Annotated in this window: 45 protein-coding genes and 2 pseudogenes; 16 read left to right on the top strand and 31 right to left on the bottom strand. The window is 61.1% G+C overall.

The features are described from left to right. Positions 1–253 (bottom strand): hypothetical protein (locus ACFMO7_RS09600; protein WP_376795266.1); only part of this gene is annotated, 253 nt, incomplete at its 3' end. A 138-nt stretch (positions 254–391) separates the two neighbouring features. Then, a complete protein-coding gene (locus ACFMO7_RS09595) occupies positions 392–1882 on the bottom strand; it encodes an APC family permease (RefSeq protein WP_376795265.1) in 1491 nt (496 codons plus the stop codon). Positions 1883–2585: 703 nt separating this feature from the next. Between ACFMO7_RS09595 and ACFMO7_RS09590 the strand changes: the two genes are divergently transcribed. Both ACFMO7_RS09590 and ACFMO7_RS09585 read left to right on the top strand, forming a co-directional pair. Further along, entirely contained in the window at positions 2586–3014 is a 429-nt protein-coding gene (locus ACFMO7_RS09590; protein WP_376795264.1) for an EVE domain-containing protein, read from the top strand. Between the two features lie 2 nt (positions 3015–3016). Beyond that, on the top strand, positions 3017–3859 hold the full coding sequence (locus tag ACFMO7_RS09585) for an aminotransferase class IV (protein WP_376795263.1): 843 nt from the start codon (positions 3017–3019) through the stop codon (positions 3857–3859). A gap of 48 nt (positions 3860–3907) precedes the next feature. Here the strand turns inward: ACFMO7_RS09585 and ACFMO7_RS09580 are convergent, their stop codons facing one another. The 7 genes from ACFMO7_RS09580 to ACFMO7_RS09550 form a co-directional block, all read right to left on the bottom strand. Next, entirely contained in the window at positions 3908–4549 is a 642-nt protein-coding gene (locus ACFMO7_RS09580) for a helix-hairpin-helix domain-containing protein (protein ID WP_376795262.1), read from the bottom strand. 533 nt (positions 4550–5082) lie between these two features. After that, the gene (locus ACFMO7_RS09575) at positions 5083–5496 is read right to left on the bottom strand and encodes a hypothetical protein (protein WP_376795261.1); all 414 of its coding nucleotides are present in this window, start codon (positions 5494–5496) and stop codon (positions 5083–5085) included. 103 nt (positions 5497–5599) lie between these two features. Then, complete coding sequence (locus ACFMO7_RS09570) at positions 5600–6136, bottom strand: hypothetical protein (RefSeq protein ID WP_376795260.1); 537 nt, start codon at positions 6134–6136, stop codon at positions 5600–5602. A 406-nt stretch (positions 6137–6542) separates the two neighbouring features. Then, on the bottom strand, positions 6543–7949 hold the full coding sequence (locus tag ACFMO7_RS09565) for an ABC transporter substrate-binding protein (protein WP_376795259.1): 1407 nt from the start codon (positions 7947–7949) through the stop codon (positions 6543–6545). A gap of 357 nt (positions 7950–8306) precedes the next feature. Beyond that, positions 8307–9617, bottom strand: coding sequence for a hypothetical protein (locus tag ACFMO7_RS09560; RefSeq protein WP_376795258.1), 1311 nt, complete (start codon positions 9615–9617; stop codon positions 8307–8309). After that, entirely contained in the window at positions 9614–10237 is a 624-nt protein-coding gene (locus tag ACFMO7_RS09555) for an RNA polymerase sigma factor (RefSeq protein ID WP_376795257.1), read from the bottom strand. The genes ACFMO7_RS09560 and ACFMO7_RS09555 overlap by 4 nt, the downstream gene beginning before the upstream one ends. Positions 10238–10386: 149 nt before the next feature. After that, on the bottom strand, positions 10387–11946 hold the full coding sequence (locus ACFMO7_RS09550) for an NB-ARC domain-containing protein (protein ID WP_376795256.1): 1560 nt from the start codon (positions 11944–11946) through the stop codon (positions 10387–10389). A 474-nt stretch (positions 11947–12420) separates the two neighbouring features. On the opposite strand from ACFMO7_RS09550, the gene ACFMO7_RS09545 reads away from it, so the two are divergent. The 3 genes from ACFMO7_RS09545 to ACFMO7_RS09535 all read left to right on the top strand — a co-directional run bounded on the left by ACFMO7_RS09545 (position 12421) and on the right by ACFMO7_RS09535 (position 16145). Next, positions 12421–13818 carry an ABC transporter substrate-binding protein gene (locus tag ACFMO7_RS09545; protein WP_376795255.1) on the top strand — a complete coding sequence of 466 codons (1398 nt, stop codon included), beginning with the start codon at positions 12421–12423 and terminating at the stop codon, positions 13816–13818. Positions 13819–14265: 447 nt separating this feature from the next. Continuing rightward, on the top strand, positions 14266–15177 hold the full coding sequence (locus tag ACFMO7_RS09540; RefSeq protein WP_376795254.1) for a carbohydrate ABC transporter permease: 912 nt from the start codon (positions 14266–14268) through the stop codon (positions 15175–15177). Beyond that, complete coding sequence (locus ACFMO7_RS09535) at positions 15174–16145, top strand: carbohydrate ABC transporter permease (protein WP_376795253.1); 972 nt, start codon at positions 15174–15176, stop codon at positions 16143–16145. The genes ACFMO7_RS09540 and ACFMO7_RS09535 overlap by 4 nt, the downstream gene beginning before the upstream one ends. A 163-nt stretch (positions 16146–16308) precedes the next feature. Here ACFMO7_RS09535 and nagZ read toward each other — a convergent pair whose 3' ends face one another. The 8 genes from nagZ to ACFMO7_RS09495 form a co-directional block, all read right to left on the bottom strand. Further along, the gene (nagZ, locus tag ACFMO7_RS09530) at positions 16309–17982 is read right to left on the bottom strand and encodes a beta-N-acetylhexosaminidase (RefSeq protein WP_376795252.1); all 1674 of its coding nucleotides are present in this window, start codon (positions 17980–17982) and stop codon (positions 16309–16311) included. Positions 17983–18000: 18 nt separating this feature from the next. Continuing rightward, positions 18001–18999 carry a BadF/BadG/BcrA/BcrD ATPase family protein gene (locus ACFMO7_RS09525; RefSeq protein ID WP_376795251.1) on the bottom strand — a complete coding sequence of 333 codons (999 nt, stop codon included), beginning with the start codon at positions 18997–18999 and terminating at the stop codon, positions 18001–18003. Further along, positions 18996–19931 (bottom strand): N-acetylmuramic acid 6-phosphate etherase, encoded by a 936-nt coding sequence (gene murQ, locus ACFMO7_RS09520; RefSeq protein ID WP_376795250.1) that lies wholly within the window; start codon positions 19929–19931, stop codon positions 18996–18998. Before murQ ends, ACFMO7_RS09525 begins: the two co-directional genes overlap by 4 nt. Before the next feature lie 130 nt (positions 19932–20061). Continuing rightward, positions 20062–20808, bottom strand: a complete 747-nt coding sequence (locus tag ACFMO7_RS09515; RefSeq protein WP_084659202.1) for a GntR family transcriptional regulator — start codon at positions 20806–20808, stop codon at positions 20062–20064. A gap of 298 nt (positions 20809–21106) precedes the next feature. Next, a complete protein-coding gene (locus tag ACFMO7_RS09510; RefSeq protein WP_376795249.1) occupies positions 21107–21559 on the bottom strand; it encodes a MaoC family dehydratase in 453 nt (150 codons plus the stop codon). A gap of 93 nt (positions 21560–21652) precedes the next feature. Then, positions 21653–23830, bottom strand: coding sequence for an acetate--CoA ligase family protein (locus tag ACFMO7_RS09505; protein WP_376795248.1), 2178 nt, complete (start codon positions 23828–23830; stop codon positions 21653–21655). Between the two features lie 74 nt (positions 23831–23904). Continuing rightward, positions 23905–24315 (bottom strand): Zn-ribbon domain-containing OB-fold protein, encoded by a 411-nt coding sequence (locus tag ACFMO7_RS09500; protein WP_376795247.1) that lies wholly within the window; start codon positions 24313–24315, stop codon positions 23905–23907. A 23-nt stretch (positions 24316–24338) separates the two neighbouring features. Further along, positions 24339–25502, bottom strand: coding sequence for an acetyl-CoA acetyltransferase (locus tag ACFMO7_RS09495; protein ID WP_376795246.1), 1164 nt, complete (start codon positions 25500–25502; stop codon positions 24339–24341). 305 nt (positions 25503–25807) lie between these two features. Here ACFMO7_RS09495 and ACFMO7_RS09490 point away from each other — a divergent pair, with 305 nt between their 5' ends. Further along, the gene (locus ACFMO7_RS09490; RefSeq protein ID WP_376795245.1) at positions 25808–28501 is read left to right on the top strand and encodes a glucosidase; all 2694 of its coding nucleotides are present in this window, start codon (positions 25808–25810) and stop codon (positions 28499–28501) included. 22 nt (positions 28502–28523) lie between these two features. Here ACFMO7_RS09490 and ACFMO7_RS09485 read toward each other — a convergent pair whose 3' ends face one another. Beyond that, complete coding sequence (locus ACFMO7_RS09485) at positions 28524–29315, bottom strand: response regulator (RefSeq protein ID WP_376795244.1); 792 nt, start codon at positions 29313–29315, stop codon at positions 28524–28526. A gap of 294 nt (positions 29316–29609) precedes the next feature. Between ACFMO7_RS09485 and ACFMO7_RS09480 the strand changes: the two genes are divergently transcribed. Further along, entirely contained in the window at positions 29610–30647 is a 1038-nt protein-coding gene (locus tag ACFMO7_RS09480) for an ATP-binding protein (protein WP_376795243.1), read from the top strand. A gap of 93 nt (positions 30648–30740) precedes the next feature. Here the strand turns inward: ACFMO7_RS09480 and ACFMO7_RS09475 are convergent, their stop codons facing one another. From ACFMO7_RS09475 to ACFMO7_RS09455, 5 genes and pseudogenes are all read right to left on the bottom strand, one after another. Then, the gene (locus ACFMO7_RS09475; RefSeq protein WP_376795242.1) at positions 30741–31127 is read right to left on the bottom strand and encodes a FixH family protein; all 387 of its coding nucleotides are present in this window, start codon (positions 31125–31127) and stop codon (positions 30741–30743) included. A 6-nt stretch (positions 31128–31133) separates the two neighbouring features. After that, positions 31134–31808, bottom strand: a complete 675-nt coding sequence (locus ACFMO7_RS09470) for a copper resistance protein CopC (RefSeq protein ID WP_376795241.1) — start codon at positions 31806–31808, stop codon at positions 31134–31136. A gap of 353 nt (positions 31809–32161) precedes the next feature. Next, positions 32162–33193 (bottom strand): WD40/YVTN/BNR-like repeat-containing protein, encoded by a 1032-nt coding sequence (locus ACFMO7_RS09465; protein WP_376795240.1) that lies wholly within the window; start codon positions 33191–33193, stop codon positions 32162–32164. Between the two features lie 177 nt (positions 33194–33370). After that, a pseudogene (locus ACFMO7_RS09460) lies at positions 33371–33612 on the bottom strand (zinc ribbon domain-containing protein); the annotation flags it as partial. 57 nt (positions 33613–33669) lie between these two features. Continuing rightward, a pseudogene (locus ACFMO7_RS09455) lies at positions 33670–33816 on the bottom strand (helix-turn-helix domain-containing protein); the annotation flags it as partial. 376 nt (positions 33817–34192) lie between these two features. Here ACFMO7_RS09455 and ACFMO7_RS09450 point away from each other — a divergent pair. Both ACFMO7_RS09450 and ACFMO7_RS09445 read left to right on the top strand, forming a co-directional pair. Then, entirely contained in the window at positions 34193–34504 is a 312-nt protein-coding gene (locus ACFMO7_RS09450) for a metal-sensitive transcriptional regulator (RefSeq protein WP_376795239.1), read from the top strand. 30 nt (positions 34505–34534) lie between these two features. Continuing rightward, positions 34535–34756, top strand: coding sequence for a heavy-metal-associated domain-containing protein (locus ACFMO7_RS09445; protein WP_376795238.1), 222 nt, complete (start codon positions 34535–34537; stop codon positions 34754–34756). 200 nt (positions 34757–34956) lie between these two features. Here the strand turns inward: ACFMO7_RS09445 and ACFMO7_RS09440 are convergent, their stop codons facing one another. After that, the gene (locus ACFMO7_RS09440; protein ID WP_376795237.1) at positions 34957–35448 is read right to left on the bottom strand and encodes a pyridoxamine 5'-phosphate oxidase family protein; all 492 of its coding nucleotides are present in this window, start codon (positions 35446–35448) and stop codon (positions 34957–34959) included. 352 nt (positions 35449–35800) lie between these two features. On the opposite strand from ACFMO7_RS09440, the gene ACFMO7_RS09435 reads away from it, so the two are divergent. Together ACFMO7_RS09435 and ACFMO7_RS09430 are read left to right on the top strand one after the other, a co-directional pair. Further along, complete coding sequence (locus ACFMO7_RS09435) at positions 35801–36307, top strand: acyl-CoA thioesterase (RefSeq protein ID WP_376795236.1); 507 nt, start codon at positions 35801–35803, stop codon at positions 36305–36307. 489 nt (positions 36308–36796) lie between these two features. Continuing rightward, a complete protein-coding gene (locus ACFMO7_RS09430; RefSeq protein ID WP_376795235.1) occupies positions 36797–37717 on the top strand; it encodes a hypothetical protein in 921 nt (306 codons plus the stop codon). A gap of 284 nt (positions 37718–38001) precedes the next feature. Here ACFMO7_RS09430 and ACFMO7_RS09425 read toward each other — a convergent pair whose 3' ends face one another. After that, positions 38002–39054, bottom strand: coding sequence for a L,D-transpeptidase (locus tag ACFMO7_RS09425; protein WP_376795267.1), 1053 nt, complete (start codon positions 39052–39054; stop codon positions 38002–38004). 615 nt (positions 39055–39669) lie between these two features. Here ACFMO7_RS09425 and ACFMO7_RS09420 point away from each other — a divergent pair. Then, on the top strand, positions 39670–40365 hold the full coding sequence (locus ACFMO7_RS09420; protein WP_376795234.1) for a LuxR C-terminal-related transcriptional regulator: 696 nt from the start codon (positions 39670–39672) through the stop codon (positions 40363–40365). A gap of 115 nt (positions 40366–40480) precedes the next feature. Here ACFMO7_RS09420 and ACFMO7_RS09415 read toward each other — a convergent pair whose 3' ends face one another. Further along, a complete protein-coding gene (locus ACFMO7_RS09415; RefSeq protein ID WP_376795233.1) occupies positions 40481–41917 on the bottom strand; it encodes a mannosyltransferase family protein in 1437 nt (478 codons plus the stop codon). Positions 41918–42313: 396 nt separating this feature from the next. Between ACFMO7_RS09415 and ACFMO7_RS09410 the strand changes: the two genes are divergently transcribed. Then, complete coding sequence (locus ACFMO7_RS09410) at positions 42314–43324, top strand: GAF domain-containing protein (protein WP_376795232.1); 1011 nt, start codon at positions 42314–42316, stop codon at positions 43322–43324. Between the two features lie 161 nt (positions 43325–43485). On the opposite strand, the gene ACFMO7_RS09405 is transcribed toward ACFMO7_RS09410, so the two are convergent. The 4 genes from ACFMO7_RS09405 to ACFMO7_RS09390 form a co-directional block, all read right to left on the bottom strand. Beyond that, a complete protein-coding gene (locus ACFMO7_RS09405) occupies positions 43486–44265 on the bottom strand; it encodes a rhomboid family intramembrane serine protease (protein WP_376795231.1) in 780 nt (259 codons plus the stop codon). A 121-nt stretch (positions 44266–44386) separates the two neighbouring features. Next, positions 44387–45613 (bottom strand): RNA-guided endonuclease InsQ/TnpB family protein, encoded by a 1227-nt coding sequence (locus ACFMO7_RS09400; protein WP_376795230.1) that lies wholly within the window; start codon positions 45611–45613, stop codon positions 44387–44389. Positions 45614–45695: 82 nt separating this feature from the next. Then, positions 45696–46016 (bottom strand): hypothetical protein, encoded by a 321-nt coding sequence (locus ACFMO7_RS09395; protein WP_376795229.1) that lies wholly within the window; start codon positions 46014–46016, stop codon positions 45696–45698. Positions 46017–46135: 119 nt separating this feature from the next. Next, the gene (locus ACFMO7_RS09390) at positions 46136–47221 is read right to left on the bottom strand and encodes a M20/M25/M40 family metallo-hydrolase (protein WP_376795228.1); all 1086 of its coding nucleotides are present in this window, start codon (positions 47219–47221) and stop codon (positions 46136–46138) included. A gap of 439 nt (positions 47222–47660) precedes the next feature. Here ACFMO7_RS09390 and ACFMO7_RS09385 point away from each other — a divergent pair, with 439 nt between their 5' ends. The 3 genes from ACFMO7_RS09385 to ACFMO7_RS09375 all read left to right on the top strand — a co-directional run bounded on the left by ACFMO7_RS09385 (position 47661) and on the right by ACFMO7_RS09375 (position 50447). Beyond that, the gene (locus ACFMO7_RS09385; protein WP_376795227.1) at positions 47661–49307 is read left to right on the top strand and encodes a S8/S53 family peptidase; all 1647 of its coding nucleotides are present in this window, start codon (positions 47661–47663) and stop codon (positions 49305–49307) included. A 240-nt stretch (positions 49308–49547) separates the two neighbouring features. Next, entirely contained in the window at positions 49548–49949 is a 402-nt protein-coding gene (gene erpA, locus ACFMO7_RS09380; RefSeq protein ID WP_376795226.1) for an iron-sulfur cluster insertion protein ErpA, read from the top strand. A 225-nt stretch (positions 49950–50174) separates the two neighbouring features. Continuing rightward, a complete protein-coding gene (locus tag ACFMO7_RS09375) occupies positions 50175–50447 on the top strand; it encodes a hypothetical protein (RefSeq protein ID WP_376795225.1) in 273 nt (90 codons plus the stop codon). Between the two features lie 263 nt (positions 50448–50710). On the opposite strand, the gene ACFMO7_RS09370 is transcribed toward ACFMO7_RS09375, so the two are convergent. Beyond that, positions 50711–52573 (bottom strand): thioesterase domain-containing protein (locus ACFMO7_RS09370; protein WP_376795224.1); only part of this gene is annotated, 1863 nt, incomplete at its 5' end.

Below are 52573 nucleotides of genomic sequence, written 5' to 3'. Positions count from 1 at the left end.
AGGCGAAGGTGTGCGAGCCGTTCTGGGCCAGGGCATTGACCAGCGAGGCGTTTGCTACTGGGACATCGTAGCCGCTGCTATCCATGCCGGCCCCGTGCAGCAGCACCACCGGGAGCTTGGTATCGCCCCCCGCGATCCATTTCTCGCGGATATAGAGATCGACAGTTGGCTCGCTGCGCAGAAGCGTTTCACGGATGGTATAGGTGTCTTCTTCGCGCAGTTCTTTCCCGATTCGAGATTTCTCAAGCTGCATCGGTCTATCTCCCTGAGTGCATCTGTGATGATCGATAAAAGAGCGCAGAGTGCAGATCTGCTCTTTGGCTCTCCTTCTCCCGGCGTTGGGAGCAAGGAGTCGCCTTCTCTGGAGTGCCGTCTGCTGCCATGGCCGGGCCTAGACTTGCGGTTCTGGATCATCGACCGCCGGGGCCTCAATTGTTTCCCCTGGGGAGATGGTTGCAGCCTCGTAGCTGGCCTCGGAGCTGCTCGGAGTCGCCAGGTGCTCTGGCCCGAAGGCGCCGATGCGCGCCGGTAGAGCGGGGTCGGTGCGTACGCGCCACCAGGAGTAAAGCAGGGCGATGATCAGCAGGGCCAGAGTAATCCAGGGGAAGAAGCTGTAAGGAGGCTGCTGACCAGGCTGAAGCAAGGCCCAGAGAGGGAGCGCGATGCTGACTGTGCCGAGCAGCGGGAGCAGGTAGCGCCGCAGGGGCGAGAGACCCAGGCCGTGGTTGAAAATAACGGCCACGTTGACGGCTCCGTAGATCAGGATGAGCGGAATGGTGCCCAGCGTCGAGAGGTAGCCGAAGGCGACAAGCCAGTCCCCACTGATTAGACCAACGACCAGGGCCAGTACCAGGGCGAGCGCGAAAGGCAGGGTCAGCGCCAGGGTTGGAGTGCCGAAGCGGCGAGAGACCTGGGCCAGGGCGTAAGGAAAAAGCCTTTCGCGGGCCGAGTTGAAGATAACGCGTGACAGGTTGTTGGTGCCAGCGAGCATGGTACCGGCGACACTGGTGAATCCGGCCAGGGCGGCAAGAATGGCCAGGGGACCAAGGTAGCGCTGGGCCAGGTCTATAAAGGGGATCGTGCTCTGCGTCAGGCGGCGGGCGCTGTTGCCAAAGCCGGTCACCGTTGCATAGCTCACGATCAGATAGAGGGCCGCCATCAGGCCCAGGCTGAGCATCACGGCCCGCGGGATGTTCCTTCGGGGCTGCTCGCTCTCCTCGGCCAGGGCCACGGCGTTTTCAAAGCCGATAAAGAGAAAAACCGCCAGCGGGAAGGCTTGTCCCAGACCGGTCAGCCCGTTCTGGAGGGCCGTGGGAAGCAGGGGGCCGAGCGAAGCGGGGGCTGGTGGGTTCAGGAAAGCCAGCAGCGAGACCGCCAGTAATATCGCTACTTCGATCAGCATCGATGCAGTGGCCACAGCTGTCGAGCGATTGATGCCGCTCAAAGTCAGGAGCCAGCATATTGCCGCCAGAGCGATGGTCAAGGGAATCCAAGAGATGCTCAGGCTGTAGAAGGTTTGGAGGGAGAAGCTGACCCAGCCGCCGATAGCCAGCATGACCGAAGCCAGGAGCAGGATATAAGCGCTGCTAAACAGGACGGCGGTGGTTGTCCCGATGACGCCACCGAAGGTCAGCCCCAGGAAGGTGACCAGGGAACCATTTGAGGGATGGCGCTGGGCAAAGGCGGCCACGCTCAACCCCACGATGAACATGGCGATCGCTGCCAGCAAGATGGTAAACGGTGCTCCCAGCCCTGCCCCCTGAGCAATGACCGCCATGCCCAAATAAAAAGAAAAGGCCGGAGCAATCTGCGCCATGGTAGAACCGGCAATAGCAAATGCCGTCAGCGGTTTGCGAGGCCGCAGCTGTGGGATGGTTGTCAAAGGGCGCTCCTCCTTTCATTGAATGCCTCTTACTGTCGATTGCAGGCTGGACCCGCGGAGCTGGCCGCGCTCTTTCTGGCCAGGCAGTCAGGCAGACGGACAGGCAGACGCACAGACAGGCTAGCCATGATCTCAGCTGAGCGCCAACCCTCTCGGCGGTGGCAGCTCTCTCAGTCAGTAGGAGGAGGCAGGACAGAGAGCTGTTCTCCTCTTCCCTGGCCTGTGACCTGACCTGACCTGATCTGAGCGACTGCTGCCATGTGGCTGTGGCTGGGCGCGAGGGAGGTTCCTCTCACCTTCTCCGGCCACTTGTTGCTCCCGGCTACCCCTCCAGCAGTTCCTTTCCTGTCTTGATTCTGTGCGGCATCTGTGGCTTGATCGCCGAAGGCATCTTGTATAATTATGGGCGCCAGAAGTACAAGATAGCATCAGCATTATAGCATGGCCATATTCATGTGATCAAGCCTGACCTATCGTACCTTGCATAGTTTTGCCATGACAGTTAGAGCAAGAGAGGTGCGGTGGTGGATAAGACAACGGTGCCCGCGCCGAACGATGTTTACAGGCGTTGTCTGCCGTGCTATGCTGTTCTGGGCGCTCTCCGGCTGGCGCCCCGTTCCGGCGCCTCTCTGGAGGCGAGCCTCGGCAAATGCAGGCTGGTTGCCTGAAGGGCAATCAAGGGGGAAGAGAGGAGCAGAAGCAGATGGCCTATTTTCTGGTGAAGACGGAGCCTGCAGACTATGGATTAGACGATCTCGAGCGAGAGCGGCGCACTGTCTGGGATGGGGTACGCAATCCCCAGGCGGTGCGCTGTATTGCCCAGATGCGTCCTGGCGACCGGCTTCTGATCTATCATAGTGGGTCTCAGGCGGCACTGGTAGGGCTGGCCCGCGTAGTTTCCTGGCCGCGTCCCGATCCCGCTGAGCCCCGTAGTCAGGTCATCGACATCGAATTTGTGCGTCGCCTGGCACGCCCACTGACTCTGCGCGAGATCAAGGAGAGCGGGCTATTTTCCGACTGGAGTCTGCTACGCCAGCCGCGCCTCTCTGTCATGGCTGTACCTGAGCACTTTCTGCGCTGGCTGCGCGAGCAGGGTTTGCTTGATCCCACAGAAGAGGAGGAACAGGGATAGCTATGGAGCAACAGGCTCTCTGGTACGTTGGAGGGAGATGGGTTCATCCAGATGAAGCCACCGTCCCGCTCAGCGATGTGGCCGTCTTACGGGGCTATAGCGTCTTCGAATCCCTACGTACCTACGATCGTCGTCCGTTTCGTCTCGATGATCATCTTGACCGGCTCTATCACTCAGCAGAGCTGATCGACCTCGCAATTCCCTATACACGGGAAGAGATTCGGGCCGTTCTCGAGGAGACCATTCGACGCAATGCCTTTCGCCACGCCTCCTTGCGCATTCTAGTGACTGGGGGTACGAGCGAAGACGGCATTCTCCCCTCCGGAAAACCGCTCCTGGCGGTCTTGATTACGCCCTTGCCCGAGCGGGACTTGGAAGCTTTCAGGCGCGGGCTGCGCCTGATTACCTGTCGTCTGCAGAGAGAGGCCCCGGAAGCCAAAACGACCAGCTACATTGCGGCGGTCCAGGCCCTCAAGGAGGCGGCGCGGCGAGGAGCCGCCGATGCCCTTTTTGTGAACGAGCGGGGGCAGGTCCTGGAGGGGACACGCAGCAATTTCTTTGTCTTCCGGGGCGATACCCTGGTGACGCCGCGCGAAGGCATTCTGCCAGGAGTGACGCGCACCGTGGTTCTGGAGCTGGCCCGCGAGCGTTTCGCGATCGAAGAGCGGCCAATCGCCCTCTCCGAGCTGTCTTCAGTCGATGAGGCTTTTCTGACTGCCTCCTCGAAGGAGATCATGCCGGTGGTCCAGATTGACGATCTGGTGATTGGCAATGGCCAGCCGGGTCCGCGTACCTGGGAGCTGGAGCAGCGCTTTATCGCCCTGGTAGAGCAGGGCCGTTTCTAGAAGTGACGCCGGATGACGTGCCGGTGACTCCTGGCAGGGAGCGACCTCTCAGGCGGCACCGCCCAGGCTGGCCGGCGGATCAGGCTCGCGCTGCTGGTCGAGATAGCGCTCGGCGGCTTCCTTCAGGCGCAGCTCGCTGCGGGGGCCAAAACCGGGGAGCCGGCGCAGGCGCTGCTCGTTGGCGGCCTGTCGCAGCTTCTCTGCCGAGTCGATACCCAGGTCCTCGTAGAGCCGCAGAGCCGTGCGCGGGCCGATGTGTTCGATAGCCAGGAGGCGGCGCGCCCCTGCGGGCAGGCTCTGAGGCAGAAGATCGTGCGAGAAGGTCAAGGTTCCGCGCTGCAGCAGCTCGGCAATGTGGGCCTGCATGCGACGTCCCAGGCCCGTGATGGGCAACGGCTCGCCCCGCGCCGCAAGCTCTGCAACTGGCTCCCGTAGAGAGAGGATCGCCCGCGCCGCGTTGCGATAAGCCTGGATGCGGTAAGGATTGCCGTGTTGCAGCTCAAGCAGGTCGGCCACGCTGGCCAGCACCTCGGCAAGCTGACGATTGCTGCGGACCGGTCGCCGCTCTTCTGCTGGTTCCGGCTCTAGCCCAGGGAGCATCGGCTGCTGCGCCGCGCGGCGCTGATATCCTGTCCGACTCGGCAGCACCTGGATGGTCTGCGTAAGCTTGAGAATCTGATTCTGATGCATGTTACTGCTCCCTGTCGATGTGATTCGACTTTCCTCTCTTCTTACTCGTGACCTTGGCCATGCTTACTGGCAAGCGCGAAAGCTCACTTTCTCTTTCCGTCTGCCCGTTCTCCAGGCGGCAACGCCCTAAAGAGCGACCGCTGCCCGCTTCAGGCGCTGCTTACTGAGGTCAGGGTAGGAAATTCGAAAATTTGTTCAAGTTATTATAGCACAAAAAAGGGAGAGAGGCAACGAAGGAGGGGGAGTGAGGAGGGTAAACAAAAAAGAAGGCCGAACCGTTGCCGGTTCGACCTCTCTACACGTATCCTCTTGAAGCGGCCCTTACGGGCCAGCTCTGTCCACCTGAAACACCATCCCTAGTAAGCGAACAGGCAACTTCAGCATAGGTACCGCCTCCTTTCTGGGCTTGACCTATCGAAGGCTGTCGCCTGAGATAGGCTTCAGGGTGCCCCTCTACGGGTCAGAGTCATTATAGCATATCGTTAGGGGAGATTGTCAAGCCCAGCCTTGTTCTGAAGGGAGCTGAGCCGCTTTCATTCCTGCTCCTCATCTTCGGTGGCGAGATCAGCTGTCTCCGGCGAGGTCAGCAGAGCCTGCACCAGGCTCGCTAGCGAGCTACTCAGCCTGGCGTTGGAGACCACGCGCTGGGCACCCGCTGCCAAAGCTCTGGCCCGCGCCTCGACATCAACATGGGGACCAAAGGCCAAGACGGGCAGTCCGTGCTGACGGGCCTGGCGGATTGCCTCGTCCCAGGCTACCCCTGGAGTCGAAATATCGACAATGGCCAGGGCTGGCGGAGCAGCCGGCGCATTCTGGCCCGCCAGCGCCCGCGAGAAGGCCGCCAGGTCGCGCACAACGATGGTTTCCAGCGCCAGGTGGCGCAGTGTATCGCGGATCTTTACCGCAAAGAAGAGATCTCGCTCCAAAGCCAGCACTGATTGTGACACAAACGGGCACTCCTGCTGACTCACTGTCAGCTCTGATCAGGTTGGAGTTGTGGTCGCTGCCTGTTCAGTCCGCCTGCGGGACGGTGATAATGGCCGCCTGGCCTCAGTCATCGGTTGGCTCCTGAACCGGTCGGCGGAACAGCTCGGCCAGCTCCTCATTGATCACATCGATGTTCGTGTACTGCTCGCGGCTAAGCACGTGGTGGGTGCCCGTGCAGTAGGGCTTGCTGCACTTGCGCATATGGCTCGTCTCAAAGAGCAGATTCCCATTTTCCACGCTTACCCAGATGTGCTTGCGCGAGTAGCCATCTCCCCATTTCAGCAGCAGGCCGCTCTCGTACTCATCGAAGCGTCCCTGGCCGTAGAGGTAGTCACGATTAAACATCTGCAGAATCTCGCGTACCCGGCTGGCGGCTACCACCTCAGCGACCTCTGGCCGCATGCGAGTAGTAGCTTCCTGAGCCAGATCTTCCTTGGGAATCTCCAGGGCGCGCGAAGAATGCTGTTCCTCGCGAATCATGCGCTGAATCAGGGCTGCCTCCTGGTCAGAAAGGCCGCGAGACTGGCCCAGAATCAGAGGCTTCCCATTGGATGAGCGAAGATTGCGCTGATTATTAGGGTTGTTCTGTTCAGGCACCATGGTGCTCCTTAGCTACAATCGCTTCCGAGAGAAGGCGGTCTGGCTGTGGGCTGACTGACCCAGATTGGTTCCCCGACTCCTGCCTGCCGGAGAGCGCTGGTCGTTGGCTCCCATCGCCAGCCCGATCAGCTCGTCACACCTTTCCCAATTTGTTCTGCCGATGCCCTTGTTGTGTTTGTTTGTTGCCTGGCTCGCTCTCTGTCATAGCTTACAACGTCGCCGCTCTCTTCCACAAGGGGGCCTCGACTGGGGAGTCCGGTCTGCCTGCGGACGGACGGGACGCGACTGACGCACTGGATGCTGCCGCGGTTATCTGGGAGTCCAACGGCGGGTCGACATTTCCTGTCAGCAGCAGCCTGGGCCGGAACCAGGCGGGGAGGGAGCGAGTGGTCTGATGCGTTCCTGCTCAGGATCCGGTCGTCGCGACTGGCGAGCCGGGGTAGCTGCGTCGGGCGACCATCTCGATAGCGGCCAGAATGGCGTCGAGTTGATCCGGCTCCTGGATAAAGGCGAGCATGCCTTTCCAGAAGGCATGCTGCACGACGGGCGGCATCAGATCGCCGGCCCCGAAGCAGAAGCGCGGCGCCTGTCTCAGCATCAGAGCCGAGGCCCGTGCCACAGGGTTGGGGTAGGCGCTCATAGGAACCGACTGATTGACCGAGGTAAAGCCGCCGCGCCGAACCCAGATCTCCTGAGCCTGCGCGCTGGCCAGATACTGCACCAGGGCCCGTACCTCTGCCGTATCCTGCAGAGCGACCACAGCATCGGCCCCCCCAGTAACAGCCCCAGCGTAGCGCGGATCGATCTCTGGAAAAGGAAAGAAGTTGATCTCCCTGCCGGGCACAATCGTGGGAAAGCGGCTTGTGACGAAGCCGAGCACAAAGTCGCCTGAGTAGTAAAAGTAGGCGCCTGGCGGTTCTTCGAAGGGGGCATAGCTGGCGTCCTGAAAGTTTGTCAATAGGATCGACGTGGGCGCATTTTGGATATAATGCTTGCCACTGACAATGGCGCCGAAGCGGCGGAAGGTCTGCTTGATAGTCGGGTCCGTCCAGGCAATCGCATGGTTGACCCAGCGCTGGTACATCTCGGGACCCCATTCCTTCAGGTACAGCTCGGCGATCCAATCGGCGGCTGGCCAGCCGCTGGAGGCTGCGCTTTCGACCCCTAACGACCAGGGATAGCGTCCCCGGGCCGCGATCGCATTAGAGACCGCGATCAGCTCCTCCCAGGTATGGGGTACGCTGAGGCCCAGAGCCTGCAAGTGCTCGGGGTCATACCAGATGATCCCCTTGTTGGCCGCCTTGTAGAAGAGGGCATAGAGCGCCCCCTTGTAGCTTCCAAGATCGATCCAGGTACGGCTGTAATCGCGCCTGACGGTCGTCATGTCCAGGAAGCTGTCCAGGGGAAGCAGCTTCCCCTGGGCGGCCAGTTGCTGCATGCCGCCCGGGTTGGGCAGGATCGCCACCCCGGGGGGGGTATTGGCGCGCAGCAGGGTGGTCAGGAGCGTGTCTTGATCGCGGGTAGAGACGACCTGGACCTTGATCTGGGTCTGCCGCTCGAAAGGAGCAACCACTGCCCGAAAAGAGTCCTGTTCCTCGCTGCTCCAGACGGTCAAGACGTCGACCGAAGCAGACTGGCTGTCGCAGGCTGCCAATAGGGCAAGGGCGGAGGGGGCGCTCAAGCCCAAGGAGACAGCACGCTGCAAGAAGACGCGACGATGGAGGCGCCCCTGCTTGCGCTGCTTCCGCTGATGCTGAGCCTGCCAGCCCGGCTGTTCAGCGCGCCCTTGGTGACGATGGTGTGGCGCGGGCATGCGTGGCATGCGTTCCTCCCAGGCTCACAGCGCACTGAGCTTCCAGCGATAAGGGGCGTGCGTAAATTAACCACTCCACAGTATAGTTCTTGGGCGCCGTCTGTGCAATATGCTACCTGTCCGAGAGGCGTCAGGCTGACAGATACAGGCTGAAAGACCTGAAATGTTTTTGCTCTCTTGGAGGTCGCGAGGACGACAGTATCTGATCAGAAGCGAGGGACATACCTGACCAGATCAGAAGAGAGGATACCCGAGCCGGCCAGGCAGCTCCCCCGCTTTCGGCGGGGGGAGAGCTGCCTCCTGCAACAGAAAGTCGGGAAACGACAGGCCCTCTCAAGGCACTCGGCGCTGGTGGAATCAAGGGGCGCGCCAGACCTGTACCGTGTGGTCCCAGCCAGCGGAGGCCAGATAATGGTCGTTGGGCGACCAGGCGACGGCAGTGACTTCGTCGCTGTGCTGTCGGTAGATCAGGGCCACCTCGCCGCTGAAAGGATTCCAGATCTGCACTGTGCTGTCAGCGCCTGCCGAGGCGATGAAGCGCCCATCGTGCGACCAGGCGACGGCATCAACGCTGCCGCGGTGACCCGTGTAGACGCGCAGGGTGCTACCGTTTCGGGCATTCCAAACGCGTACCGTGCCATCTTTGCTGGCCGAGGCCAGGTAGCGCCCGTCGGGTGACCAGCTCAAGCAAGTAATGGCATCGCTGTGAGCTGTGTAAGAGAGCAGAGGCGTCTCCGGGTTGCTGGTGTGGACGTTCCAGATGCGCACGATATTGCCAGCGTCTCCCGCTGCCAGGTAGTTGCCGTCGGGTGACCAGGCCAGGGTAGTGACGGGAAAGATGCCGCTGTAGACGACGGCGTTGGCTCCGGTAGTGGCATCCCAGACCCAGACGCGGTTGTCTCCGCCGCCAGAGGCCAGCCGCCGACTGTCTGGTGACCAGGCCAGCGCGTAGACAATATCTGTGTGGCGCGTAAAGCGATAGAGGCGCTGACCCGTTTCGGTGTTCCAGACCTCAACGCTATGGTTCTCAAAGGCCGCGGCCAGATAGCGCCCGTTGGGGGACCAGGCCACAGCGTAGGCAATACCGGCGCTGGTCTCATAGCGATAGCGCAGGCTGCCGGTGAGGGCATTCCAGACCTCGATGGTACCCTTGAGATCGCTGGAAGCCAGCGAGTCCCCATCGGGGGACCAGGCCAGGGCGCTGATGGCGCTGCTATGGCCGCGGTAGGTCACCAGCAGCGTCCCCGGTCGGGAGCTGGCGCTCCCCAGGAGCTGAGGCAGCAGCGGCAGACCCAGAGCCAGAATGAAGCAGGCCGCGATCAGGGCCGCTATAGCTGTCCACAGACGCTGGCGCTGCGAGCGGGTCGGAGAAGGAGCGAAGTGGGCCTGCCCGGCCAGGCGAGACAGCTCACCTGACCCCTGCCCTTGCTCGCCCTCAAATTTGCTCAGGAGAGCGGCCAGGCGTGGCACAGGCTTCAGCACCGGATCGGGCAGCGCGCGCAAGCGGGCGTCAATCAGCTCATAGTCTGCCCGTGCTGCTGCGCAGACCGGGCATTGCTGCAGATGAGCCTGGAGCGCCTCGCGATCAGCGGGTGACAGGTCCTCCAGACGCAGAGCCAGCTTCTCCGCCCAGTTCGGGCAGGGAGGACGCAACGGTTGCTGTCTCATTTCCCCTTGCCTCCTCTCCGCCTGCCGGGCAGACCTTCGCTCTGCAGGCGCTGGTAGATCTGGCGCATTTCCTCTTTGCCTCGGCTGACGTATTTACTGACGCAGGATTCCTTCATGCCCAGCAGCTCGGCTACCTTGCGCTGTGGCAGCCCTTCAATCACGTACAGAATGAGACAAGAGCGATAGGTCGGCGAGACCTGCGCAAGAGCAATCTGGGTCAGCTCACGCTCTTCAATATGCTCTTCCATGCGCGGCGCGCTCAGCTCGCTGCTCTCCGCGTGGCTGTCTTCCCAGGGAACGTATTGCATGCGCCTGGCCTGCTCCAAATAGGTGTGGGCGACGTTGGTGGCGATGCGATAGAGCCAGCTCGCGAAGCGCTGCGGATCGCGCAAGCCGGGCAGCCCCTGCCAGGCGCGGAAAAACGTCTCCTGGGTTAGATCGCAGCTCACCCCGTCGTTGCCGACCATGTGTTTCAGATAGCGAGCGATCCGATGCTCGTGACGCTCGAACAGTGTATCAAAGGCAGCCTGGTCGCCGCGTTGCGCTCGTTGCACAAGGGCCGGCTCATCGAGCGAGCCATTCGTCCCCGATGAAGAGGTATCCTCTATCCTGTAAGCCATAGGTGAGGTTCCTTAACGAGCTGCCGAAGACAATTGCAGAGAGACCCCGGCGTCCCCTCTGGGCCTGCCCCATCTTGACCGCTCCTGCTCAAGCAGGCAAGCGGAGACTTCAGAGAGCAAAGCCACACACAGCTCAGATCTCGCGGCGCTCATGGAGAGAGCGCCAGGGGATCGGCATGAGCCGGCTGCTGGTGATCCTGATACTGAAGGGCAGGCAGCGGTGGCTGCGATCTCTCCCCTTCATGATACACCATCGGCCTCGAATCCGTGCAACGAGCAAGACGGTCGGATATCCCGAAGCTTGTGACGCGAGGGCGCTCTATCGGGGAGGCCGACCCGTTGACGGGCGTTGCCGCGGATTGACGAATTCCCTGGTTGTGGAGGCAGGCGTGGCTCCGGGCATACTCGGCGACTACCGGATGCAGCGTATAGCTGTCAGGGCCGGCGCTTTCCAGCAGGCCGGCGTCCAGCAACTCATCGAGCGTCTGGAGTGAGACCTGGCTGCCCAGGGACCTTTCATGAAAGGTCTGAGGCTTTGGGGGCAGGGTAGCCAGGTGCGTCAGGCCCTGGCGGGCCTCCCGGCTCAAGCGGCGGTAGCTGGCGTCCAGGGCTGCCGCCAGCGAGGGAGGGGCTGCCTGGGCATGGTAGTGCTGAGGCTCCAGAGTGGCGTCGCAGCCCTCCAGAGAGAGGCGCGACAGAGGATTCTGAAGGCGCCCCAAGGCCGTGCGCAGACGGCGGAGATGGCCGCTATAGGTCTGAGCCTGCAGGTAGCGCCCCATGAGCGTCAGAGCCAGGGGCAGACCTCCCACCGCCCTCACCAGGGCGCGGCAGGCTTCGGGTTCCAGGCGGGTGGCCAGGGGAGCAAAGCGTCCCAGTAGGGCCAGGGCCTCGTCTTCCTCTAGCTCGGGGACGCGCAAAGCCCGCTCATTGGCGAAATGCAAGGCCACCACCGGCAAGCGGGTTGTCAGCAGATACGCGCAGCGAGGCCCTCCCACCATCAATAGCAAGGCCTCAGCGTAGGACCAGGCGTCATCGATGACGAACAACATCCGTCGGCGGTGGATAGCGGCGCGTAGAGCCTGCACCCAGCTTTCAAGGCTTTCCAGGCGAAGCTGAATGTGGGGAGGGATCTCCAGCAGGGCCGCCCAGTGGCGCAGGAGAGCTGGCAGGTCAGGCTCGCTGCCGAGCCGGCCCCAAAGGATGCCTTCGTGAAAGTGGGCCTGCACCTCCGGATCATGGACGATGGCCAACGCCAGCGTTGTCTTGCCGACCCCAGGCAAACCATAGAGAGCCACAGTGTTGCTGCTCTGCTCGCGCATCAACTGGGCTTTAAGCTGTGCTAAGAGCTGGTCTCTCCCGATCGGTGCAAGGCTCTCGGGGGTCGCAAGCGGCATGGCCGGATCGAGAATACCTCTGGTGATCTCCGACTGCTCATGGTCGCTTTCTCGAACTGCTTGTCCTGTTGCAGATGCGAACGACTCGCTGGCCGGCGCGACGGCGTGGGCCGACTCCTGATAGAGACCCAGCTCCTGAGCCGACAGGCCAAAGAAACTGCAGAGCTTCTGTCGGAAGTAGGCGCTGGGGGTGGCATCTCCCCGCTCCCAGCGACCGATCGTTTTGGGATCAGCCACACCAATCTGGGCCGCCACGTACTCGCGCGACCAGCCCCGGCGCAGTCGCTCGCTGCGAAGCCGGTCATTGGCTGGCATTTTCCTGTTCCTGGCCTTGCTCACGGCTGTATCCTTTCTGCGCTTGTTGTCCCTGTGCCTATACTGTATGACAGGAGAGCCGCCAAAAATCTGACAAGGAATCGGACACGTCTGCCTCCGCCATGGCGGAACGCTAGAAAAGCTACTGTGCCGGCGCCTGCGATCGCGCGGCCCACTCACTGGAGTGGCCTGGCGCTGGCCAGAAGAGGACGGGCTGGCCAATTCCGCCGCTGAGTGCGCGGCCAGGAGGCTATCGAGTGGAGATAAAGAAGGAGAAGGAGAGTGCTGGCAGGAGCAAGCCGCCCATGAGACGCTTTGCTGTCCCTGGGAGGACGTTGCCAGCCCAGGGCTACCTGACTACACTCTCTCTGTCTAGGCAGACACCCTTCTGCTCCGTTCCCTGTTTGTCTGTGACAGTTGCAAGCAGCAAGCAACTGTGATGAGCCGAGCATCATCAGCCCAAAGGAGGAGCTTATGCTTATTTATGATCGACAGCAGCGCGAGGCGCTGGACCAGCTCGTAGAGGATCTGAGCCAGCAGCGGATCGGGCGGCGTGTCTTTTTGCAGCGCGCCATGGCTCTTGGACTGTCGGCCAGCGCTGCCGCCTCGGTGCTGGCGGCCTGCGGCACGCCCAGCACGACCGGAGGGACCAGTACGCCGGCCACTGTCAGCTCGGTCGATGTGCTCAATGTCTGGAGCGGCGAGGAGCAGCAGTCGTTTGACGCAGTAGTGACTCCCTTTGAGAGCCAATCGAAGATCACTGTCAAGATCGAGGCCACGCGCGATCTGGATGCGGTCCTCACCTCGCGCTTGCGTGGCGGCAACCCACCGGATATCGCAGTGCTGCCCAACCCCGGCAAGATGCAGCAGTTGGCCAGCCAGGGCAAGCTGATCCCCCTCGATTCCTTCCTGGATATGAACAAGGTCAAGAGCGATTACGCTTCGACCTGGATCAATCTAGGCTCCTACAACGGGCGGCTTTACGCGCTCTTCTATAAGGCTGCCAACAAGGGGACTATCTGGTATAATCCTGCGCAGCTGCAGGCCATCGGCGGGACGGTTCCTAAGACCTGGGACGACCTGATCAAGCTCTCCGACATGATCGCCAGCAAGGGGAAGTATCCCTGGTCAATGGGCGTCGAGAGCGGCTCGGCCAGCGGCTGGCCGGCTGCCGACTGGGTCGATGAGATCTTCCTGCTCCAGTCGGGGCCTGATCTCTACGATCAGTGGGTCAATCACAAGATCCCCTGGACGCACAGCAGCGTCAAGCAGGCTTTCCAGACCTTCGCTCAGATCGTCACGGGCAAGCATTACATCAATGGCGCCCCTCAGTCGATCCTGGCGACCAATTTCCAGGACGCCAGCTATGCCCCCTTCAAGAATCCTCCGGAAGCCTACCTCTACTACCTCGGCGACTTTACCGCCGGCTTCATTACAGCGCAATTCAAGAGCGCTCAGCCTGGCAAAGACTTTAACTTCTTCCCCTTCCCAACTATCAACGCCCAGTATCAGGGGGCTGTGACCGGTGGCGCCGATGTCATCGTGGCCCTCAAAGATAACAACGGCGTGCGCGAGCTGGTGAAGTATCTGGAGACGGCTCAGGCTCAAGAGATCTGGGTCAAGCGCGGAGGCTTTACGTCGCCGAGCAAGGCTGTTTCCCTATCGGCCTATCCCAACGAGGTAGCCCGCGCTTCGGCCCAGATGCTGACCGGGGCGACGATCTTCCGCTTCGGGGCCGATGACCTGATGCCCCCGGCGATGGAGACGGCTTACTGGAAGGCTATGCTTGACTTCATTAAGGATCCGACGAAACTCGATAGCATCCTGAGTTCTTTGGAGGCCACCGCTCAGCAGGCGTACGCCTCCTCGTAGTGACGCGGACAGGCTGCGGCCCTTGCTCGTCTGCTCCTCACCCCGCTTTGGGGCCGGCGACTTCGCCAGGCAAAGAGGCGGCTAAGGACGAGTGGGGCCGGACAGGCTGAAGAAGGTGAGGAGGGAGGAATGGCCTGCCCTCCTCGCCCTCGGGCTGGGCGCACTGCCCGGCACCGGCAGGCAGGCCGGTCCGATTCGCTGGTTACCCCGCTGGTTGCGGGTCGTGAGCCTCTCTCAGCGTGGCGTTTTCAGGTAGAAGGGACTCCTTCGCCCTGGTGGCCGGCTCTGATCTTCCCCTTCATGGACAGGGCTGGCGGGGAAGATGGAGCCTCTTGCCTCTCTTCTACGTGCTACTGGTGTCAGGTCTATAAGGACAGCCTGCCAGGGGTGTGCCGGCAGGCTCGCTACCGTCTCAAGGACATCATTGTTCCCAGGGGATGTGTGTTCATGATCAAAGCCATCGAAGAGCAGCGAAGCCTTCCAACGACGCGCAGAAAGCGCTTTGGCCTAACCCCCTGGCTCTGGATCGGGCTGGCGGTCCTCTTTGTGGCCATCTTTCTGCTCTACCCGATGTTCTTCACGATCTGGCTCAGCTTTCAGGATGCTACTTCCACGCACTTTGTGGGGTTGCGCAACTATATTCTCATCTTTACGAATCCTTCACTGTTGGAGGTGTTGCGCAATAACCTGCTCTGGCTCGTGCTGGCCACGGTAACAACGGTTGTGCTGGGCCTACTGATCGCTGTGCTGGTCGATCGTGTCCGCTTTGAAAGCCTCGCCAAGGCGGCCATCTTTGTTCCAATGGCCCTCTCCTTCGTGGCAGCCGGCGTCATCTGGCGCTTCGTCTACGAGTATGAGCCGCCTGGGCAGCCGCAGATTGGTCTGCTGAATGCCCTTCTGACTGCCCTTGGCGGTCAGCCGCAAGCCTGGGTCACCGATAGCCGCTTTAATAACTTCGCCCTGATTGCAGTCTACGTCTGGATGTGGACCGGCTTCTGCATGGTGATCCTCTCGGCGGCTATTAAGGGGATCCCGAGCGAGATTCTGGAGGCTGCCCGCTGCGATGGGGCTGGCGAGATCACCATCTTCTTCCGCATCATTGTGCCGATGATCAGCCCCACCATTGCCGTCGTGGCGACGACGATGATCATCAATATCCTGAAGATCTTTGATATCGTCTACGTCATGACTGGTGGCAATTATGGCACAAATGTAGTTGCTGTTGATTATTACCAGCAACTCTTCAATTTCAACAACTTTGGTGTGGCCAGCGCTCTGGCGGTCTTGCTCTTGCTGGCGATCGTCCCCATTATGTACTTCAACATTCGTCGTTTCCGTGTTCAGGAGGCGCAACGATGAGCACGATGAATCCGGAGGCCCAGTCGAGCCTGGTAACCCCCCAAAAGGCGCCGGCCCTCCCGATGGCGGGGACGGCGGCCAGAGTGGAGCGCCAGCCTCTGCGCCAGCGACTCCTGAGCCTGGTCAACCACAGTCTGGTCTCGGTCATTGTGATCCTGATCGCTCTTGTTTGGTCGGTTCCTACTCTGGGCCTCTTCATTAGCTCTTTTCGGCCGCCGGCTCTGATCCATGCCACTGGCTGGTGGACCGCCCTGGCCCCTCCCTGGAGCTTTACGATTGAAAACTACGAGAATGTCTTGCACACCCAGGGTTTGGGCCAGGCCTTCCTCAATAGCCTGATTATCGCTATTCCGGGTACGATTATCCCAACCCTGGTGGCGGCTTTCGCCGCCTATGCCTTCGCCTGGATGGAGTTCCCGGGGCGCGACTGGATCTTTCTGACAATAGTCGCTCTGATGGTTATTCCGGTGCAGATGACCCTGATCCCGGTGCTGGGCCTCTATACGATGCTGGCCCAGGCAACCGGCTTGCAGCTCACCGGCAACTATCTCGGCATCTGGCTGATGCATACCGCCCTCGGCCTGCCTTTCGCCGTCTACCTGCTACGCAATTTCTTTGCCGGCCTGCCCAGCGACCTCTTTGAGTCGGCCCGTATCGATGGAGCCTCCAACGTCAACATTTTCTTTCGCATTCTGCTTCCCCTCTCGGTGCCCTCGCTGGCTTCGCTGGTGATCTTCCAATTCATGTGGGTCTGGAACGATCTGCTGGTGGCCCTGGTCTTTATGGGCGGTAACCCCGATCGCGCGCCTATGACGGTGACGATCGCCAATCTGGTCAATTCCTACGGCTCCAACTGGGAAGTGCTGACGGCGGCGGCCTTTATCTCGATGGCCCTCCCCCTGGTGATCTTCTTTACCTTGCAGCGCTACTTTGTGCGCGGTATCCTGGCGGGTTCGGTCAAAGGCTGATTCGTCTGCCTGTCAGTCTGTCTGTTCTCCTTCCCAGGGCCAGGCCCCGTGCAGGCGGAGCAGAACAAGAAGGCGGTCCGGCCCTTGCCAGCACACCGCTGGCAGAGAGCGGGACCGCCTTGCGATCGCCTTCGGCCGCCGCGCCAGTTGGGCTTGGGACGGCTTAGAGGCTCAGCCCTTCGCCGCGCGCGTGCAGGGGCGGCAGGCTCACCGGCAGGCGACCCTGGGGCCGACTGGCGCCGAACAGGACGGCGCAAGCCGCTTCGATGGCGGGCTGAGTATATTCGTAGGTGAGCAGATAGGTGCTGAGCTGAGGGCAGGCCAGGAGATCGTAGGGATTATAGACAGCGAGCGCCACGAGAGGACAGGGAGCTTCTGCCGCCAGCCAGTTGAGGCACTCGCTCTGATCCCGGTCGAGGTAGGCGTTGACCGTTACCAGGAGCACAAGCTGAGCCTGCTCGACAGCCTCGCGCAGGGCCTGGCGCTCGCCCTCGGGAAGAGGGAGCGGGAGGAGACGCGCCTCTGTATTGGGATGATAGCGTCGCACAGTGGCGATCAATCCCTCGACAGGGTAACGCTGGTCTTCGACCCGGCTGGCGCCTGTTTTCTGGGGAATCACCAGCAGCAGCCGCTGCTCGCCTGTCAGTCGCAAAGGGAGCAATCCAAGGCTGTTGCGCAGAAGAGTGATGGCCCGTGCGTAGCTCTCTCGCTGCAGTGCCAGATGCTCGGGATTCCTGAGCAGCTTCAGCGCCTCGGGCTGTGGCAGGCGCTCCCACGAGAGATAGCGCGCCTTCAGACGTTGCAGGCGTCCCAAAGCCTGCTGCAGGCGAGCCGGCGAGAGTCGTCCCTCGTCGAGGGCTGTGCGCATGGCGACCAGCCCGGCAAGCTGGCGGTCGTAGCGATGGGAGATCAAGATCAGATCGAGGCCGGCCTCTAAGGCTCGTACCGTGGCCTCCTCGATGCCCAGAGTAGCGGCGGTGGCCTCCATCTCCAGACAGTCGCTCATAGCCAGCCCATCGAAGCCCAAACGCTGCCGGAGCAAGCCGGTGATGATCGCTGGGGCGACCGTAGCTGGCAGCCCTGGGTCACCGGTCAGGGCGGGGAAGGCGATGTGGGCCGTCATCACGCAATCGGCCCCTTCTTCCTGCAGGACCCGTGCAAAGGGGACCAGCTCCAGGCGCTCCAGGCGGGCCAGATCGTGAGGGATCAGAGGAAGGGCAAGATGTGAGTCGGTGGCCGTATCGCCGTGGCCCGGGAAATGTTTCAGGCAACTGATCAGACCAGCCCGACGGTAGCCCTGAACCGCGGCCAGGCCCAGGCGGGCAACCTGCTCAGGATCTTCGCCGAAGGAGCGAACGCCGATAACGGGGTTGGCGGGATTATTGTTGATATCCAGAACGGGAGCCAGGTTCATATTGATGCCCAGCGCCTGCAGCTCGCGGCCCGTCGCCTGGGCGATAGCGGTGACAAGCTCTGGCGAGTCGCAGGCTCCCAGGGCCATATTGCCTGGAAACAAAGTGACGTGCTCACCCAGACGCTGGACCATCCCGTTCTCCTGATCGATGGCGATCAGCAGCGGGTAACGGTGGCCAGCCGCGTGGGCCCTGGCCTGGAGGGTACTAGTCAGACGATAAACCTGCTCCGCACTTTCGATATTGCGCGAAAAAAGAATGACCCCGCCTAACTGGTGATTCTCGATGAGATCGAGAATGGCCGGCGAGGGTTCGGGGCCTTCGAAGCCGGCCATCAGCAACTGGCCGAGCTGGTGGCGAAGATCGGCCATGCCTGGGACGGCTTCCTCAGCCGACTGGTGGGGTGATGGACGATGAGAAGGCATCAGCGTCTCCCTCTTCCTTCATCGCTCGGGTAGCACCTGGGCAGCAGGAGCAGCGGCGCTCTCCGGCTGGCGCACAGCCTCCAGCCGAATGGCCGCTTTGGCCGCGCTCAGGGCAGGTTCTTCTACGATGACCACCTGGCCGAGGCGGCGCCGGGCCCGGAGCCGCCGCAGGATCTGAGCGCGGAAAGGAGCCTCACGCACAAGCAGGCTTCCTGCCAGGGCCACCGGCAGCACGTTCTCGGGAAACTCTAAGTGGTCACTGACCACCAAAGCCGCCAGAGCCAGCTCGGTGGCCGCATGGCCCACGATGCGACGCGCCACGAGGTCGCCCTCACGGGCAGCAGCAAATACACAGGTCGCCAGGCGAGCGATAGCGGCAGTTTCCAGGCCGTGGTAGACGAGGCCAATCAGGTCTTCGGGGCGCTCCAGTCCCCAATGGGCCAGGATGCGTGGCAGAAGGCTCGTATGAGGGCCACGCCCATCGGCGGCGCGAGTGGCGGCCTGCAGAGCCTGACGGCCGATATCATAGCCGCTTCCTTCGTCGCCCAGCAGATAGCCCCAGCCGCCGGCGCGGCGCAGACGCCCGCGGGCATCGCGTCCCAAAGCGATTGAGCCGGTCCCAGCGATCAACACGAGGCCGATCGCCTGCTCGAGGGCAGCTAAAGGCAGCTCAGCATCGTTCGTCAGATAGACCTGATCGGCCAGGGTTGCCAGCGGGGGAAAGAGAACAGCATGGTCGGCGGGCCGATCCAATCCAGCCAGACCGATCCAGGCAGCGCGCGGCTGACTTCTGGCTCCGGCAGCTTGCAAAGCCCGTTCGGCGGCTAGCCGCACCTGACGGACCGCCTCTTCCTGGCCCACGGAAGCGTAGTTGGCGCTGCCGGCCAGCGCCCGACCCCGCTCGTGTCCGTAGCGATCAACGACAATCGCCAGCGTTTTGCTGCCCCCGCCATCAACCCCAAGGTAGAAATCCTCATCATGGATGGCGGCGTGCTTCTGGGAGGTGCTTCTCATCATGACAGCGAATCCAAGGTTGCGCGTAAAATGAAATCGTGTTCTGCCAGGCGCCGACGAGCGCTCTCGGGATCGAGGCCGCTGCGTGCGCAGACAATGGCCGTTTTGGCCTCGCCGTTGGCCTGAGCCAGCAGAGCCTCAGCGGCGCTGCGCTCCAGGCCGGTCACGAGCTGGACAATGCGCAGCGCGCGCTGCTGTAGCTTGTAGTTTGTGGCCTGAACGTCAACCATCAGGTTGCCGTAGGTTTTGCCCAGCAAGATCATGCTCCCCGTGCTGAGCATGTTAAGAACCATTTTTTGGGCGGTTCCGGCCTTCAGACGTGTGGAACCGGTGATGACCTCGGGCCCAACGACGGGGGCAATCATCAGCTCGACAAGGGCTTCAAGAGGAGTTCGGCGGTTGCAGGCCAGGCCGATAGTAAAGGCCCCCTGCTCGCGGGCATAGCGCGCGGCCCCAAGCGCGTAGGGCGTGCGTCCGCTGGCCGTGATGGCGACCAGGACATCGGCGGAACTAACCTGCAGGCGCTGGGCATCGTCGCGCCCGGCCTCGGCGCTGTCTTCGACATCCTCGCTGGCCTGGCTGAGGGCCGCAGGCCCGCCAGCGACCCAGCCAACAACCATCTCGGGCGGCACGTTGAAGGTCGGAGGACACTCCGAGGCGTCCAGGGCACCAAGTCGCCCCGAGGTGCCAGCCCCCATATAGATTAAGCGTCCACCACGGCGCAGGCGAGCGGCGATGACCTCGATGGCGCGCGCAATCTGGGGCAATTCCTGCTTGACCGCTTCAGCAACGCGGGCGTCCTCAGCGTTGATGATCTCAACGATCTCCAGGGCACTCTTGCGATCGATGTCGCGACTGGCAGGATTATCTTGCTCGGTGACCAGCTCGCTGAGCACTGGCTGACTTGGATGGTCGGGCTGTAAAGAGGCTGACATGTTGACTGCTCCTCGCTCTCAAATGTGGAAATCTTCCAGTCCCGGCCCACCTCACTAAGCGGGCGAGCTGGAGGCTTCTGCAATGGCCTGCTTGTTGTGATCACGGCTGCCTGGCTCCGCGCCGGCGCGGCTATGAGAGCAGCTGCTCGCGCTTCATATGAGTATAGAAAACGTACTTATTGCCACAGTAAACGGAAGAGGCGTACTCAATCGGCTGGTTGCGCTCGGTGTAGGTGACGCGGCGCGTGAAGAGGGCCGGACTGCCAACCGGAACCTTCAGATACTGGGCCTCCTCGCTGCCGATGAGACCGGCCTCTAGCTCCTGGTCGGCTTCCAGAAGGGGCAGGCCATATTTGGTTTCCAGGAGGCGATAGAGCGAATTGTGCTCCAGATCCTCTTCCAGGAGTTTCTCACAGCCGATAAAGCTAATGTGAGAGACCTCGATGGCCAGAGGCTCGCCATCGGCCAGACGCAGGCGGTGAAGACGGAAGATCTGAAGTCCGGGCTTGATCCGCAGCCGCTCGGCTACAGCTTCGTCCGCTGGACGCATTTCGGCAGAAAGAACGCGCGTGCCAGGTTGCTGCCCGCGCGCCTTCATGTCCTCGGTGAACCCCGTCAGGTGAATGAGTTGCTGGGTAATCTTGCGCCGGCTGACAAAGGTCCCTTTCCCCTGCTCGCGGTAGAACAGTCCTTCGTTCACCAGCTCGGTGATGGCCTGCCGGGCCGTCATGCGGCTGATCCCGTACTGCTCGCCTAACTCCCGCTCCGAAGGGATCAGGTCCCCCGGCTTCCATTCACCACTACGAATCTTTTCGCGCATGATCTCTTTGAGTTGATAGTAACGTGGCAATGGGCTTTTTCTCACGATCGTACTCATGGCTGTTCCTGTGCAAAATTATGCTTACTCACTCCGTTGTCCGCTCGGGCCGCGCTCGCGGCAGAATGCTCTGTCCGGGCCACTACGCTCCAGCTCAACACAGATTACAGTATACCACACGGCCTGTCTACTTGGTATATTGTCTAGACCATAGACGCTCCCTCCCCTAAAGAAGCCCACGGTACCGTAACCGCGATCGCTCCCCCATGGTCTACTTTGATAGTTGTATATACCACTTGGCGGGCCGCCCCGGAGCGCGGCCTGGGGATCGGGGGCCAGGCTTGCTGGCCTCTGTGGGTCACGGCTCGGCCTGGAGACGAATGAAGGTCGGAAAGCCTTTAAACCAGGCCTGCTGGACCTCGACGCCGTCCTGGTTGACGAAGCTGGCCTGAGCTGAGAGCAGGCGCTGTTCTTCATCTTTCTCGACGAAGGTTACAGTGCAAGTGATAGTCTCTCCAGGATAAACGGCCTTGAGATAGCGAAAATGCATTTCGGTGGCCACGAAGCCTAGAAGGCCGCCGATGTGGGTGATCATGCTGCTGGTGAGCAGTCCGGGAAGGATGCGCCGCCCGTACCAGCTTGCTTGCGCGAAGCTCTCATCCAGGTGGTAGGGGTTGTAGTCCCCTGTCAGGCCGCAAAACAGGGTCATATCCCCCTCGGTGAAGGTGCGGCGGAAGACGTAGCGCTGGCCGGGCTGGATGGCTGCGAAGGCCTGGCGTACCTGGCTCTTGAACTCTTCAGAGGCTGCCATACCTGTCCTTATCCACTCCTTTCCTTTTTCCTTCTTGCTTGCTTGTTGCCGATGAACGGCGGACTGAGCCGGCAGGCTGGGGAGGAGGCAGGCTCAGTCCTGGGAGCTGCGCCAGATGATCAGGGCATCGAGCACCTCCACCCGATCGCCGTCGGCCAGCAAGGGATTGATCTCCAGCAGCTCCAGGCGTGGAGCCAGAGCTTGGGCCAGCAGGACGATCTGGTAGATGACGGCGCTGAGGCGTTGCAGGCTAACGCCGCGCTGGTGGTGGGCGCCACGCAAGAGTGGGAAGCCGCGCAGCTCCTCAAGCATGGCCTGGATCTCCGGCTGGCTCAGGGGGAACGGGCGCAGGGCAATATCGTGGAGTACCTCGGCCCAGAGGCCGCCCAGGCCGACGGTCAGGGTGAGATCCCAGACCGCATCGTGGAAGACGCTGACCAGCAGCTCGCAGCCGTCCTGGCGCATGGGGCTGACCAGCACACCCTCGATAGCGCTGGCCGGGAGATGCTGATGAGCCGTTGTGAGGAGCTGCTCAAAGGCTCGCTCGACAGCTTGCTCGCTGCTGAGGTTGAGAGCGACACCGCCGATGTCGCTCTTGTGCAAGATGTGGGGTGACTGGATTTTCATTGCTACGGGAAAGCCATAGTCCCGAGCTGCGGCCAGAGCTTCGGCTGGTGAGCGGGCTAGCTGGCCTGGTACAAGCGGGATCCCGGCTTGCTCCAGCAGGGAGCGCGTTTGGGCTTCCGACCAGGTCCCCTCACAGGGGGCCATCAGCGTGAGGCTGTTCAACTCCAGCGGCGGCCCCGAAGCTTCTTCCGCTCGATCTGGTGGCTGGCCTGGTGGTGATTGGCGAAGCTGTTCCGACCACCAGAGTAGCCGGCCCAGGGCGCGCAGGCCGTGTTCGAGGCCGCCGATGATGTGCAGGCCGGTACCTTCGACGATCGATTGCATGGCCGCTGGGAGATCGACGCAGGTATTGGAGACGAGCAAGATCGGACGCGGGGAGGTGCGCACCAGCTCGGCCAGACGCTCGTACTGCTTGAGAAGAGCTTGCTGGCCCTCCACAGAGGGACGGCGCAGGCCGTCGATGCTCACGACGTTGAGCACAAAGTCAAGCTGGGGATCTTCGCGTACAATGCCCAGGGCCTGCTGTTGCAGCGTGCTGTCGACGACGACGTAGCCGGTTACATCAAGTGGGTTGTGGGGGGTAGCAAAGGGTGGCAGCACGGCCCGCAGTCGCTCGCGTGTCTTCTCCGTCAATTCCGGCAAGAGCAATCCCTCGTCCTGGGCGCGATCGGCGATCAGGTCACAGGCGCCGCCTGAGGGCGTGACTGCTCCCAGGCGCCGACCCGGTAGCGGGCCATGATAGGCGGCCAGGGCTGCCGTCGTCAGCAGATCCTCTAGCGAGGGAACGCCGATGATGCCTAGTTGGCGCAGGGCGGCGGCGTTGACAGCGGCATTCCCTACCAGGGCCCCTGTGTGAGCTGCCGCGGCGCGTGAGCCGGCCTCGCTCCGTCCAGCCTTGAGGGCTACGAGGGCACAGCCCTGGGATTGGGCTTTGGCCGCCAGCCGCCTCAGCGCTGCCGGCTGACGAATGCTTTCGAGAAAGATGGCCACGGCGCGCGTGGTGGCGTCGTTAAGCAGGTAGTCGAGCACATCGCAGAGGCCAATCATTCCTTCGTTGCCCAGTGAAACCAGGAGGCTTAAGCCGATGGCGTGGGCCTGGGCATAAGCCAGCACAGCGCTGGCCAGGGCCCCACTCTGCAACACCACTGCCACTGGCCCGCTGCGCAGCGGGAAATTGATAGGGAGTCCATAGGGGGTGATGCCGGCGGTGGCATTTATGAAGCCGTTGCCATTTGGCCCCAGGATCAGCAGGTCGTTGGCCTGGGCATAGGCCAGAAGCTCTCGCTCTCGCTCTGCTCCTTCCGGACCGCTCTCGCGGAAACCGGCCGTGAGCACCACAAAGTGGCGCAGCCCGCGAGCGGCTCCCTCGGCCACAACCGTCAGCACCTGGGAGGTTGGCACCATGACAAAGGCCAGGTCCACCGTCTCGGGCAGGTCGCTTAGCGTTGGCAGGGTGGCCTGTCCGTGAACGTGGGAGCGCCGTCGATTGATCAGGTAAAGGGGGCCGGAAAAGTGGCTCTCTTTGAGGTTTTGCACAAGGTAGCTGGACCAGCGCGCTTCGTCGCTGGCCCCAACGATGGCAAGGCTGTGCGGGTGAAAGAACTTCTTCAGCCGCTCCGCTGTGATGGCTCTCTCTTGCTCCATCTGCCTGCATCCTTTTTGGACTGCGACATTGCAAAGGCATAGTAACTGCAACAGGCGTATTGCCGACAGGGCGGCTATTCGGCCAGTTGGAAAAGCGGGAGGGGAGGGCGCCCGCTCAGGCGTTCAAAGCTGACCTGAACGGCGGCCCCGATGCGCACGCGCTCGCGCGGGCTGTTGATCAGGCGACTCATCAGGCGCACGCCTTCCTCCAACTCGACAAGGGCGATGATGAAGGGAGCCTCGGCGGCGAAAGGGCCGAAAGCGCGATGGACAACGGTGTAAGAGTAGATGGTTCCACGGCCCGTGGCCCTGACCCAGGTGAGCTGGTCGCTATGGCAGTGGGGGCAGAGGCTCCGTGGATAAAAGACATGGCGTTGGCAGATTCTGCACCGCTGGATACGGAGTTCTCCTTGCTGGATGCCTTCCCAGTAAGGGGCCGACTCGGGATCGCTTTGGGGGAGGGCGTAGGTCGGTTCCTCACTCATGCTGCACTCTCACTCTCTTTGGTTCAGTCCTTGCCAAGTAAGACGGTGGCCGCGGAGGACAGGACGCCGCCGGTGCCGTGAGCCAGGGCCAGGCGAGCCCCAGGGACCTGGCGCTGGCCGCACTCGCCGCGCAGTTGGCGTGTCGCTTCGATGAGCAGGAAGATGCCGTACATGCCGGGGTGGCAGTAAGAGAGGCCACCGCCATTGGTATTCATGGGAAACGGGCCACCTGGAGCGGTGCGCTGGCCGCTCACGAAGGCGCCTCCTTCTCCGATCTGGCAGAAGCCCAGGGCCTCCAGGGTCATGATGACCGTAATGGTAAAAGAGTCGTAGATTTCCACGACGTCGATGTCTTCGGGCCGCAGGCCGGCCATAGCAAAGGCTGCCTGGCCGGAGGCGATGGCCGCCTGATGAACGGCCAGATCTGGCATGTTGGCGATGGTCGCATGGGTATGGGCTTCGCCGTGACCCAGTACCCAAACTGGCGACTTGCGGGCCTGGCGGGCCCGTTGTGCTGAAGCCAGTACCACGGCTCCACCCCCATCAGTGACCAGGCAACAGTCGAGCAAATGCAGAGGCTCGGCGATCCAGCGCGAGGTGAGCACATCCTCGATCGTGATGGGGTCGCGCATCATGGCCTTCTCATTGAGCATGGCCCACTTGCGCGTCGCCACAGCCACTTCGGCCAGTTGCTCGCTGGTCGTGCCGAACTGGTGCATGTGGCGCATGGCGGCCAGGGCGTAGGCCCCTACGGGGGTGGGCAGTCCAAATGGTCCCTCGAACTGTTCCGTGAGGCGATAAGTCGGGTTGATTCGCCCGCGGGAGCGGTCCGAGCGCTGGGTGCTACCATAGACGATGAGGGCCACCTCGATCAGGCCGGCCTCAATGGCGGCCACCGCGTGCTCGATGTGGGCCTCGAACGAGGAGCCACCGATATTGGTGGAGTCGCTATAGCGCGGCCTGACTCCCAGATACTCAGCCAGGGTTAGCGCGGGCGACCAGGACCAGTTGCCGGCGCAGAAGAGGGCGTCGACCTCGTCGAAGCTGAAGCCGGCATCTTCGAGAGCAGCGCGAGCCGCCTGGGCCTGAAGCTGCAGAACGGTCTTGTCGGGAGTGTAGCCCAGGTCAGACTCTGCCACGCCGACGATGGCGGCGCGCGGGCTACGCGGCGCGGATGCTCTGGACATGTATGCCTCCAGCCTATCTGTTTGGTTGTCGGTAGTATATAGTCTATCATCTCTCTCCCGGCTCAGCCCACGGACGGGACGGTTTCCCGCTGATCAGCCTGGGACCGCAAGCGAGGCCGCGCGCGGCCTCGCCAGGGGCCGACCGCGGTAAGCCAAAGGGGGTGCTCTGCAGCGGCCCTGAGTCGTTGGCCGTTCTATAAACAGACGGCCAGTCTGGGGCCGGTCCCTCAATAGTGAGGCGGACAAGCGTCAGCCTGGCCTGAGTGCAGGCTGCAGGAGAACAGGAGCAAAGGAGTCATCTCGGTATGGGCGAGGAGACATTTCCGCAGGCTGAAGAGCGGCGCTTGCAGGAAGCCGCCAGCCACGAACGGAATTGGGAGCGCTGGGGCCCCTATCTGGCCGAACGCCAGTGGGGGACGGTGCGCGAGGATTATTCCTCCGATGGGAACTGCTGGGACTATTTCCCTCACGATCATGCGCGGAGCCGTGCCTATCGCTGGGGTGAAGATGGCCTGCTCGGCATCTGTGACCGTGAGTGTCGGCTCTGCTTCGCCGTGGCCCTGTGGAATGGCCAGGACCCGATTCTCAAAGAGCGGCTCTTCGGCCTGACCAACGCTGAGGGTAATCACGGCGAGGATGTCAAAGAATACTATTTCTATCTCGATGCGCTGCCCAGCTCCGCCTATCTGCGTGCCCTCTACAAGTATCCTCAGCGAGCCTATCCCTACGCCCATCTCGTCGAGGAGAATCGCCGACGCTCTCGGGCCGAGCCGGAGTATGAACTGCTCGCTACTGGCATCTTTGACGAAGACCGCTACTTTGATCTCACGGTCGAGTATGCCAAAGCCTCTCCCAACGATATCTTGATCCGTCTCACCGTGGCCAACCGCGGCCCGGAAGCGGCCACGCTCCATCTTCTGCCCACGCTCTGGTTTCGCAACACCTGGAGCTGGGGTCAACGGGGTGAGGATTACAGCCCCAGGCCTCGCCTGAGCACTCCAGATGGTCAGTCTCTGCTGGCCGAGCATATCTCGCTGGGCCGTTTCTGGCTACTGGCCGAGCGTCAGCCGGACCTGCCAGAGCCGTGCCTGCTCTTTACGGAGAATGAGACCAACTTCCAGCGCCTCTTCGGCGTTCCCAATGCCTCCCCATATGTCAAGGATGCTTTCCATGCCTACGTCATCGAAGGGCGCCAGGAGGCCGTCAATCCAGCTCAGGAGGGAACGAAAGCTGCCTTCTATTACGTGCTTACCTTGCCTGCAGCTCAAGCGTGCCAGCTTCAACTACGCCTCTTTGCCGAGAGCGAGGCGCCTGCCACGCCCTTTGGCGAAAGCTTCGCGGCCCTCTTCGCCCAGCGCCAGCAGGAGGCCAACGCTTTCTATGCGGCGCGCATTCCGCCTACACTCCCAGAGCAGGCCCAGCGTGTGATCCGCCAGGCCAACGCCGGCCTGCTGTGGAGTCGCCAGTTTTACAACCACGATGTGGCCACCTGGCTCAAGGGGGATCCGACCCAGCCGACTCCCCCACCTTCCCGTCTCTCCGGGCGTAACCACGACTGGAAGCATCTCTTTAATCGCGACATTCTCTCTGTCCCTGATAAGTGGGAATATCCCTGGTATGCTGCCTGGGATCTAGCTTTCCATGCTGTGTCATTTGCAACCCTCGATCCCGATTTCGCCAAACAGCAGCTCATCCTGCTCTTACGCGAGTGGTATATGCATCCCAATGGGCAGCTTCCAGCCTATGAATTCGCCTTCTCGGATGCCAATCCGCCGGTGCATGCCTGGGCCTGCTGGCGCGTCTACAAGATGACAGCGGCGCGCGGATCTCGCGACCTCCAGTTTCTGGCCCGCACCTTTCATAAGCTGCTGATCAATTTCACCTGGTGGGTCAACCGCAAAGATATCGCCGGCAGACATCTGTTCAGCGGCGGCTTTTTGGGACTCGATAATGTTGGTCTCTTTGATCGCTCGCGCCCTCTGCCCGGTGGCGAGCAGCTTGAGCAGGCCGATGGCACCGCCTGGATGGCCTTCTATTGCCTGACCATGCTGGCCATTGCCCTCGAGCTAGCCCACGAAGATCATGCCTACGAAGATGTGGCCTCGAAGTTTTTTGAACACTTTATCGCCATCGTTGATGCCATGAATGCCTTGGGGGGCAATGGCATGTGGGACGAAGAAGATGGCTTCTACTATGATCAGCTTCTCATCGACGGGCGCAGCCTACCCCTGCGCGTGCGCTCGGCGGTCGGACTCATCCCCCTGCTGGCGGTCGACATTCTCGATGACGAGCGTCTGGCCGCCCTGCCCGGCTTCAGTAAGCGTCTGCGCTGGTTTCTGGAGAATCGACCCGACCTTGCCCGCCACATCTCCTATCTAGAGGGAGGGGGGCATCACTCGGAAACCCACCGCCTACTTGCTATTCCTTCCCGCGAGCGCCTGCTGCGTGTCCTGCGCTACCTGCTAGATGAGAACGAATTTCTCTCTCCCTACGGCCTTCGCTCGCTATCGCGCTACTATCGCGATCATCCCTACACCGTCGTCCTTGATGGCCAGCAGCTCAGCATTGACTACGAGCCGGCGGAGGCGCGCAGCGTTCTCTTTGGAGGCAACTCCAACTGGCGCGGACCTGTCTGGTTCCCCTTAAACTATCTGTTGATCGAGGCGCTGGAGCGTTACCATCGCTTCTATGGCGCAAGCCTCCTGGTCGAGTGTCCCACTGGCTCGGGTAGACAGCTCACCCTGGCGCAGGTAGCGCAGGAGTTGACGAGGCGTCTGTGCCGCCTTTTCTTGCCCGATGAGCGGGGAAAGATCGCCTGGTGTGGAGAGGAGTCGCGCTTCCTTTCTGATCCGCACTGGCGTGACCTGATTCTCTTTTACGAGTACTTTGATGGCGAGACGGGGCGCGGCCTGGGGGCCAGCCATCAGACGGGCTGGACCGCTCTCATTGCTCGTTTGCTGATGGATCTGGCCAATGAGGCGCCTGCTCCGCAATCCTGACCTGCCTGAGAGCGCGTTCGCCTCAAGGGCGAGGGCGTGGGCTGGGAAGGCCATCGTCAGGCGAGATCAGGCCATGACGGATAGCGAAGCGCACCAGGTGGGGGATGTCGTGCAGCCCGAGCTTCTCCATGATATTGGCGCGGTGGGCCTGCACTGTTTTGACGCTCAACACCAGACGATTAGCGATCTCCTGACTGGTGTAGCCCTCGGCGACCAGGGTAAGGACTTCCAGCTCACGTGGACTGAGCACGCGCAGTTCTGCGGCCAGCTCCTCTCTTGCAGCGGCTTCTGGCGGGGAGCAGGCAGAGCAGTCGGCAGCCCGAGGCCGGCTCTGGTCTTGAGCCGCGCAGTGTTCTAGGTAGACGCGGATCAGCGAGCGAGCCAGGCCAGGATAGAGAAAGACGCCGTTCTCTGCGAGAGCGCGGACCGCGCTGTGCAGCTCGGCAGGTGCCGCCTTCTTGACCAAATAGCCGCTGGCTCCCGCTCGCAGGGCCTCCAGAAAGTACTCCTCGCTATCGTGCATGGTCAGAATCAGGACCTGCGTCTCTGGCTGCTCGGAGCGGATGCGGCGGCAGGCTTCCAGGCCATCCATTTCGGGCATGGTGATGTCCATCACCACGATGTCCGGTCGCAGTTGCCGCGCCATCTCCACAGCCCCGACGCCGGTCTTGGCCTCCCCGACGATGCGAATTTCCGGCTGAAGCGTTAACAAGAGTTTCAAGCCCTGGCGCAAAATATCGTGATCGTCGGCCAACACCAGGCTAATCGTCCGATCAGCCGTCCGACCGGCGCTTACTGGCTGCTCACTCTCCATTGCTCTCTCCCTCCTTGCCTCCTCCTGGTCAAGAATGTTTTATATTAGGGTAGTGTAACGCCAGGGAGAGCGATCGCCAACCCGGCTTGGGGAGAAGTTGGCTTGTCCCTTCTCTCGCCTTGGAGTACCTGGCCGGGCCGAGCTGGGCTGGGCCGGGCCGGGCCAGGGGAAGGCTGCTCTCTGGACTGGTGCAGCGATGCGCGCCTGCGACAGTCGGGTCCATCTTCCCCCATCTCTGGCTCTGCGCAATCACAAAATCTATTGCTCATAGAGCATGCCAGAAAGAGAGCGACGATGCGGATTATCTGGGAATGGCTGCGGTACTGGCAGCTCTCTCTCTTTGAAAAGGTCATTCTTACCAACAGTTTGCTCTTGCTCGCGGAAGCAATCATCGCCCTCTGGGTCACCAGTCATGCCCTGGAAGCTCATCATTTTCTGATCGATACGGCCTTTCTGGTGGCGGCTACCCTGCTCAGCATCGCGGTCAACGCCTTCCTGCTTCGGGCCAGCTTCAAGCCGCTCTTCCGCCTGCTGGAAGTCATTCGCCAGGTCAGTGCGGGCAAGACCGAGGCGCGGGCCGAGCCTGCTCCTGCCGATTCCGAGGTCGGTCAGCTCGCGGCAGCCTTCAATACAATGCTGGACCACCTGGAAGAACTGCGCCGTCAGCAGTCGGCCCTGATTTTGCAAGCGCGAGAGGAGGAGCTGCGGCGCGTCTCTCGCGAGCTGCACGATGAAAGCAGCCAGAATCTGACCGCCGTTCTCGTCTACTGCGAGATTCTCACGCGCACGCTCGAGAGCCTGCCCGATGAGGCTATTGCCAGCGAGACACGCCAGCAGCTAGTAGCCAGCTGTCGGCAGTTGAGCGAGCTGGCTCAGCGCACGCTCGAGACCCTCCGCCTGCTCTCCCAGCGGTTGCGCCCGCCTGTTCTCGACGATCTGGGGTTGGTGGCCGCTCTGCGCTGGTTGGTAGAGGATAGTCGTCGGCGTTTTTGCCTGCCGGTCGAACTGACTATAGAGGAACAGGCCCTCTGGCAGCACCTACCCCCCCTTTATGAGACGACCCTCTTTCGGATCGCACAGGAAGCGCTCACTAACGTAGCTCGTCACGCGCGGGCCAGCCGGGCGCACCTCTCGCTGCGGCTGGTCTCTGCCGCTATTCATCTCTCTGTGCAAGATGATGGTGCGGGCTACGACCCAAAGCAGCGCGGCACCGGCCTCGGCCTGGTCAGCATGCGGGAGAGGGCCGCTCTCCTCGGTGGCAGGCTCTCTATCGATTCGCAGCCGGGCCAGGGGACGCGAGTGGAGGCCATTCTGCCTCTGCCAACTGGCTAGCTGCCAGCCAGGCAGCGGCTCTTCCATTGCGCTCTCTTGCGCTCTCTCGTTGCCAGACAAGCGAGTCTGGGGCCTGGTCCGACCCGAACCAGGTCAGGCTACTTCTAAATGGAGAATTTGCTGCTGCGGCGTAAAGCCAGCGGCGCGCGCCTCAATCTTGATCGCCCAGGCTCCCGGCATCGAGAAGAAGACCTGCACGCTATAGCTGCCCTGGCCTACCTGCCGTATGTGGATCGGGGTTGGCCCCATCACCATATCTGGCATCCAGGCTGAGGAGGTCACCTGAGCCTGTTCGATGGGCGTTCCCTGGGGATCAGTCAGCCGTAATTGCAGCTGAGCCGGACCAACGCGCAGGGGTGGCTGTTCCGCCACCTGCACGTGGAGCACCGCTGGAACCTGAACGGGCCAGAGGGCGGCCAGCGTCAGAGCCGTGACGCAAGAAAAGGTCAGCAAGAGCCAGAAGATCGGGCGCACACGCATGAGCGCTCACCCTCTCGGGGTTGTGTCCTTCTCCTCTTCGCGAACAAGCTCACGTCGCATTTGGGCCAGACCAGACGAGCTGGCGGACCTGCGGGCCAGGCTGCGGCCCAGGCCAAGACCGGCGCCGCCGCCGACGAGTAGTCCAGCGACGCCTGCCACACTCACCCACAACGGCAGGTTACTGGCTCCACTCGAGGTAGAGGTCGTCGAGGAGCTGGAGGCGCTGGCCGTTGCTGTTGGGACCGCTGTTGGGGTCGCGCTGCTTGCCGCGGCGGCCTTTACTGTGAAGATGAAGGCCCCCTCTGCGGGGTCGCCGTCCTCCGCTGAGACGGTCGTCCAGCGCACAATATAGACCCCAGTGCCGTCTGGCTTGATGCGTACTGACATCTCGCGCGGATTATTCAGAGGAATCGTTGCGTTCCCCTGGCTGACCAGTTCCCCGCCTGGCCCGTAAACAAAAAGATTGCTCTTGCTGGGATCGGGATTAATATTCTCGGCAGTAAAGACTGTCACGGTCGCTGGTACCTGGCTGATCGTTGAGCCAATTTTCGGATTGGCATCGATGACCTTTGCATGAGCCGAGGCGGAGCCTACACCGACAATAAAGAGTAAGAATGTGCTCAGCAGCAGCGCACCGCCAAGCTGCAGCGCGCGCACCGGTCGCCACCTGGAGTAGAGCATAGTCAGCGTCCTCACTTGTTCATCTTCTCTGCTGGCTTCCTCTCCTGGCTGAGCCACTGCTCGATTGACTCTGGCGAGAAAAGAAAGAGTGGCTTCGAGCCAGGCAGCCTCTGACCCTAGCATAGGAAGCAAGACTCCGGCTGTCCATTGGGAAGAATCCCTATTCTCTCCATCAGGGTACCGTAAGGTGTTCGCACCAGCAGACCATCTGCCAGCGGAGGCTGGCGCAGGCCAGCGGATAGCCGTACCGGTCTGGCGGGCAAGATGGATGCCGGGGAGTTGAAGGAAGGTGGAGCTACCTCGCCGGCCAGACGCGAGGAGGGCGCGGTTGCCGGCGATAGCTCTGCGTTCGTTCAGTCTGTCAGCACCTGCCAGGAACGGCCTCCATCCTGGCTGAAAAGCACGCTGGCGGGATAGAAGAAGGCGGCGTAGAGCTGCGTAGGCTGTCTGGGCGATAGCTGAAGCGCCATGAGGTCGCTGCGCGAGAAAGTGAAGCGTTTTTGCCAGCTTGTCCCCTGATCGGCGGAGAACCACAGATCGCGCCCGGCCAGGGCATAGAGAGCTGCACCGTCAGCTGAGCTTATCAGGCGCGTCAGCGAGGAGTTCGGCGTGGAACCGCGCAGGTGGGTGATCTGCTGGCTCCCATCCTGCCAGCGATAGAAACCTTCATCGGTGGCGCAGAAGATCAGCCGCGGCTGGGTTCGCGTAGCGGTCAGACTGAGCACCGTGCCGTTGATCCCCTGGAGGCGTTGCCAGTGGACCCCATCGTCGAAGGTCTCAAAGAGTCCCTGATCGCCTCCCAGCAGGAGATGACGCGGGTTCCGTGGATCAGTCAAAAACAGGGGCGTCTGCATGGCCGAAAGCGCTCCGCTGGTAATAGGGCGCCAGTGGACCCCCAGATCTGTCGTCTCATACCAGCCGGCGTAAACAAAGAAGGCGTAGAAATGGCCAGCGGGGCCGCTCCCGGCCTGCACAGAAAAAGGATAGGCCGAGGATGGTAGACGAGGCGGGTTGCTCAGACGCCAGCTATTGCCACCGTCGCGACTGATATACACGCCAGGCTGCTCGCTACCAATCCCACTTGGTACAGCGATCACGGCGAGCAAATTAGGATCACCAGGGGCGGGCGCGATCGAGGTCACCATCGCCGGGGCCAGCGCCCCGCGGGCTTGAGGCCAGCTCTCTCCCCCATTGCGGCTGATGAAGAGGCCGAAATGGGTGCCCAGGTAGAGGCTGCGCCCATCGTCTCCCACAGCCAGCGTATGCAGATGAGTTTCGGGGTTCGAGAGCGGGCGCCCTGGCACCGTCGGGTCGGTCGCGCTGCGACGGGCGCTGAGGAACTCCCAACCGGCGGCCACGATCACCGCGATAAGCGCAATGGCCAAAAGCACATACGCTCCCCGCCTCCGAGGCTTCCTCGATTCTGGCCCCTGCTCCTGCACAACAAGCTCATCTCGCGAACGCTGCTGCGAAGTCGCCATTGTTCCTCCACACGCCCGTTCTCAGGCCGTTCGACAGAGATTGACATCCTCCCCCGGCTAAAGCGCGGGGGCTTCCCACTCTCACGAGTGAGCTTTCCTGCTTCGTCGAGACTCGCCAGGGTTGGTTTTCGCCACAGCGGGTCTTACAGCCGCTCAACAGGCATTGACGGTAAGCCCCACCGCAAGGATAGTGTTTGCGGCATTGATGTCATGGTCGTGATGGATGCCGCATTCAGGACAGATCCCTTCACGGACAGCAAGCGTTAAGAAGTCGAGAATATGCCCACAGGCGAACAGCGTTTGCTGGATGGGTACCAGCGGTCTGCCAGGTCCTTATAGGAAGGCCGTCTCTTCTGCTCTCTGCAGAAGGCACCGGTCTTTTGAGGCAATGCCCAATTGTAGACAAAGCAGATACACCTCAAGGTCTGAGCAAGACTATGCTTTTGCTCGTCGGCCGGCGGTATGCTCGCTTCTGCTTCATGCTTTACATGAAAGCACACACAGTGCCAAAAGTCAGCAATATCCATTCCATCCAGGCCGCCTGAAGAAGGAACGGCGCTCTCATCTCCCGGATCCCGGATAAATCCAGCGGTCTTCCCACGCCCGTTGATAAAGCCGCCCAGCTCCTGCTTGCTTGATTGCTTGCAAGATGAGTGCCGAAGAGCAACCTGGCGATTGTCTCCACACAAAAAAACATACCATTTGAGGTCAATAGGGAGAATTCCCGATAGCAGGACCGTGTGCTGGTTAGGATGGTGTGCGTAGACGGGCCTGGGTATCCCTCGACGCCGGCTACCTGTCTCTCTTGACCCCACCCAGGGGGGTATGGTATAGTGACAGAGGGCAGTCTCGAGGGCGGAAATAAAGGTAGTCCTGGAGAAGGGCAGAAAGGAGCCAGCTACTGTGCAAGAAGAGCGCCGTCGCGACGTATTGAAGCGGCTCTCCTACATCAAGGGGCATCTCGACGGCATCTCCAAGATGGTAGAAGAAGACAAATACTGCGTCGATATTCTACGCCAGAGCTATGCCGTACGTCGGGCGCTAGAGAAAGTCGAAGCCATCATTCTCGAAGGGCATCTCCACACCTGCGTCCCCGAAGGCATCAAAAGCGGGCGCCAGGAGGCCGTTGTAGCGGAGCTGCTGCAGCTCTTTACCCTGGCGGGGAATCATTTGAAGGCCCAGGAGGCAGGGGAGCTACCTCCTGTCGAAGAATGAATACGGAGTGAAAGAAGGCGAGAAAACCATATGAGCACCACAAGCACCTCGATCACACTCATCTCTCCGGACATCTCCTGTGAGCACTGTCAGAGGGCAATTGAAAGCACGCTGGGTGCTCTCCAGGGGATCGAACGAGTAAGTGTCGACATCGCTAGCAAGAGCATTCACCTTTCCTATGATCCGGGGCGTATCTCCCTGGAGCAGATTGAGCGGCAGCTCGACGAGATCGGGTATAGCCTCGCGCACTGAGGAAGCCGAAGGGGCGCCAGGAATAGGGCTGGATAGGGCTGGCGACCGCCCAGCCCCAAAGCGACGAGGAGGAGGGACCTGACAGGCCGCTCCGGGCCGGGGCCTGGGTGTCTCTCCTCGTCGCACAAATAACCCGCCTGCTGGCCGGTTCCGTTCTTCGCCTGATTGCTTGCTGGGAGGAAGGGGCCGAGCCAGCCTGGCTAGAAAGTTGTTGGTCCTACAGGACCCGACTCTAAGGGGAAAGTTGCCTCGCTCTGGCGAGGTAGCTCGGTCAGGTCGGTAATGCGCAGCCAGCGGACCTCTAGCGCGATGGCTTGCACTGGCAACCTGGCGATGAAGGAGGCCGCCGCGGGGGATTTCCGGATGAGCCGCTCGCGCACAGTAGCACTGGCCTGCTCATCGTTGATCAAGCGGGCTTCTGCCGTGGCCTCCAGCCAGGCTGTTGGCTCTCCTGGCCCGATAAAGATTCCCACCCGCGGATTCCGCCGCAGATTCGCCAGCTTACGCGATGTCAGAATGAAGGTACAGTACAGCGTTAGACTATTTCGTTCCTCGCTGAGCGGCTCCTCAACGTAGAAGACGCGCGTCACGTAAGGTTGACCATTGTCCTCTGTCGCGATCGCCAGCGTATCATAGCGAGCGAGAAACTCATTAATGGCAGCGCGTAATCGGGCTGCATCCTGTGCGTCCATAGTTTTCAATCCCCGATGATCTCCACTCCTGATAGATTTCCGGCTGACAGATCGGCCATCTCGGCTCTGCCTGTAGCATACCGCATGCTAGCAAGAAGGACCAGTTCCGGTCGGGGTCAGGCGTGTCCGTTCCACAATGGCCGTTGCCTCTGTCTGCTGTCTGCCCCGCTGACCAGAAAACCGCGAGCGTTGCCCGCGTCCCGTTTGGGGAGCGCCAGGGCGGAGCGGTAGAAAGAGGGCTTCTCTCTGGCCCTTGTTTCGGGACAGACCTTTTCGCTATGCTTTTAAGAGCGTACAACCCCTGATCAAGATAGCCCTATCTAGCAACGAAAGGACCAGTGACAGGAGTCCAATGAGTGAACGTTTTCCCTGCTGGTATCCCCTGCAGATCCGCTTTCGTGACCTTGATCCACTTGCTCACGTTAACAACGCCGTCTACTTTACCTATTTTGAAGAAGCGCGCAGCTATTATCTGAATCTGCTGGAGCGCTGGCTCAAGGATTGGCCGGGAGAGGAGGCTGCTCAGGAGCGGCCCGGCGCCGAGAATCCCCGCATTCAGACGGGGCCGCGCGCGGCGCGCTACGGCCTGCTTGTCAAGGAAGTCAGCTGTACCTATGAACTGCCACTGATCCGCTCAGACCGCGCTGAGGTGGGCGTGCGTGTCTCCCACGTAGGCCGCACCAGCTTTATTATGGAGCATCAGATTCGGGACGCTCACAATCACGAGCGCATTTTTGCTACGGGACGCTCTGTGATGGTCTGGTGTGATTATCGCACTGGACGCCCGCATCCGTTGCCACCTGCTCTGCGCCGCGCCTTCGAGCAGATGGAGGGGCGCAGCTTCCCCCCGCCCGAGTAGGTTGATGTTCTCTCTGGCGCGGGTGTACCTGGCGTTGACCTGATCCTGCGCCCTGGCCTCACTCTGCGGGCAATGCCGCCCGGCGGGGCCAGGGCGCAGCCTTTCCCACTGCCAATCTTCCCTTTCCTTTGGAACCCTTCTGACTGGCTCTCTTGCCCTGCCCTGCCATGCCAGTCTCCCCACAGCACTGATCGGGCTGGCGGGCGGTTGGTGGGGCCTTATGGGCAGGTCTGAGGGGCTGGCTCCTGGCTCGCTAAAGATAGTTAACCCAAAGCGCAAGAGCGCAAACGAAGGAAGGTCTGGTGCCGCACATCAGTCACTGTTAGCAAGATCGAATAGAGCATATCACGGTCTACGGGTGGCGGCTGGCCAGGAAAGACACTAGCACGATCAGGCTGTTTTTCCTAGAAGAGTCGTCTCTTCGTCCCCGGCTGAGCTATACTAAACTCAAGATCAAACCTCATTCTCCGTACAGCGTGAGGTTGCTATATGCTCTCTTCTCTCGTGATGGTGCTGGTGCTTGGCGGAGTGCTCATCGTGCTGGTTGGTCTGGGACTCTGGGCGATGCGCCAGCTCCGACGCTACAGGCAGGCTCGGACGGCTCAGAGCCACTCGCTGTTGGCGGCCTGTGAGGAACAGCAGGTTGGCGTCGTCCTCCCCACGCAGGAGGGCGCGCTAGTCTCTTTCCAGAAGGCGCAGCCGCTGCCGGGCTTTGTCCTCCCCCCGGTATGGTATCGCCGCTGGCGCATGCTAGTCTCCCTGGGGCTTCTGCTGATGCTCTGTCTGGCACTGGCCAGCCAGGGTGGAATCGTGCGCGATACCTTTCGCAGCCTGACCGCTACATTTAGCTTCTTCTCTGCATCTTCGACGATGGATCTGCAGACCGCGCCCCATGCTCCTCCCGATACGGCCAGCGCGCACATTGTTCGAGTCGATTCAGCCTCGCGCAGCCAGTACTATAACGACTACCAATGGCAAGTCTGGTCTTACTCCTCCTGCTCGGGGATCGCCCTGGAGGAGGTGATGAACGCCTATGGCCGCCATCTCATCGCCGCCGATGTGCTCCAGGTCGAGTTACAGCTTGGCGTCTGGGATGTCCAGCTAGGCTTACTCAGGGAGGAGGGGATCGCTATGACTGCCAACTATTTCGGCTTCAATGCCAGTCTGAGTCATACACGCACCCTCCAGCAGATCGTTGCGATCGCTAATAGCGGCACACCGGTCATCGTCAGTATCCGCGATAGCTACTACTTCCCCGGTGGTCATATCTTTGTTGTCCGCGGAGGGGACAACCAGTACGTCTACACCGTCGACTCCTCGCCGGCCAACTTCACGCGCATGACCTATAGCATGTTCTCGGCTATGTGGGGCGCTAATAACGATTTTAGCGCCGTCGTTACCCCGCGCTAGCCCTCTGATCGGGCTTGCCAGGCCAGAACCGAAGGTGAGGGACGACTGAGCCGATCGACCAGCGGTCCACGAGTGAGAAAATGAGGAGGAGAGAAGAGACCAGTTGCCCAGGCATGGCTGGGCTACGTGCCTGGCCTGGCTGGCTGGTCTCTTCTCTCCTCTCTGTGTTCCGGCTGGAGGCTGAGCTTGTGTGCTCCCGTTGATCACCAGCAGCTCCTTCTGGCTGTCTCCCTCCTCGCCTCAGCCCTGGCGGTCGAAGATATCGGCTGGGGGAATGGCGGAAGCTAGTAGATCAACACCGGTGTATACAGGCTCACAAAGTTGTAAAGCCAGGCGGCGTTATCGGTAGACATGTTGACACAGCCGTGGGATCCCTGGCCGGCAAAGGGATCACCGGTTGGGTCCTGGTGAGGGAAGTTAGTTCCCGGACCGAAATCAGCGCGCCACCAGGCGTCGTGCAAGAAGTAGCCGTTGCTATGGTACTGCATGGCGTAGTTGATCTTCGTATCGGGATACCAGTGCGGCGATCCCTTTGGCTCGCTTGACTTAAAGATCGTCGGATGCTGCTTTCCTTCGATCCACCAGGTGCCGGGAGGAGTTGGCAGATCAGGCTGGCCGGTAGTCACCAGGAAAGCTTTGACCAGCTTGCCGTGATCGTAAGCCCGTAGGGCCTGCTCGCTCAGCGAAACGACCACTACACGCTCACCCATGTAGCCATAGTGACGCATTAGATCGAGATCGGTTTTATGTGGTTGGTTATAGGGTGTCTTATCGCTAAAGTTGGCTTTCATCGCCTCAAAGTTCGTCAGCCACATCTGCAGGTCCTCAACTACCTGCTGATAGTCTGCCAGAGTCTGAGCCTGGCTCAGCTCTTCTCCAAGCCAGTCGTTGCCTCCGATGCCCTGGGAGCCATATTCATAACCTAGTGGGTAGGTCTGATTGTTGTAGCTATCGTGATAGGTGTGGGTCTGTCCCCAGGCGCTGACCTCCTGGGCCAACTGCTGCTGAAGATGACTACTCTCGGCCTTCATGGCCGGAAGCTGGATGGCCCGGATATGCTCCTTCAGCGTGGCCAGAGCCTGGTTGTAGGCGCTGGCCGTCTGCGCCTGTTGGAGGGCCTGCTGATCGCTCTGATACTGCTGGCGATAGGTTGTGACATCTCCACCGTTTTGCTGCATCAGGTTAATCCATTGCTCGAACGTCTGCAGAGCCATTTGCCCTTCGTTTTGCAGCGTGGGGGAGATGGCCGGAGTGGCCACTGTCTTGGGCCCACTGGCCAGGGCGTTGGAGCTATCTGGGCTGCAGGCGCTCAGCAGCAGAGCGACCAGGGCCAGCATAGCCACAAGCAACCTGCTTGCCTGGCGCCTCTGAGGCTGAGAACAAGAAGCCTGGACCTGTATGGCTGACCGTTTCATTGCCCTTCCTCTTTTTTCTGCATACTCTTTCCTGGTCATATCTGATTCATCGAAAAAGAGGGGGAAGTGGATCGCACCTCTAGATAGGATAGGCTAAAGCGCCTTAGAGAGGCTCCCTCCTTACCATTCCTCTTCATCATACTACGCCTATTGAAAAAAACGCGGGAGGAGGCCTCTTCATTTCATCGACCTGGAATTCTTCTCCCTCTCTGGGGAAGGAGGTCCTCTGAGCGGTCTGGCGTCGCAAAGGGCCCCATGGGGCTGCCCAGCGTGGGCGGGAATGGGCCAGGAGAAGGGTAGGAAGGCCATGTCTAGTACTTTCTTCTTGAGACTAGTACTTTTGACTAGACCACCGGGGTAGAATAGTACCGTTGGGCGGGGGAAAGCATAGGCCAACCTCACACTGCTCGCTGATAGCAGTGGGCCTTGCCTCGCCGGAGGGGCTGGATAAGGGACAGGCTTGAGAACCAACAACAATGCTCTAGATCCGGAAGGAGGAGGGGCGTTCCTCTCAAGGAGAGGACTGCCGCAAGCTGGATGGAGACAATACGTGTGCTGATTGTTGAAGAGCAGCCACTGCTGCGCATCGGTATTCACGCGACCCTGGAACGCATGGGGGACTGCGAGATTGTCGGCGAGACCACCGATCCCGCTGAAATTTTGGCCCTCGCCGGCGAGGGCCGGCTGGATGTCGCTTTGATCGATACCGGCCTGACCTGCGCGGATCCTCTGGAGATCGCTCGTCTGATGCGCCGGGTCGCTCCGCAGGTGGCTATGATTATGCTAACGCCCGCCGAGAACGAGGAAGATCTCTTCCAGTCAATCAAGGTCGGCGCAGCGGCTTATTATACCCGCGACATTGGGCTGGATGAGCTTAGGGAGGCTGTACGCAAGGTGAGCCGTGGCGAATACCTCATGAACGATGACGTCCTCTCCAGACCGCAGATTGCCTCGCGTGTTCTGGCCTCATTCCGCGCCCTCAATGAAGAAGAGGAAGAAGAGGACAACGCTCAGAAGGAGCCGTCACCGCTTTCCAGCCGCGAGATCGAGATACTCGATCATATTGCCCGCGGTCGCAGCAACAAAGAGATCGCCAAAGTACTCAAGATCAGCGATCAGACCGTCAAGAATCATATTACTTCGATTCTGAAGAAACTGGCTGTCAATGACCGTACGGCAGCGGTTGTCTATGCGCTCAAGCATGGCTGGATTACGATTGAGAAAGAGCAGTGAGTCTGGCCATGCTGAGCCTGCTCAGCCGGCAGATCGCTGCACGGCCTTGCTTGACGATCCCAACTGACGGCTCGCGGTCCCGAGCACGGCCCGCCCTGCTGCACCCTATCTTGCTCTATCCCGCCCACTGCCCGATGAGAAACTGGAGCGCTGTGAAGGTGAGCAGTCCCCCAGAGATGATCAGATAGTGGAGGCGAAAGCTTTCGCCCCTGCCAAGGCGGGCCAGCACCAGGAAGGCCGGGAAGAGAGCCAGGCAGTAGCGTGGCAAGGACATCGTGGGATAGCGTCCCTGAGCTGGTACGACTAGAAAGAAGATGAAGGCTACAGCGGTGTAAGAAGTATAAGATAGGGCGATAGATCCGCGCAGACGCCAGGGACCGACAAAGAGAAGTGCGACAAGCACTAACATTCCCGTCAGCAAGACCAGGTCGCTGACGCGGTGGATGGTAATAAAATCGAGATGGCTGGAATCCTGGACAAGGGCTGCGAGGGTCGCGCTAACAGCGAACCAGGGGGGCTGTAAGCTGCGCTGCCAGACGGATTCCGCGTGAGAAAAGGCCAGCGGGTCATGGAAACGCAGGAAGCAGTAGCCGGCAAACAGGCCAAGGCCGCTGGGAATGCCCAGAATGCCCAGGGCATCGAGGCGGAACTGACCCAGGCGAAACTGATGCTGGCGCAGGTATTCGTAGACGAAAGGAACAAGCAGCGGAAGGGCCGTCACTCGGGTAAGGCTGGCCAGACCACCCCAGAGCGCGGCCTGCCACCAATAGCCTTGTCGGATAGCGTAGAAACAGAGGAGCGCCAGCAGCATAAAGAGCGATTCGCTATAAGCTGCTGCCAGGAAGAAGGCCATAGGAAAAGTAGCGTAGTAGAGCACAGTGCGGCCGGCTAGCTCCTCGTCGAAGTCCTCGGCGATCAGGCGGTGGAGCATTACCAGGGCACCAAAGCCGGCCAGATTGGAGATGACCAGTCCTGCCAGAACGGGATTATCTGCCAGATAATTGGTCAGGCGAATAAGCAGGGGGTAGAGAGGAAAGAAGGCTGTACGCCACCAGTTGCTGTAGCCATGCATGGCAATGGTAATGAAGTGGCTGCTGTCCCAGTGGTTCCAGCTATTGATCATGGCCAGAAGAACGGGTCCTTTCGTGCTGCTGGAATCTCCTGGAAAGAGAAAGGCGATATAGCTCAAAAGAAAGTAGAGCACGTGGGTGGCTGTGTAGACCGGTAGCACCTGTTGGATGGCTGTGAGCCAGGGAGAGCGGGCAGGAAGGCGATGCTGACTGGCCGCCCGCTGGCCGCCGTCGGGATCGGGGGAACCGCCTGCATCTGACGGGCGTGTCTCCCCTGCTCCCCTGAGCCTCTCTGAAGTGGGTTTCTCTGATACAAGGCCAGAATACCGGAGCCCCTTTTCTTCCTCCGCCTGCTCGCTCGGGACGGGCCGTTGGCGCTCCTCTGGCTCCTCGCTTGCGGCTTCCGTCTCCCGAAAAACCTGCAGGCTGCGATGGATCCAGCTCCTGTTGGCCTGAGCGACAAACACTCGTGACCAGCGCATAGGACTCCTCGCTCAGCTTAAAACCTTCCCAACGCTGACGCTCCCAGCAGGCGACCTCTGTCGGACTACCTTGCTCTGGCGGCTCGAGCTGGTCCTGTCCTTTCCCCGGCAACGCGAGCCGGGGATAGCCCCTCCTGTTGAGAATTGCTCAGCTCGTATAAAGAGACGCTCGAAGCCGCGCAGGCGTAACACGCGGGCGCGCGGTGGTTCATGCCCTTTCACATAGTAATATGTTCTAATATGTGCATGGGATATTGTTGTTCAATGAGAGTTATGCTATCATAGAAGCGCTGTAACGAAACAGCACTTCCTCATGGAGTTGAGACGTAGATCAATCGATTCTTTAATAAAGTTCTCCAATGATATTTCGCTAACACTATTGGGAAGGGAAGACACTTGCAAACCTGGCAAGAACTGCTGAGTCAGCTTATCGAGGACATTCAGCTAGAGAGACGACTTGCGCAGGAAATGGGGGTGCAACCGATCACTCTCAGGCGTTGGGCGCGGGGGGTAGTGCAGCCGCGGGAGGATAATGTGCGGCGTCTGCTGAAGGCGGTGCCGCGCGAGATTTATCCCGAATTGCTGCGCCTCCTGGCCAGGGACTTCCCGAGGTTGTTAGAGCAACCGGCAGAGACCTCGGCCCCTGCGGCGCTGCCGGCGCCGCCCATCGAGGTCTATGTACGAGCGCTCAGCATGTACGCCACGACGCCCCCTTCTCTTTATCCGGAGGCGCTTTTCGATCTTCTGTTGCAGCATATGCTCAGGCAGCTTGATCCCGAGCGGCGTGGCCTGGCGGTAACGGTCGCGCGCTGTATGCCACCGCCTGCCCCGGGACAGAAGGTGCGCAGCCTGCGCGAGATTGTCGGGCGAGGAAACCCCCCCTGGCCTCGCGATCTCAGCCAGCAGACGATCTTCCTGGGGGCTGAGTCATTGGCCGGGGCCGCCGTCACCCATTGCCGTTTGGTGACCATTCCTAGCCGCGACGAGGAGTACAGCCTCTTCCCTGCTCACTGGGTCGAGCACGAGCAGAGCGCGGTGGCCTGCCCTATTCTCTGGCAGACGCGCGTTGGGGGCTGCCTGATTGTCTCCAGCACGCAGCCCCAGGCTTTCAATCAGGCCCAGCAGTCGCTGATTGAGCGCTATGCTCAGCTGATGTCTCTGACCTTTACCCCCGATGCCTTCTACAGTCACAGTGATATCGAGTTGCGTCTGATGCCTCTCTACACCGAACAATTGCCATATCTGCGCAATTTCAGAAGGCATGTCAGTCGCAAGGTCGAGGAAGCCAGCGCGGCGGGTCGCTCTTTGTCCCTCTATGAGGCTCAAGAAGCTGCCTGGCGCGAGATAGAGGAGCAGCTCCTGGAGCTGTCCCTGCGTCAAGGGGAGGAGAGCATGCCAGGTTCTTGACGGGCCATGAAAGCCTGGGGGTACACGGCCCGCAAAGCATACGCTCTGGCCGGGCACAGACAGAGCCTCGTTCGTCACTCCAGAGCGCATGCTCTTGCGGAAAACGGCCTGAGATCGTTCTGCGGACTCTCCCTGGCGATCTCGGCCTGCCTGTCTCCCACTTACCACCAGCGGCGATAGTCGTTCTCGCGCGAATAGGGATGGTAAGGGTAAGAAGGGTAGCTGATAGGCGCTGGAGGCTTGAGCCAGGGGCGCAGAAGCAGCGTGATGATCAGGCCGGTGAGGAAACCGCCGACGTGGGCCAGGTAGGCGACTCCGCCCATACCTTGCTGGACCTGGGCCAGTGAGGCCACGCCATCAAAGAGCTGGAGCAGGAACCAGAGGCCGATGAGAACAATCGCCGGCAGCGTTACGATAGTGAAGAAAAAGAAGATGAAGATGACGGTGCGTACCCCGGCCAGGGGAAAAAGTACCAGGTAGGCGGCCAGTACGCCGGCAATGGCGCCGCTGGCCCCGATGCTGGGAATCGTTGAGTCGGGGAAGGCTACCGCCTGTGCCACGCCGGCCACGATCCCGCAGAGCAGATAGAAGCAGAGATAAGGGAAGTGCCCCAGACGATCTTCCACATTATCGCCGAAAACGTAGAGGAAGAGCATATTGCCGCCAATGTGGAGCCAGCCGGCGTGCAGAAACTGTGATGTAATCAGGGTGAAGTAAACCGGCTCGGGAGTCTGGAAAGCAAGGTGGGTTTGCACGAGCGCTGTCTGGGGGAGGCCATGCACCAGGGCTACGGGCACTACTCCATAGGCGAAGATCAGCTCATCGGCGCGGCTCCCCAGAGAAAGCTCATAGAGAAAAACCAGCACGTTAATCAGGATCAGACCCCATGTCACCCAGGGCAGATGTCGGCGAGGCCCTGGGAAGTCCTGGAAGGGTATCACCTGCAGCCTCCTCCTTTAGCCTGTAGGTTGCTATCCTCCAATACGATTGAAGCGCCGATGGCGCTTCAGGCTGTTTGAGTACAGTACCAAGAACTCATGACAACTGATAACATGAGTCGGTTCAGACGGCAAGCCGTCCAGGCACAACTGCCGGTGCCCCTATCCCTGGGCCGTCAAAGGCGTTCGGGACTCCTTTTCTGCCAATATTGTAGGATCCGTTGACATCGGCGTGGATCAGGCGCTTGCCGCTGGCCTGATACCAGCGCCCGAGCCGTCTGCCGCTAAAACGCGGTTCTTCGGTGCGTGCAGGATCGTAGACGGGCAGTGGGTCACGGTCGAGAAAACTGGCCTGACTGGTGTCGCTCTCCTCCGTCAGGATCACGCGGATGCCAGCCAGTTCCGCTTTGTAGGTGAGCAGTTCGATGAAGCGGGCGTGCGGGATTTGCACGAAGCTCTGGTTGTTCCGTTTGCCCATCTCGACGCCTTGCTTCCACAGCGGGTTCTTGCCAATGATGAGCGTGCCGATGCCCTCTTGCACCAACAGAGCGATGATGCGACGGCTGGCCGGGTGCAGGTACTGCAGCACCCGGCGATTGCGCTTCGTCGTGATGCGATCACGCTGGCGGGAGGTCTGTCGGTTGGCTTTGGCAAGGGGGCTCTGGAGATGGGCGCGCTGTTTGTTGTAGAACTGATTGACGCTCTTGATGGGGCGACCGTTGACCAGGCGCGGGACAAAGCCGGGTTTGTTGGAAGTCAGGGCAGCGAGGACGTTGACACCCAGATCAGCGGCCACGAAGAGATGAGGATCGACCGAGGCAGGTTGGGGCTGCGTCTGATAGATGACTTCGATGACGTAATGATCGCCTTTGGGCACGATACGGACCTGCTCGATGCTGGCGGGGTCCTGCCTGGTGAAGCAGAGGAAGCCCAGCTCAGAGACGGCGATCTCCCGATACTTCAGCGCGCTGTTCCAGATCGCGCCCATCTCGAAAACCAGCAGGTTGCGCCCCGCCGTCTTGTGTTTGTAGCGAGGCAACTTCGGACGTCTGGTGAATTGCTCGGGATGCTCGCGCCACGCCTGCATCGCCTCAAAGAAGCTGACCCAGGCTTGATGCAGTTGGAGGAGCACCTGATTACTGACTTTGCGGGGCAGGGCTTGATACGCCTGGTGGGTCTTGATCTGGTGATAGACCGCCACCTTGGTGAGATAGATACCCTGGAAGATGAAGGACTGGCGCACGAGATAGTTGGCCGCGTTCCACAGGTTCTTGCTGGCAAAGGCAGCCTCATCGATGCGCTGAAAGCGCGGGTCGGTACGCGCAATCACGTGCTGTTCCACCAGTCTCACGGCCCTGCTCCTCCTCGTGGGAGGAACGGGCAGCCCGATGCTGCTCGTTCCTCTTGTCTGTCAAGACGTTCTTTGAGCGCGTCTACGAAACGGTCCTGCGTTCCGGTTCCTCGGTGGTCAGGCTCCTGAAGGTCTGCGGGCTATTCCCGCACAGGGCTTCGATCCAGCCGACGATGCGTCCGGCTTTCCAGAGCGTGGGCATGCGCGGGTCTTGCCAGACTGCCTCAGAAGACACGCGCGCATAGATCGCGACTTTACGCGGAGAACGAGCCTCGGCTTCGTGATCAGTGACGATCATGGTCCCCGTGGCCGTTTGAGAGCCAGGAACCAGCCCGGCTTTCCACCAGCGGAACGCCGTTCGGTAGCTGATTCCTTGCTGCCTGGCATAGTGACTCAATTTCATGCCTCAAAGGGTAGCATAAACGAGTCCATTTGTCACCATTTGTCATCATTTTCAAAAACTAGTCCACACACCTGGCCTGGCGGGTTCGCCTGGACCTGCTCCTGCTTCTCGGAGGGTCTTCAGACAGAGCCTGACCAGCGGCGCAATACTTCTAGCGTATCCTCTACCAGTTGCTCCAGCGGTCTAAGCGGTACATATTCCGCGGGTGAATGCTCGTTGACGACGCCGGTCGAGATGGTGAAGACGCGCAGACGAGGGCGCAGAGCGCTCGCATCGCTGCCGATAAAGGTAGGACGCAGTTGCAGCTGCGCGCCGCGATCGGTGAGCACCTGGCGGTACAGGGTCAGAAGTGGTTCATCTTCGGCGACGACGTAGGCGCCGCAGTGGGGAACAAAGTGCAGCCTGGCCTGGCCTCCAGCCTGCTGAGCCGCCTCGTCGAAGGCCCTGCGGAGCCACTCACGGTAGCCCTCTATCTGCTCGCTCTCCTCGAAGCTGCGCAGTTCCCCCTGGAGCAGCACGCGATCGGGAACGGCATTGCGCGCGCTCCCCCCTTCGATGCGTCCGATGAGAATCCTCGTCTGATCGTTGGCGAGTGACCCGTGGGGGTAGGCTGCCCGGCGGAAGATCTCCACAGCATTGACGACCTGCGAGAGGTCCTTGCCTGGATGGCCGGTGCGTCCGGTGATCTCCACGTCGAAGGCTTCATAATGAGCGCCGCGCGAGACGACGACGCCGGCCTCGAAGGCATTATCGAAGACGATGCCGTCACTGACCTGCCAGGGGGTTGGGTCGAAGGCGCGGGCACCCTGCAAGCCGCTTTCCTCCTGAACGGTGAAGAGGGCCACAATGGGCGGATGAGGCTGGGAGCGCTCCTGCAGACGCCTGAGCGTTTCCAGAATGATGGCCAGGCCGGCGGCATCGTCGGCCCCCAGGTTAGAGCTGCCGTCGCTGTAGAGCACGCCGTCCCGCAGGATGGGACGCTGTCCCCGCCCCGGTGGAACACGATCCATGTGCGCGTTCAAGAGTAGGGGGCGACCCTGCCCGGGGAGGAAGGCGATCAGGTTGCCGGCGCTGTCAACGCTCGTCGTTAGCCCCTGGGCCTGCAGGGTTGTTTCAAGGTACTGGCGGACGTGCTCCTCGTGGCCGGATGTAGAGGGCAAAGCCACCAGATCGAGCAGGCTGGCGTAGAGACGATCTGCACTCATCGAAGCGATACTCTTCCTTCGTTCTAGCCTGGTCCCAGGGCTGCTTCTCTCATTATAGCGGGATTCCGCGCCTCAGAAAAGGGTGGCAGCTCCCGAGCTGCCGAGATCGTCTGGTCTCCGTTTGCTTCGTTAGCCTGATCCTCCTGGGAGCAGCGTCCTGGAGGGAGATTCCATTTGCCATCTTCTATTGGTTCAGTTATAATGCCCGATGATAGAAAACAGTCGCTCCGTCCCATTTTGCAGGAAGCGGGTAGACAGAGAAGGAAGCGAAGGACCAGGACATCCTCGGGTGAGAGGGGCGGCAAGGAGCGGAGAAGGGGGCAACGCTGCCATCCCGGCTGCGGCTGGCCTACGGCTGTCTGCCTGCGAGGCGCGGCTCATTATGCCGCGCGCGCTCACTCACGCCGTGTGCTAGCTCTAGCTAGAAGGGGATCTGTGCATGACTCCTCGAGCTGCTGACCTCATTGGGAGACCGACCGAACTCTGTTACTGGATACGTGGTGAAATGGTGGTTGTGGTACAGTTGCCCAGAAGGCCGGCTGAAGATGCCTTAGAATTGCTGGCTGAGCAAGTTCGGAGCCAGCTCAATACTCTTCTGGCGCCGCATCATCTTGTCTTGGAGCCGTTTGGAAGCGGGGGCCGCTGGCAGGAAGAGACAAGGCCATCTCGGCCCCCCATTCGCCAGCGCGCCTTTCTCTTTGGCTACCATCGCCAGCAGCCGCTGGTGGCCATCTTCTATCAGGTGCGCCATTTGGAGCAAGCCCTCCTCGATCCGATGCCTTTAGCGTTAGCATATCTGCAGGTGCATCTGGAAGAGCTGGCTGAGCGCGGCTTGCGTCTTGTCTCTATTATGCCCAACTGGCTGGTGGCTGCCGCCCCTTTTTATTACAGCGCTGGAGGGCCAGCTTTGCCGCCACGCCCTGCGCCGCGGCTGGAGCTGCCGGCTCTTGGGACCAGTGAGCCGCCGCTGGGCTGGCATATTTCTTTTCTTGATCAGGGGCTTCTGCTTGATCCCGAGGGGGCCAGCAACGTGCTGGTGGCTGTGCTGGACACGGCGGTTCAGTCCGAGCGTCTCCTGGGGGCGGCTGAGCGTCCTGAGTTTCGGCGGAACTGGCTGCTCCAGCGGCTGGCTGCCGACTTGAGGAACGGCGATGGCTTGTTCCAGATCGAGTACGATCGCTATCCGCTCTGGGAGACTATTCGCACCGGGCGTGATCGCTATGGCGAGGCCCTATACTATCCGATGCCAGATCATGGCCTCTTTGTGGCCGGCCTCATCCGTGATGTCGCCCCCCAGGCGCGTATTCGTCTGATTCGCATCCTCAATGACTATGGCGGTGGCGATCTCTATGGCTTGTTTGCCGCTCTGACCGGGCTGGAGAAGGAGCTGTTTACGGGCGCGATCCGGCGCCTGATCATCAATTTGAGCCTGACAACCTTGCCCGATGCGCGCCGCCTGGCTTATGTCTGGTTTGATGATCGGCGTTGGCCCAGCCAGGGGTTGGTCAGCGCTATGAGCGTCTTAACGCTGCTGGAGGAAGGGCTGCGCCTGCTCTTTGACAGCCTCTATGCCCAGGGAGCCCTGTTGGTTGCGGCGGCGGGCAACGATTCGTGGCCGGAAAGCCGTCAGGGGAAGCGTCGAAGGCCTCCGCGGGCTCCGGCGCGCTATGCCAGCGTGGTCAGTGTGACCTCAGTCAACAGTCGCTTCGAGCCATCCCAGTTTGCTAATGCTGCCTCGCTGCCCCCGGTCAATGGCGGCGTGGCCACGTTCGGAGGCGATGTTGAGGGTGTCAAAGATAGCAACGATCTGCCCGATGCTGTCAGAGGAGTCTATATCTCGCCCACTTTCCCCAATGGAGAGCCAAATACCACCGGCTGGGCAGATTGGGCTGGCTCCTCTTTCGCCGCTCCCATCGTCAGCGGCCTGGCGGCTCATCTTCTGGCTCAGGGCTGGTCGGCGGCCAATACCATGTTGCGTATGACCTCCAGCGGCGAGCGGCATGGGAGCTTGCTCTATGGCTCCCCGCCTGAGATACCGCCCCTGCTCGCCAATTTGATCCGTGCCCAGCAGCGCTTTGGTCTCTAGGACCAGCTCAGCCTGCGGCCCCTGTTGAAGCGCTCTCTCCGCTTCCGGATAGGGTCGGGTCGGATGGGCGGTCCCGCCCCTTTCCCTTGACGCTGTAGGTCTCGTGGGATATAATAAAACGCAACTGAGTGCTTGAAGTGTCTTCCTAGGGAGCCTTGCACGTGTCCCTTCGATGCGTGGGGCTCGTGTTGGTGGGCTTGAGGCGAGCAAGCAGGTTCAACCTTTGGGAGAGAGGTACTTATGATCGAGCAGACGCAGCAGCCAAAGACCGAAAGCAGCGTCGTCACGCTGACACCCCTGGCGACAGAGAAGATTCGCGAGCTTCTGCAGCAGGAAAACGATCCAAGCCTGGGCTTGCGCATCTTCGTAGCCAGCGGTGGCTGCTCCGGCCTCCAGTATGGTATGACCCTGGATGAGGAGCAGGAAGGCGATACGGTCATTTCTCAGGGCGACTTCAAGGTGCTCATCGATGAGATGAGCCTGGACTATGTTAACGGGAGCGAGATCGACTACGTCGATAGCCTGATGGGCGCCGGCTTTACGGTGAACAATCCCAACGCGGTGACAACCTGCAGCTGTGGCCATTCCTTCAGAACGGCCAGCGGCGGCGGCGAACCGCGCGGTTGCGCCTGTAGCCGCTAGTCTCGCTCGCTCCTGGCGCTACTTCGCTCTCTAGCAGTAGAGTAGCGCTTTCTTTTTCTTTGTCGCTTAACAGACCAGCTACCTGTGTGAGCGAAGGGGCCTCATGCAACGTATGTTGTAGTGAGGCCCCTTCGTGTTTGGTGATTCAACGCACACATGGACGTGGCTCCGGCTCTCGTTTACGCGTCAAACGCTTTCACTGCATCGACTGTAAAAGGAGCTTGCATGAGCAGACGTTTCGCCTATCGTCCGCGCTATTTCTCTCTTGCCCGCCGTCAGGGTGGCGCTCTTGCGAGAGAGCGCCGCACTTCTTTCCCTCAGCGCTGGTCCGCTCGTCGACAGTTCCCAGGTTCTTCCCTTCCTCACCGCCCGTTTCCTCAGCCCGATCTGCCTTTCTTCCCCTTCGTGCACTCGCTGGCCTTGCCCGGGCTTCCTCCGTTTCTCTGGGGGCTGGCGCCGTGCCATCCGCGCCGGTTGTTGCTAAACAAAAAAGGTTGAGGCTTGCGCATGGGCCACCTCTGCGCAGACCCCAACCGTGATCCCAGATCTTTTCTCCCAGACGCTGACTCCAGGGGCGGCTGAGCCGCCCAGCGGCGTCCCAGCTAAGCCCCGGGCAGATCTCTGGGTTTTCTGTCTACGCCACCTCTAGTATGGCCTGACACCTCCATTATAGTAATTCCACGAAAGCTCTGCAAGAAGATAGGACTCCTGGAGCGGCTGCTCCTGGTGCGAGAAGTGCTACTCCCAAGGAGGCCCATCGACTACGGAGTATTGCCGATGGTCACCCTGTTGCCCTGGCTATGACCTACTGCGGTCTCACTCGTTGGGTGGGCTTCTTTGTTCTTGACCGCCTCTAGGCAGCGCTTGAGTTCCGTGGCGAAGACCTCCAGGTAGGTAGTGCGACTGGTGATATGGGTCCCCGGCAGCTCCCGGCTGTCGACGTGCCCGCGGCCCTCCTGCTGATGGCGCCGGGCGAAGTCTAGCCAGGGCTTGCGGCGCCATCTTTTTTCTTCGGCTGCCCAGAAGAAGGTCAGGTCTCCGCGATAGGGGCCTGAGCGGTAGCGTGTTAAGATCCAGCTACATGTGCTCGTCCAGCGCTGGTGATCCTCGTTGGGCAGGTCCAGGTCCGGAGCGTTCTCCCCCTGCGCTTTCCGCTTGCGGGACAAGTGGTAGCGCCAGAGGCTGTAGCGGTAGCGCCAGCGGCGGAAAGTCTCTACTTGTTGTTGCTCGTTCCAGCCCAGGAGCTTGCCCAAAACTCTGATGAAAGAGCAGGCCAGGCGGGCGGGACTCCACCCTTGCTCGGGAGCGGTGGGATCGATCAGGACCAGCAGTTCGACCTGTTCTCCCATCGCTTGCAACTGGCGCGCCATTTCGTAGGCCACCAGGCCGCCGTTGCACCAGCCAGCCAGGCGATAAGGCCCCTGGGGTTGGATCCGGCGGATAGCCTCGATGTGGGCGGCTGCCATTGCCTCAAAACTCGGCGGTGGTGCTCCCTCGGGGAAGCGATAGGGTTCAACAGCGTAGAAGGGCTGATCGGCTCCCAGGCGTTTCGCCAGCTCGATGCAGTAGAAGGCGCCGCCGGTCCAGTCGCCATGCAGATAGAAGAGCGGCCGCTGCTTCCCCTCGCGTTGCACGGCGATCACTGGGGTGCATGAATGCTCCTGCTGCCAGTCTTCCTCGATGGCCCGTGTCAGTTTTGCGATGGTCGGCTCCTGGAAGAAGAGTGAAAGCGGGAGCTGCCTGCCAAACTGCTGTTCGATGCGGGCGAAGAGGCGGGCGGCCAGCAGCGAGTTGCCTCCCAGCTCGAAGAAGTTGTCGTCGATGCCGATCGGCTGCGTCTTGAGTAGCTCTTGCCAGAGCTGTACGAGTTGCTGCTCTAGCAGGTTGCGTGGAGCGGCCTTCGGCTCTTCTGTCCTGTCGCTCTCCATGGTCGCTAGTGAGGCGAGGGCGCGACGGTCGATTTTGCCGGTGGAGGTGTGAGGGAGGGTGTCGAGGAAGACGAAGGTCGAGGGGACCATATAGGCGGGCAGGTGCTCGGAGGCGAAGGAGCGCAGAGTGGAGCGCTCGAGCTGGCAGCCGGGGCGGGGAGAGAGGAAGGCGACCAGGCGGGAGGAGGAGGGGTCGGAGGGGATGGGCTGGTGAAGGAGGACGGCGACCTCCTGGACGGAGGGGTGAGAGGAGAGGAGGGCCTCGATTTCGGAGAGTTCGATGCGGAAGCCGCGGAGCTTGACCTGCTGGTCGAGGCGGCCCAGGAAGAGGAGGGAGCCGGAGGGGAGCCAGCGGACGAGGTCGCCGGTGCGGTAGAGGCGGGCCTGAGGGTCAGAAGAGAAGGGATCGGGAAGGAACCGTTGGGAGGAGAGGTCGGGACGGCGGAAGTAACCGGGGGAGAGGGAGGGACCGCCGATGAAGAGTTCGCCGGGGACGCCGATGGGGACGGGCTGGAGGGAGGGATCGAGGACGAAGAGGCGGCAGTGGGGGAGAGGGCGGCCGATGGGGGAGGTAGGGAAGGGGTCGGAGGGGGAGCAGGGATGGACGGAGGCCCAGACGGTGGCTTCGGAGGGGCCGTATTCGTTGAAGAGGGGGGTGTGAGGGAGGAGGGAGAAATGGAGCAGGACGAGGGAGCG

The sequence above is a fragment of the Thermogemmatispora sp. genome, assembly GCF_042408735.1.
GTDB lineage: Bacteria > Chloroflexota > Ktedonobacteria > Ktedonobacterales > Ktedonobacteraceae > Thermogemmatispora.
This window is presented reverse-complemented; position numbering and strand designations above follow the sequence as displayed.

Coding starts and splice junctions, on each gene's coding strand:
- ACFMO7_RS09590 (WP_376795264.1), top strand. CDS start 2,586: ATGGCCTATTTTCTGGTGAAGACGGAGCCTGCAGACTATGGATTAGAC.
- ACFMO7_RS09555 (WP_376795257.1), bottom strand. CDS start 10,237: ATGGCTTACAGGATAGAGGATACCTCTTCATCGGGGACGAATGGCTCG.
- ACFMO7_RS09525 (WP_376795251.1), bottom strand. CDS start 18,999: ATGATGAGAAGCACCTCCCAGAAGCACGCCGCCATCCATGATGAGGAT.
- ACFMO7_RS09545 (WP_376795255.1), top strand. CDS start 12,421: ATGCTTATTTATGATCGACAGCAGCGCGAGGCGCTGGACCAGCTCGTA.
- ACFMO7_RS09485 (WP_376795244.1), bottom strand. CDS start 29,315: ATGGAGAGTGAGCAGCCAGTAAGCGCCGGTCGGACGGCTGATCGGACG.
- ACFMO7_RS09535 (WP_376795253.1), top strand. CDS start 15,174: ATGAGCACGATGAATCCGGAGGCCCAGTCGAGCCTGGTAACCCCCCAA.
- ACFMO7_RS09490 (WP_376795245.1), top strand. CDS start 25,808: ATGGGCGAGGAGACATTTCCGCAGGCTGAAGAGCGGCGCTTGCAGGAA.
- ACFMO7_RS09375 (WP_376795225.1), top strand. CDS start 50,175: ATGAGCAGACGTTTCGCCTATCGTCCGCGCTATTTCTCTCTTGCCCGC.
- ACFMO7_RS09560 (WP_376795258.1), bottom strand. CDS start 9,617: ATGAGACAGCAACCGTTGCGTCCTCCCTGCCCGAACTGGGCGGAGAAG.
- ACFMO7_RS09585 (WP_376795263.1), top strand. CDS start 3,017: ATGGAGCAACAGGCTCTCTGGTACGTTGGAGGGAGATGGGTTCATCCA.
- ACFMO7_RS09385 (WP_376795227.1), top strand. CDS start 47,661: ATGACTCCTCGAGCTGCTGACCTCATTGGGAGACCGACCGAACTCTGT.
- ACFMO7_RS09515 (WP_084659202.1), bottom strand. CDS start 20,808: ATGAGTACGATCGTGAGAAAAAGCCCATTGCCACGTTACTATCAACTC.
- ACFMO7_RS09430 (WP_376795235.1), top strand. CDS start 36,797: ATGCTCTCTTCTCTCGTGATGGTGCTGGTGCTTGGCGGAGTGCTCATC.
- ACFMO7_RS09550 (WP_376795256.1), bottom strand. CDS start 11,946: ATGCCAGCCAATGACCGGCTTCGCAGCGAGCGACTGCGCCGGGGCTGG.
- ACFMO7_RS09540 (WP_376795254.1), top strand. CDS start 14,266: ATGATCAAAGCCATCGAAGAGCAGCGAAGCCTTCCAACGACGCGCAGA.
- ACFMO7_RS09505 (WP_376795248.1), bottom strand. CDS start 23,830: ATGGAGCAAGAGAGAGCCATCACAGCGGAGCGGCTGAAGAAGTTCTTT.
- nagZ (WP_376795252.1), bottom strand. CDS start 17,982: ATGCCTTCTCATCGTCCATCACCCCACCAGTCGGCTGAGGAAGCCGTC.
- ACFMO7_RS09440 (WP_376795237.1), bottom strand. CDS start 35,448: ATGGACGCACAGGATGCAGCCCGATTACGCGCTGCCATTAATGAGTTT.
- ACFMO7_RS09565 (WP_376795259.1), bottom strand. CDS start 7,949: ATGCCCGCGCCACACCATCGTCACCAAGGGCGCGCTGAACAGCCGGGC.
- erpA (WP_376795226.1), top strand. CDS start 49,548: ATGATCGAGCAGACGCAGCAGCCAAAGACCGAAAGCAGCGTCGTCACG.
- ACFMO7_RS09390 (WP_376795228.1), bottom strand. CDS start 47,221: ATGAGTGCAGATCGTCTCTACGCCAGCCTGCTCGATCTGGTGGCTTTG.
- ACFMO7_RS09395 (WP_376795229.1), bottom strand. CDS start 46,016: ATGAAATTGAGTCACTATGCCAGGCAGCAAGGAATCAGCTACCGAACG.
- ACFMO7_RS09570 (WP_376795260.1), bottom strand. CDS start 6,136: ATGGTGCCTGAACAGAACAACCCTAATAATCAGCGCAATCTTCGCTCA.
- ACFMO7_RS09495 (WP_376795246.1), bottom strand. CDS start 25,502: ATGTCCAGAGCATCCGCGCCGCGTAGCCCGCGCGCCGCCATCGTCGGC.
- ACFMO7_RS09510 (WP_376795249.1), bottom strand. CDS start 21,559: ATGGCAGCCTCTGAAGAGTTCAAGAGCCAGGTACGCCAGGCCTTCGCA.
- ACFMO7_RS09475 (WP_376795242.1), bottom strand. CDS start 31,127: ATGCGTGTGCGCCCGATCTTCTGGCTCTTGCTGACCTTTTCTTGCGTC.
- murQ (WP_376795250.1), bottom strand. CDS start 19,931: ATGTCAGCCTCTTTACAGCCCGACCATCCAAGTCAGCCAGTGCTCAGC.
- ACFMO7_RS09415 (WP_376795233.1), bottom strand. CDS start 41,917: ATGCGCTGGTCACGAGTGTTTGTCGCTCAGGCCAACAGGAGCTGGATC.
- ACFMO7_RS09580 (WP_376795262.1), bottom strand. CDS start 4,549: ATGCATCAGAATCAGATTCTCAAGCTTACGCAGACCATCCAGGTGCTG.
- ACFMO7_RS09480 (WP_376795243.1), top strand. CDS start 29,610: ATGCGGATTATCTGGGAATGGCTGCGGTACTGGCAGCTCTCTCTCTTT.
- ACFMO7_RS09445 (WP_376795238.1), top strand. CDS start 34,535: ATGAGCACCACAAGCACCTCGATCACACTCATCTCTCCGGACATCTCC.
- ACFMO7_RS09435 (WP_376795236.1), top strand. CDS start 35,801: ATGAGTGAACGTTTTCCCTGCTGGTATCCCCTGCAGATCCGCTTTCGT.
- ACFMO7_RS09420 (WP_376795234.1), top strand. CDS start 39,670: ATGGAGACAATACGTGTGCTGATTGTTGAAGAGCAGCCACTGCTGCGC.
- ACFMO7_RS09425 (WP_376795267.1), bottom strand. CDS start 39,054: ATGCTGGCCCTGGTCGCTCTGCTGCTGAGCGCCTGCAGCCCAGATAGC.
- ACFMO7_RS09470 (WP_376795241.1), bottom strand. CDS start 31,808: ATGCTCTACTCCAGGTGGCGACCGGTGCGCGCGCTGCAGCTTGGCGGT.
- ACFMO7_RS09500 (WP_376795247.1), bottom strand. CDS start 24,315: ATGAGTGAGGAACCGACCTACGCCCTCCCCCAAAGCGATCCCGAGTCG.